At 61.1% G+C, this 46955-nt stretch carries 39 protein-coding genes and 5 pseudogenes; 23 read left to right on the plus strand and 21 right to left on the minus strand.

Going from position 1 to position 46955, the window contains the following annotated elements; genetic code table 11:
• Positions 1–129: 129 nt before the first annotated feature.
• From LJE91_06425 to brxL, 7 genes are read left to right on the plus strand one after another with little or no spacing between them, the layout of a single operon-like run.
• Entirely contained in the window at positions 130–519 is a 390-nt protein-coding gene (locus tag LJE91_06425) for a type II toxin-antitoxin system VapC family toxin (protein ID MCG6868368.1), read from the plus strand.
• Positions 520–525: 6 nt separating this feature from the next.
• Complete coding sequence (locus LJE91_06430) at positions 526–744, plus strand: prevent-host-death protein (GenBank protein MCG6868369.1); 219 nt, start codon at positions 526–528, stop codon at positions 742–744.
• Positions 741–1610 carry a Fic family protein gene (locus LJE91_06435; protein MCG6868370.1) on the plus strand — a complete coding sequence of 290 codons (870 nt, stop codon included), beginning with the start codon at positions 741–743 and terminating at the stop codon, positions 1608–1610. Before LJE91_06430 ends, LJE91_06435 begins: the two co-directional genes overlap by 4 nt.
• Positions 1600–3492 carry a BREX-1 system adenine-specific DNA-methyltransferase PglX gene (locus LJE91_06440; GenBank protein MCG6868371.1) on the plus strand — a complete coding sequence of 631 codons (1893 nt, stop codon included), beginning with the start codon at positions 1600–1602 and terminating at the stop codon, positions 3490–3492. The genes LJE91_06435 and LJE91_06440 overlap by 11 nt, the downstream gene beginning before the upstream one ends.
• Positions 3489–3968, plus strand: a complete 480-nt coding sequence (locus LJE91_06445; GenBank protein MCG6868372.1) for a GxxExxY protein — start codon at positions 3489–3491, stop codon at positions 3966–3968. The genes LJE91_06440 and LJE91_06445 overlap by 4 nt, the downstream gene beginning before the upstream one ends.
• Complete coding sequence (locus LJE91_06450; GenBank protein MCG6868373.1) at positions 3965–6544, plus strand: PglZ domain-containing protein; 2580 nt, start codon at positions 3965–3967, stop codon at positions 6542–6544. The genes LJE91_06445 and LJE91_06450 overlap by 4 nt, the downstream gene beginning before the upstream one ends.
• Before the next feature lie 12 nt (positions 6545–6556).
• The gene (gene brxL, locus LJE91_06455) at positions 6557–8611 is read left to right on the plus strand and encodes a protease Lon-related BREX system protein BrxL (GenBank protein MCG6868374.1); all 2055 of its coding nucleotides are present in this window, start codon (positions 6557–6559) and stop codon (positions 8609–8611) included.
• On the opposite strand, the gene LJE91_06460 is transcribed toward brxL, so the two are convergent.
• Together LJE91_06460 and LJE91_06465 are read right to left on the minus strand one after the other, a co-directional pair.
• Positions 8589–9086: a cytochrome C gene (locus LJE91_06460; GenBank protein ID MCG6868375.1), complete on the minus strand. Its 498-nt coding sequence runs from the start codon at positions 9084–9086 to the stop codon at positions 8589–8591. The genes brxL and LJE91_06460 overlap by 23 nt on opposite strands.
• Before the next feature lie 433 nt (positions 9087–9519).
• Positions 9520–9726 (minus strand): hypothetical protein, encoded by a 207-nt coding sequence (locus LJE91_06465; GenBank protein ID MCG6868376.1) that lies wholly within the window; start codon positions 9724–9726, stop codon positions 9520–9522.
• A gap of 522 nt (positions 9727–10248) precedes the next feature.
• On the opposite strand from LJE91_06465, the gene groES reads away from it, so the two are divergent.
• Positions 10249–10539, plus strand: coding sequence for a co-chaperone GroES (gene groES / locus LJE91_06470; GenBank protein ID MCG6868377.1), 291 nt, complete (start codon positions 10249–10251; stop codon positions 10537–10539).
• Positions 10540–10807: 268 nt separating this feature from the next.
• Here groES and LJE91_06475 read toward each other — a convergent pair.
• Positions 10808–10951 (minus strand): annotated as a pseudogene (locus tag LJE91_06475) (transposase).
• Positions 10952–11201: 250 nt separating this feature from the next.
• Between LJE91_06475 and LJE91_06480 the strand changes: the two are divergent.
• Together LJE91_06480 and groEL are read left to right on the plus strand one after the other, a co-directional pair.
• Positions 11202–11924, plus strand: a pseudogene (locus LJE91_06480) (hypothetical protein).
• 156 nt (positions 11925–12080) lie between these two features.
• Positions 12081–12485: pseudogene (gene groEL, locus LJE91_06485) on the plus strand (chaperonin GroEL).
• Between the two features lie 105 nt (positions 12486–12590).
• On the opposite strand, the gene LJE91_06490 reads toward groEL, so the two are convergent.
• The 6 genes from LJE91_06490 to LJE91_06515 form a co-directional block, all read right to left on the minus strand.
• On the minus strand, positions 12591–13499 hold the full coding sequence (locus LJE91_06490) for a LysR family transcriptional regulator (protein MCG6868378.1): 909 nt from the start codon (positions 13497–13499) through the stop codon (positions 12591–12593).
• 232 nt (positions 13500–13731) lie between these two features.
• The gene (locus LJE91_06495) at positions 13732–15240 is read right to left on the minus strand and encodes an NADH-quinone oxidoreductase subunit M (GenBank protein MCG6868379.1); all 1509 of its coding nucleotides are present in this window, start codon (positions 15238–15240) and stop codon (positions 13732–13734) included.
• A gap of 3 nt (positions 15241–15243) precedes the next feature.
• A complete protein-coding gene (locus LJE91_06500; protein ID MCG6868380.1) occupies positions 15244–16758 on the minus strand; it encodes an NADH-quinone oxidoreductase subunit M in 1515 nt (504 codons plus the stop codon).
• Entirely contained in the window at positions 16755–18305 is a 1551-nt protein-coding gene (locus LJE91_06505) for a hypothetical protein (GenBank protein MCG6868381.1), read from the minus strand. The genes LJE91_06500 and LJE91_06505 overlap by 4 nt, the downstream gene beginning before the upstream one ends.
• Complete coding sequence (locus LJE91_06510) at positions 18302–21595, minus strand: DUF2309 domain-containing protein (protein MCG6868382.1); 3294 nt, start codon at positions 21593–21595, stop codon at positions 18302–18304. The genes LJE91_06505 and LJE91_06510 overlap by 4 nt, the downstream gene beginning before the upstream one ends.
• Before the next feature lie 6 nt (positions 21596–21601).
• The gene (locus LJE91_06515; protein MCG6868383.1) at positions 21602–23065 is read right to left on the minus strand and encodes an NADH-quinone oxidoreductase subunit M; all 1464 of its coding nucleotides are present in this window, start codon (positions 23063–23065) and stop codon (positions 21602–21604) included.
• Positions 23066–23950: 885 nt separating this feature from the next.
• On the opposite strand from LJE91_06515, the gene LJE91_06520 reads away from it, so the two are divergent.
• On the plus strand, positions 23951–24838 hold the full coding sequence (locus LJE91_06520) for a sulfotransferase (protein ID MCG6868384.1): 888 nt from the start codon (positions 23951–23953) through the stop codon (positions 24836–24838).
• 199 nt (positions 24839–25037) lie between these two features.
• Here the strand turns inward: LJE91_06520 and LJE91_06525 are convergent, their stop codons facing one another.
• Together LJE91_06525 and phaE are read right to left on the minus strand one after the other, a co-directional pair.
• Positions 25038–26105: a class III poly(R)-hydroxyalkanoic acid synthase subunit PhaC gene (locus LJE91_06525; GenBank protein MCG6868385.1), complete on the minus strand. Its 1068-nt coding sequence runs from the start codon at positions 26103–26105 to the stop codon at positions 25038–25040.
• A gap of 30 nt (positions 26106–26135) precedes the next feature.
• Entirely contained in the window at positions 26136–27170 is a 1035-nt protein-coding gene (gene phaE / locus LJE91_06530; protein ID MCG6868386.1) for a class III poly(R)-hydroxyalkanoic acid synthase subunit PhaE, read from the minus strand.
• A 333-nt stretch (positions 27171–27503) separates the two neighbouring features.
• Between phaE and LJE91_06535 the strand changes: the two genes are divergently transcribed.
• From LJE91_06535 to LJE91_06560, 6 genes and pseudogenes are all read left to right on the plus strand, one after another.
• The gene (locus tag LJE91_06535; GenBank protein MCG6868387.1) at positions 27504–28688 is read left to right on the plus strand and encodes an acetyl-CoA C-acetyltransferase; all 1185 of its coding nucleotides are present in this window, start codon (positions 27504–27506) and stop codon (positions 28686–28688) included.
• A gap of 39 nt (positions 28689–28727) precedes the next feature.
• Positions 28728–29471: a beta-ketoacyl-ACP reductase gene (locus LJE91_06540; GenBank protein MCG6868388.1), complete on the plus strand. Its 744-nt coding sequence runs from the start codon at positions 28728–28730 to the stop codon at positions 29469–29471.
• 134 nt (positions 29472–29605) lie between these two features.
• Positions 29606–30067 (plus strand): polyhydroxyalkanoate synthesis repressor PhaR, encoded by a 462-nt coding sequence (gene phaR, locus LJE91_06545; protein MCG6868389.1) that lies wholly within the window; start codon positions 29606–29608, stop codon positions 30065–30067.
• A 171-nt stretch (positions 30068–30238) separates the two neighbouring features.
• The gene (locus tag LJE91_06550; protein MCG6868390.1) at positions 30239–30619 is read left to right on the plus strand and encodes a phasin family protein; all 381 of its coding nucleotides are present in this window, start codon (positions 30239–30241) and stop codon (positions 30617–30619) included.
• An 18-nt stretch (positions 30620–30637) separates the two neighbouring features.
• Positions 30638–30766, plus strand: coding sequence for an SDR family NAD(P)-dependent oxidoreductase (locus LJE91_06555; protein MCG6868391.1), 129 nt, complete (start codon positions 30638–30640; stop codon positions 30764–30766).
• Positions 30767–30887: 121 nt separating this feature from the next.
• Positions 30888–30989: pseudogene (locus tag LJE91_06560) on the plus strand (SDR family oxidoreductase).
• Positions 30990–31085: 96 nt separating this feature from the next.
• Here the strand turns inward: LJE91_06560 and LJE91_06565 are convergent.
• Both LJE91_06565 and LJE91_06570 read right to left on the minus strand, forming a co-directional pair.
• Positions 31086–32594, minus strand: a complete 1509-nt coding sequence (locus LJE91_06565; protein ID MCG6868392.1) for an alanine:cation symporter family protein — start codon at positions 32592–32594, stop codon at positions 31086–31088.
• Between the two features lie 143 nt (positions 32595–32737).
• Complete coding sequence (locus tag LJE91_06570) at positions 32738–34231, minus strand: SDR family oxidoreductase (GenBank protein MCG6868393.1); 1494 nt, start codon at positions 34229–34231, stop codon at positions 32738–32740.
• A 408-nt stretch (positions 34232–34639) separates the two neighbouring features.
• Between LJE91_06570 and LJE91_06575 the strand changes: the two genes are divergently transcribed.
• From LJE91_06575 to LJE91_06585, 3 genes and pseudogenes are all read left to right on the plus strand, one after another.
• Positions 34640–35542: an alpha/beta hydrolase gene (locus LJE91_06575; GenBank protein ID MCG6868394.1), complete on the plus strand. Its 903-nt coding sequence runs from the start codon at positions 34640–34642 to the stop codon at positions 35540–35542.
• On the plus strand, positions 35511–36149 hold the full coding sequence (locus LJE91_06580) for a CIA30 family protein (GenBank protein MCG6868395.1): 639 nt from the start codon (positions 35511–35513) through the stop codon (positions 36147–36149). Before LJE91_06575 ends, LJE91_06580 begins: the two co-directional genes overlap by 32 nt.
• Positions 36150–36441: 292 nt before the next feature.
• Positions 36442–36633 (plus strand): annotated as a pseudogene (locus tag LJE91_06585) (DUF427 domain-containing protein).
• Positions 36634–36747: 114 nt separating this feature from the next.
• On the opposite strand, the gene LJE91_06590 reads toward LJE91_06585, so the two are convergent.
• The gene (locus tag LJE91_06590; protein ID MCG6868396.1) at positions 36748–37677 is read right to left on the minus strand and encodes a LysR family transcriptional regulator; all 930 of its coding nucleotides are present in this window, start codon (positions 37675–37677) and stop codon (positions 36748–36750) included.
• Between the two features lie 126 nt (positions 37678–37803).
• Here LJE91_06590 and LJE91_06595 point away from each other — a divergent pair, with 126 nt between their 5' ends.
• From LJE91_06595 to LJE91_06605, 3 genes are all read left to right on the plus strand, one after another.
• The gene (locus LJE91_06595) at positions 37804–38217 is read left to right on the plus strand and encodes a DoxX family protein (GenBank protein MCG6868397.1); all 414 of its coding nucleotides are present in this window, start codon (positions 37804–37806) and stop codon (positions 38215–38217) included.
• 21 nt (positions 38218–38238) lie between these two features.
• Positions 38239–38886 (plus strand): NAD(P)H-dependent oxidoreductase, encoded by a 648-nt coding sequence (locus LJE91_06600; GenBank protein MCG6868398.1) that lies wholly within the window; start codon positions 38239–38241, stop codon positions 38884–38886.
• 464 nt (positions 38887–39350) lie between these two features.
• Positions 39351–39578, plus strand: coding sequence for a PepSY domain-containing protein (locus LJE91_06605; protein ID MCG6868399.1), 228 nt, complete (start codon positions 39351–39353; stop codon positions 39576–39578).
• A 262-nt stretch (positions 39579–39840) separates the two neighbouring features.
• Here LJE91_06605 and LJE91_06610 read toward each other — a convergent pair whose 3' ends face one another.
• The 7 genes from LJE91_06610 to LJE91_06640 all read right to left on the minus strand — a co-directional run.
• Positions 39841–40035, minus strand: a complete 195-nt coding sequence (locus LJE91_06610; GenBank protein MCG6868400.1) for a hypothetical protein — start codon at positions 40033–40035, stop codon at positions 39841–39843.
• Positions 40036–40205: 170 nt separating this feature from the next.
• Positions 40206–41633 carry an FAD-dependent oxidoreductase gene (locus LJE91_06615; GenBank protein ID MCG6868401.1) on the minus strand — a complete coding sequence of 476 codons (1428 nt, stop codon included), beginning with the start codon at positions 41631–41633 and terminating at the stop codon, positions 40206–40208.
• A gap of 725 nt (positions 41634–42358) precedes the next feature.
• Positions 42359–42949, minus strand: a complete 591-nt coding sequence (locus LJE91_06620; GenBank protein MCG6868402.1) for a hypothetical protein — start codon at positions 42947–42949, stop codon at positions 42359–42361.
• A gap of 772 nt (positions 42950–43721) precedes the next feature.
• A complete protein-coding gene (locus tag LJE91_06625; GenBank protein MCG6868403.1) occupies positions 43722–43934 on the minus strand; it encodes a hypothetical protein in 213 nt (70 codons plus the stop codon).
• A complete protein-coding gene (locus LJE91_06630; protein ID MCG6868404.1) occupies positions 43931–44731 on the minus strand; it encodes a DUF2092 domain-containing protein in 801 nt (266 codons plus the stop codon). Before LJE91_06630 ends, LJE91_06625 begins: the two co-directional genes overlap by 4 nt.
• Positions 44732–44959: 228 nt before the next feature.
• Positions 44960–46447, minus strand: a complete 1488-nt coding sequence (locus LJE91_06635) for a glutamate synthase subunit beta (GenBank protein ID MCG6868405.1) — start codon at positions 46445–46447, stop codon at positions 44960–44962.
• 10 nt (positions 46448–46457) lie between these two features.
• The coding region (locus LJE91_06640; GenBank protein ID MCG6868406.1) for a glutamate synthase at positions 46458–46955 on the minus strand (498 nt) is incomplete at its 5' end.

The following is a 46955-nucleotide window of genomic DNA, read 5'->3' on the forward strand; positions in this document are numbered from 1 at the left end:
CTGCTCGTCATGCTCGACCTGGGCTACGGCATCCTCGACGATGCCACCGTCGAGGCGGCGGCCATCGTGCTCAAAGGCGGTGCGCGGTGAGCGCTTGTAACCGAAAACAGTAGTTGTACAATTGTACGTATGAAGATCGTAGCGGATACCAACATCTTCCTGGCGGTCGCCCTGGACGAGCCGGAAAAGGCCCGGATCATCGATCTAACCGCCGGTGCGGAAGTCCTCGCCCCGGAGATCCTGCCTTACGAGATCGGCAATGCGCTGTCCGCGATGATCAAGCGGAAACGGCTCATGCCCGAGCAGGTATTGGCGGCCCAGGCCAGCGCAAGCGCGATCCCGGTCAGGCTGATCGGCGTCGATGTCCGCCAAGCATTGCAGTTGGCGATGGATTTCGACCTCTACGCCTATGACGCCTATTTCCTGCACTGTGCCAGATCCCTTGGCCATCCACTCATCACCCTTGACGGTCGCATGAAGCAGGTTGCAACCGAGCTGAAGATTGAGCTCCTGGAGTAAACAGCGATGAAGGTATTCACCTATTCCGAAGCCCGGCAGAATCTCGCCAAGCTCCTGGTGCTCGCCCAAGAGGAAGCGATCGAGATCCGCAGGCGAGATGGGACCGTCTTCTTGCTGACGGCGAAAAAGGAACTGGCGCCATCGCCCTTCGATGTCCCGGGTATCAAGACCAAGGCGACCACGCGGGACATCCTGGATGCCGTGCGGGAGTCCAGAACGGCATGAGGGTCAATCGCATCGTCTGGCGCTGGGAGGAAAGGGACTTCGGCTTTCGCTTCTGCGCGGGTAAGGGGCAGCGAACCGAGGAGTACTACCAGGCCGTCCGCTCCGGGGAGTTCTACAGCGTGCCAAAGAGCAAGCGGAAGCTGAAGAAGGAACGCGTCGATGCGCTTGCGAAAACCTCGGTCCCACCGACGTCACCGAAGGTCGTGAAGCTGCCCTGGCAGGACTACGACCAGGACTGGGACTGGATCACCACCGCCGACGGCGTCTTGCTGAACTACGCGGGTTGCCTCGACCGCGAAGAGCTGAACCGCCGCGAGGACGAGGGTGTCGCGCGCGCCATGGAGTACGTTGCATCGCTGCTTGAGCGGCCAGACCCGGTGCCGCTGACCCTGAATCTGCTGCAGCAGATCCATCGGGAACTGATGGGCCAGATCTACCCGTTCGCGGGGGGCTGGCGAAGCGTGTGTCTCCACAAGGGCGACGGGCCGACCAAGTGGCCCTTGCCACCCAGCGGCATCCAGCCCCTCATGGACGTGTTGGAACGCGACCTGCTCAAGCGATCCCCCGTGATCTCGGACGACGATCATCAAGTGTTCGGCTTCGTCAGCGAGGTCATGAACGAGCTGCTGGCCATCCATCCCTTCCGCGAAGGCAACGGACGCGCCGCCTTCATTGTGGGAAACCTGATCCTGATGCAGAACGGGATGCTGCCCCTGGACGTATACGACCGCAAGAGCGACGAAGGCAGATACTTCGATGCCTGCGAGGCGGGGCGCGTGCAGAAGGACTACACACCTTTAGCAGGGCTCATCGCAGAGTGGGAAGACGCGGCATTGGCGCGCTGGGAGGCTAGCCATGAGGCGTAGACGCGTCGATCTCAAGGCGATCCTGGCCGACGAGGATCTGCGCCGGGACCTGATGGTCTCTACGATTCAGACGACCCAGGCTCGAGAGGGCATCGAGACCAGCAAGGAGCAGGCGGACCGGGCCTATTACGTCGTCAACGAGGCGGACAAGGCGACATTCTTAGACTTGGAGCGGTTTCGTGGCGGCAAGCGGTCGGAGCCGGACCGGCGGGAGGAAATGTTCGTTCGGACGCTGAACGAGACAGCGGAGCGGGTTCGTTTTGACGTTGCGAGGAGGGATTTCGGAACGATCGAAACATCACCGCTCGCTTATCGCCGAGTTGGTTTGGTATCGCACATCTTTAGAGAGGCCCTCTCGCTTGATCCCGCATGGGGCGCTGCGAAACAAGGCTTAGCAACTGCTGCAGACCCACGTTTTGTACGTCAGTATTGGGAGTTTCCAACGGAGCGAATTGGCAAGGGACTCGACTGGATACCGTTCGCAAAAGGTGGTGATTTTTCCAGGTTCTACTCGGATGTTTCGCTGCTGGTCCAATGGACGGATACGGCCATCGACGTGATGAAAAGTATCGGACGGGTACAGAATGTAGACTACTACTTCATACCTGGCCTTACTTGGCCGCGGCGCACTCAACGAGGATTCAATCTCCGCACAATGCCTGCGGGCTGTATCTTCGGCGACAAGGGCCCCGCGATTTTTCCAGCGCGAGAGCAGGACGCGGGGTTCTTGCTCGGAATCGCCAATTCTGCTCCGGCCGAGTACCTTCTCAAGGGGCTAATGTCCTTCGGATCCTGGGAAGTGGGCGTCATCAAACGCCTTCCAGTTCCTGATCCCGTTCAAACGCAGCATGAGAGTATTGGAACGGTCGCAAAACAGATTCACAACGCCAAGGCCTCATGGGACGAGGGCAACGAGATCTCCACGCGCTTCAAACAACCATGGTTCCTCCTTGGCGATCTTGGCGCCTTGGCGGTTCCCCAACGTCTCAGCTACCTCGCAGACCTAGAAGCCACCGAAGAAGCCCGTATCCAGCACCTCTACGCCAAGCTGAACGACGAGGTCTACAAGCTCTACGGTATCCCAGACCCAACCCGCGCCACCATCGAGGAAACACTGGGCGAGCGGCCACCGGAGATCCTCTGGCCCCAGATGGAAGGCAAGACCACCGAGCAAAAACGCATGGAGCACGTCTGGCGCTTGTTGTCCTACGCCGTCAAACGTGTCATCGAGGCCGACGAGGACGGCATCGTGCCCTTCCTCTCGGTCGGTGGTGAGCCGCCCCTGCTCGACCGCGTGAGGCGCGAGCTGGCCGCGCTCTTCCCCGACCAGGACAGCAACCAGGTCGAGGTGGACATCGCCAACGAACTGAAGCGCAAGGTCAAGGGTTACCGCACGGTCCAAGGCATCGGCGAATGGCTCGAACACGTCTACTTCGACTACCACGCCTCGCTCTACAAGAAGCGGCCCATCCTTTGGCACATCGCCAGCAGCCAAGGGCGCGGCGCCTGTGCCTTCGCGGCGCTGGTCCACTACCACAAGCTCGACCATGACCGCCTGGCCAAGCTGCGCGGCAGCTACCTGAGCGACGCCATCGCCCACCTCCGCCGCGAGGCCGGACTCGCCGCCCAAGAAGGCCGTGCCGAGGACCGCCAGGACTGGCAGGCCAAGCTCGAAGAGGCGCAGGCCCTCGACCGACGCCTCCAGTGGGTGCAGGAAGGCGTCAACGGCGACCCGGCCCCAGGCGACTGCCGCATCCGCACCCCATGGAAATCCGAAGACGAGCTTCCTGTCGGCTGGCGCCCCGACCTGGACGACGGCGTCGCCGTCAACATCCTGCCGCTGCAGACTGCCGGGGTGCTGCGGGTGGGAAGGGTTATTTGAACCGCCAAGACGCCAAGTTCGCCAAGGGAAGCAGTGTTGTGGAACCGGCTGCGGAAATCGATCACTTGGCGTACTCGGTAATCGGCGCCGCTATCGAGGTCCATTCCCTGCTCGGTCCCGGCTATCTGGAGTCGGTATATGAGGAGGCTCTGGCGGTAGAACTCAACTTAAGAGGAATCGCATTCGAGCGCCAGGTTTCGGTGGCTGTCAACTACAAGGGACAGGATGTGGGCGCCGCAAGGCTCGACATACTGGTCCACCGACAGCTCGTTGTCGAATTGAAAGCCGTGGATGCGTTAGCGCCGATTCACAAGGCTCAGGTCATCTCCTATCTTAAAGCCCTCAATCTACCTCTGGGGCTGCTCATCAACTTCAACGTTCCTCTACTGAAATCGGGCATCAAGCGGGTTGTTCTGACACCATCCAACAAGAACAGAGCCCTTGGCGTTCATGGCGCCTTGGCGGTTGAACCATGATCCTCCAGGCCCTGATCGCCCAGATCGGCCAGCGCTTCCAGCACGAGAAGCGCGCGCGGGTCTGCTTGTGGTTCGATCCCGAGCGGGAGTTCGCCCGCCTGCTCCCGAGCCTGGAGCAGCACCTCGCTGGCATGTCGTCGGCGCCGTTCACCCTACTCGCCTATGATCCGGACCGGTTCCACGGTCAGGTGTGGCTGAAGCATCGTGTGCACAGATCGCTGGCCGGCCTGTCCGAACAGGAACGCAAGGACCGACGCTTTCTGCTCTATCTGCCGTTGTCCGAGGATCGGCTGGACGGTCCCGACGACCTTGGAGAGAATCACCTGGAGTTGCTGGAGGAATACAGGGTCGCCGGTGTCATCTGGCGCGTCGGCGGCAAGCGGCCGTCTCTATTCCGCTTCCTGCGCCAGGTCGGGGTCAAGCTGCCGACCGGGCCGTCGGATCAGCGCATGCTCTACACCGGCGGCTTCGATTCGCTGCTGGCCAAGTACGTGGCCAAGGTCGCCGAGCAGCCTCCCGCCTATTGGCAGGCGCAGCTCACGCCGGATCTGGTTCGCGCCCGTCTTCTGGGCGATCTCGACCAAACGATCATCGCAGTCGCGATTTCACCGGATTCCGAATGGAGCAGCCTTCAGGGGCACGGGCTCTGCGCAGAGCTCCTGACCGCGGTTGCCGAGCGCTATGGCTTTTCGCGCCCGGTCGAATCGCCGAGGACCTGGATCCAATCCTTCGTCGCCGTGATGGCCCTAACCGAGACCTACCTGGGATATCACGAGCCCGCGGACTTCCCGTTCCTCGACCGGCTACCGCCGGCGGCGCTGCGCGCTCACTATCCGGAGCTGCTGCAACGCTGGCTGCGGGACTCCGAAGGACGAGCCGCTTGGGACCAGTGTATCCGCGAGGTCGAGAAGGACATGGACCTGAGCGCATGGGCGACTCAGCACGAAGGAAGGTCTTTCGCGTTCCCGCACCTGGTTCGATTGCGCTGGGGGCACACCCTCGATGCGCTGCGCGACGCGGCGTCGAAGGCATCGGCGACCGAGGCCTTCTTCGCGGCCCATCGAGAGCACATCAAGCTGGAGGCCGAGTACAGCCGAGCGAGCGACCAGCCCGTCGGCGCCTGGTCCTTGCTGCTGCGCCTGGCGGATTTTCTGGATGCCTGCCACCAGGCAGGACAGGACGTCGCTGCTGCGGACGATGCCGCCGAGCTGGTGCGGGTCTATGTGCGCAATGCCGGGCTCGTGGACCAGGCGCACATCGCGCTCCGCCGCGATGCCGACGAGAAGGGTCTTCCCGGTGTCGCGGCCATCGCGGATCGGTACTACGCGGGGTACACCAACGCCTTGAACGGCCGCTTCTTCAGCACGTTCGCCGAACAGGCCGTCGCGGACATCCCGAAGCTCCCCTCGGTCACCCGGAAGCTGGAGAAGGACCTGTGGAGTGGCTCGACGCGACGCGCCGTGGTGATTGTCGACGCGCTGCGTTTCGACTGCGCACTGGCGATCCGGGATGCCCTTCGTGGCCTGGAAGTGACTGTGGAACCGATGCGCGCGGAGCTTCCGACCATCACTGCGGTGGGCATGACGGCCCTGATGCCGCTCTCATCCGCAAAACTCGCCATGGAGATCGACGGCAAGTCCGTCCGGCCTAGGGTCAACGGGAAGGACTGTTCCCAGCGGGATCAGCGCCTGGCATTCATGACGGACTTCGGCGCGGACTGCCGCGACATCGACGATCTGGAGACATTGTCCGCCGCCCCCGACGATGCGGGAAACCTGCTGGTCGTGTTCGGGCACGATCAGGTCGACCATATCGGGCACGGCAGCGGCGACAACCTGATTCGCCACGTGGACCTGGAGATTCAGCGCCTCGCGCGGTTGGTCCGCAAGCTCCATCGCTGGGGCTACCCGGTGGTCCACCTGGTGACCGACCACGGGTTCATCCTGCTGGAAGAATCGAAGCTCCCCGAGGAGGTCCCCTGCGACAAGGACTGGTGTCATCTACTCAAGGAGCGCTTCGCGCTGATTCCAGCCACGGCAGACATCCCGCTCGCGAGCTTTCCGAGCGCCTGGGACCCGACGGTCCGAGTCGCCGTCCCGCCGGGATTGGCCTTCTTCAAGGCCGAGAAGTCGTTCTCGCACGGCGGCGCCGCGCTCCAGGAGCTGGTCATCCCGCACCTGGTCTCCAAGAGTCAGACCCAACAGGAGAAACGCATCGGAATCGAGGTGGTGCTGCCGACCTACGAGCTGACCCGCACTGCGGTGAAGGTGGTCTTGCGGCCAACTCCGGCGGCAGGGTCAGCCCCTGGGCAGATGTCGCTGCTCAAGGAAACAGGGCGCACCCTTGCGTTGGATGTGCGTCGGGCAGGTAGCGCGTCGGAGTCTGTTCTCGCGACGCCAAAGGCCAAGGAGGTCCGCATCGAAGCGGACGATGGGGAAAAGAGCGTGACGCTGTTCTTTCACACAGCGAAATCCTTCACCAAGGGCGAGCTCCTCGACCTCGACATCCGCGACCTGGACACCGCCGAGCAATTTCCACCGGGGGAAATCAAGCTCTCGGTTGGCCGAGACATGTAACCGAGGTACGTGATGAACGACGGCCCGATCGCCCTTGACGATCTCGACCACCTCGCCAACGAGGTATTCCCCGGACTGGTGGTACGCAAGGACCTGCTGCGGCGCATGCGCTCGTCCTTCGGTGTGCCGGCCTTCGTCATCGAGTTCCTGCTGGGCAAGTATTGCGCCTCCACGGACGAGGACACGATCAACGAGGGCCTGGAGTTCGTTCGGGAGACGCTGGCCTCCAAGTACGTCAAGCCCGACGAGCGCGAGGCGGTCAAGTCGGCGATCAAGCAGCACACGACCTACGAGGTCATCGACAAGATCGACGTCAAGTTGGTGGAGACCCACGACAAGTACTGGGGGCGCCTGTCCGGTCTGAATCTGGACTTTTTGAACGTCGAGGATTCAGATGTCCGTGCCCACGACCGGCTCCTGCTCGGCGGGATCTGGGCCGAAGTGACGCTGCGCTACGACGACTCCTTCATCTTCAAAGGACAGAACCGCCCGTTCTTCGTCGACGCGATTCGTCCGATCCAGCTCTCGAATCGCAACATCGACAGCTTCATCGAGGCGCGACGGCGCTTCACGCGGGACCAGTGGATCGACCTGCTGATGCGCTCGATGGGGTACGAGCCGAACCACCCCTACTACACGCAACGGCGTAAGTTGCACTACATACTGCGGATGATTCCCTTCGTCGAAAAGAACTTCAACTCGGTGGAGCTGGGTCCGCGCGGGACGGGCAAGAGCTTCGTCTACCAGCAGATGAGTCCCTATTGCCACCTCGTCTCCGGTGGCCAGACGACCACCGCGCAGATGTTCGTGAATCTGTCGACGGGCCAGCGTGGTCTCGTGTGCCTCTGGGATGTGGTCGCCTTCGACGAGGCCGCCGGTATCCGCTTCACCGACAAGAGCGGCCTCAACATCATGAAGGGCTACATGGAAGACGGGGCCTTCAGCCGCGGACGCGACATCATCAACGCCGAAGGGTCCATCGTCTTCGTCGGCAACATCGACGGCGACATCGAGACTATCGTCCGGACCTCCAACCTGTTCTATCCCATGCCCAAGGAGATGGATACGGCCTTCTACGACCGCATCCACGCCTACATCCCGGGGTGGGAGTTCCAGAAGACCTCCGACGACGCCTACACCGATCATTTCGGTCTGGTCACCGATTACCTCGCCGAGGTCTTCCGAGAGCTACGCAAGCGCAGCTACGTGGACTACGCCGACCGCGACTTCGGCTTCGGCAGCCACTTGGGCGGCCGGGATCAGAAGGCGGTGCGGAAGATCGTCTCGGGCCTGATCAAGCTGCTGCACCCCGACGGAGAGGTAGCGCGCGACGAGATGGAGGAGTACCTGGCCTACGCGATGGAGATGCGCCGACGGGTCAAGGAGCAGCTGAAAAAGATGGGCGGCCTCGAGTACTGGGATACCAGCTTCTCCTACATCGACCGCGAGTCGGGTCAGGAGACCTTTGTGCCCGTGCCGGAGTCCGGCGGCGGCGCGATCATCGCCGAAGGTGGTCTACCGCCAGGCAGCGTTTATACCATCGGCACGGATGCAAGCGACAACCGCCTCGCCCTATTCCTGCTGCAAACCCAGATGAACCGGGGCTCCGGGCGCATCATACCGCTCGGTAACCTCTCGTCGAAGATGAAGGAGGCCATCAAGACCGCGGACGCCTACCTGAAGGCCAATCTGGGAAACCTCGGCATCAATCACGATCTCAAGGGCTACGACTTCAGCATCCAGGCCATCAACTTGAACCAGGCCAAGGAGGGTTCGGAAACGGCGGTGGCATTCTTCGTCTCCCTTGTCTCGACCATCCTAGCGAAGCCTGTGCAGGACCAGACCGTGATCCTGGGCGAGATGAGTATCCAGGGCATGCTGCTAAAGGTCGCATCGCTTCCGGAACGGATGCAGCTCGCCGTCGAGGCCGGAGCCAAGCGCATCCTCATTCCCAGCGAGAACAAGCGGCACGTTGCCGACGTCCCGGATGCCATCCTGACTGCCATCCAATGGCAGTTCTACGACACTCCGACCAAGGCGGCGATCATGGCACTGGGGATGACTTAGTCACGACCCGACGACGCCTCGTGCTGCTACGGGACAAAGGGGGCAAAGGGTCAGGTCTTGATTCGTGCCCTTTGCCCTCTCGTGCACGAATCAAGACCTGACCCTCGATTTTGTTTGCATAGCGATAGACCGAGCGCAGGTCGGATTCGCGGAACTGGTTCAGGCTGGACCAGGGCATCGGTGGCCGCGTCTTCAGGTTGCGGGCGTAGGCGACCCACTGGTCCTCGTCGAGGCGCTTTATAACCAGGCGCAGGTTCGGTGCGTAGGTGGTGCCCCAAGGTCCGCGCCAGCCGACGCTGTCGCCGATCAGCCACTGCGATTCGGGCACTTGCCCGTCGGTCGGCAGGTAGTCGGGGGTATGGCAATCATTGCAGCCAGCGATCGTGACCAGGTACTTGCCTTGCGCGCCCGAAAGCAATTCGTATAACGTTCTATGGAGAGCCCGCGGCGAATCGACCGACAGGACGTTACGCACACGCGTGTGAGCGCCGAATCGATTGCGAAGCGCGGCGGTGGTGGAAATCTGGACGGGTCATGTTCGAGTGTCGGCTGGGCGAGACCTTTGCGGTCCAGCGTATGCTGATCGCGTACGGGTTTTCGAGCGCTCAGGACGAATCCGATGTCACGATGCCATTGGGCACAGGGCCTGCGCGCGCATCAACAACCGACATGATCTCTTCCGAAGGACCGAGCATGTCACTCGATCGAACCTACAGGCTACTCGACCTGTTCGCCACCTGTTTGCTCGGCGTCTGTGGCAGCGGAGGTAACGGCGGTTCGACCGGCGGCGGCAGCAGACTTTCACCGTCGATCGTACAGCGCTCCAGAGAATGGTTGTCGGTACTGTACTCGTGTGGTCCCCGTAAAAGTGACAATTCGGTCATCGGGCTGATCCTATTTCGATCGAATCAATCCTCGTATACCTCCTTCAACTGGTCGCGCAGACGTCTCATCTCCGTGTATTCCTCGATCGTCCTGCGGGCCAACATGGCTTCGCGGAACGTGGCCGTCCGATACCGCTCGACCGTGCCGTCGGAGACAGCCTCGCTGGCGAGAAAAGTACAGATCTGCTCGATATCGAATTCCGCATCCTCCAAACCTAGACTGCTATCCATGGCTAGAATCACAACCTCCAATCGCAATAACGGACTACACAGGGTACGCATGCCCTTTTGGGCTTGGACACAATAATCTAGCCGTAACCCTTGATGCCTTACATCAAGAAAATTTTGTCGTCACGATCAATTTCTTCACAAAACCTTCGATCCGTTATCCGTTGCCTTGCCTGTCTCTTTCTGCCGTCACAAGTGGCTCCCCCCGATTCCTGAGGTAGGTCACCCTTGGGTGAAAATCCTCTCGCGACGAGCCACCACCTGGTCGTAATCCATCGGATGCAAACCCCAGACGGTCTGAGATCTACGAACAAAATGTGTTCTCATGACGACAAAGATATTTCTTCGAAATCCGTCATGCGCCCGATTTAAATGCCCCTCGTCCGGCACCATATTCGTTATGTCGCACGGTGCGAATCACAGGTTGGAAGACGGATGGGACACGTTGACGTGCGAATGCCTCGTTGCCAGGCTGCGGATAGCCGTGCGGTGCATGACGAACAAAAGATATTGAGGAGATTCTTTATGAACATCAGACCGTTGCATGATCGAGTTCTTGTGAGACGCGTGGAGCGGGACAACAAGAGCACAGGAGGAATCGTCATTCCAGACACAGCGTCCGAGAAACCCACCGAGGGCGAGGTGATCGCTACCGGTAGCGGTCGGATCCTGGACAGCGGCGAGGTCCGAGCCCTCGATGTGAAGGCCGGGGATCGGATCCTATTCGGCACCTACTCCGGCACCGAAGTAAAACTGAACGGTGAGGAGTACCTGGTTATGCGTGAAGACGACGTCATGGCGGTTATCGATAGCTAACCGTTCACTTTTGTCAAGAACTGGCTATCCACTTCGCGCAAGTGCCTTCTACATCTTGTGGTTGGCACCATCTGTTCCCCCTACGAGTTTTCGGTAAGAGGGCGGAGGTGCCAAGACCGCTTGTTGCATCAAGCGGTAAAAAAAGTAATCCACGTGAGCGAGAGGAGCGGCGATTGAAGCGGAACGTAAATTCGTCGAGATAAATGTGTCGTAAATGCCGGTAGTGCAAATAACCTCGCGCTGTGATCCATGGTTCACCTTTCGCTCCGCAACGCGGACATTGGAAACCCTCTGGCCACCGAACCCGGATGAGATACTCCCTGCAACTAGATTCGTTCGCAAACCAGGCATCGAACTCTTGGAACGTACGTGGGTAGTCAGCCCCGGGTTGTGGGTGATACGGTTCATTCACCCCCTATCTTGTGGCGACTTGCGTGAAGTGGATAGCCACTTGCCAAGAGTCACCTGGAAACGTAAGGCGATTGCCGGAAAATGGCGTACCAGATTGCGCCGGATTTTCGTTCGTCATCAAGGCGCGACAACAGGCGCATAGTCGAACTATGTCACTGTTGTCGCAACACAGAGGACGAACGAAAAGATAAGCAGGATGGTATGTCATTTGACAGAAATCGCCTAAGAGGTCATTTGACGATGTCAGCTACGGTACTGCCACAGCCACGGTGCGGGCGCAGGCGATGCTGCGCGAGGGCCTGATGGCCGTGACCTCGGGTATGAATCCGATGGACCTCAAGTGGGGCATCGATACCGCGGTCCAGGCAGTGGTCGAGGAGCTGAGGCTGTTATCGAAGCCCTACATCCTGCTGCACGAAAAGAAGGTCTCCAGTATCAGGGATCCGTTACCGTTGCTGAAGTCCGTTGCCAAGGCGGGCAAGCCGCTACTGGTGGTAGCGGAGGGCGACTCCCTGGCAACGCTGGTCGTCAACACCATCCGCGGCATCGTCAAGGTCGCCTCCGTCAAGGCCCCGCGCTTCGGAGACCGGCGCAAGGCCATGCGGCAGGACATCGCCGTTCTGACCGGCGGGACCGTGATCTCCGACGAGGTCGGTCTCAATCTGGAAAATGTCAGTCTGGACGACCTGGGCTCCACCTAGAAGATCAGTGTCGGGAAGGATCACACGACCATCATCGGGGGCGTCGGCGAGAAGCAGGAGATCAAGGGCCGTGTTGAGCAAATACGCCAGCAGATCGAGGAGACGACCTCCGACTACGACAAGGAGAAGTTGCAGGAACGCATGGCGAAACTGGCTGGTGGTGTGGCGGTATTGAAGATCGGGGCGGCCACCGAGGTGGAGATGAAGGAGAAGAAGCCCTGCGTCGAGGACGCCTTACATGCCACGCGGGCAGCAAACGAGGAAGGTATTGTATACCCGTCACGGACAGGTTTTCCCGGCACACACGCCCTCTTCGTCCCGTGGCAGCGTTGCGATTCCTTGCAATAGAGCGGCTATTACGCGTCATCGCGTCTTGCCACGAAACGAATATGACACGCACTTTCTCGTGAAAACCTGTCCGCGACGGGTATACCCGGCGGCGGCGTAGCGCTGATCAGGGCCCTTGAAGCCGTGGAAAAGAAGGGCCTCAAAGGGACGAATGACGATCAGAACGCGGGGATTCGCATCGCCCTCAAGGCGAAGGAACAACCGCTTAGGGAAATCGTCCGCAATGCCGGCACAGGACCTTCCGTGGTGCTCGACAGAGTGAGCGAAGGTGAGACCAACTATGGTTACAACACTCAAACCGGCGAATTCGGCGATATGGTCGCCATGGGGATCCTGTACCCGACCAAGGTGGTGCGCTCCGCGCCTCCGAATGCGGCTTCGGTCGCGGGCCTGATGATCGCCACCGCCACGATGGTTGCTGAACGACCAAGGAAGTCGAAAGCGGGAAGCGTTCATGGGACGGGTGAGATTGACGACATCATCTAGCCACACCGGCCGGACCGATGGCCCGCGATCGTAGATCGTTTCGGCGCTCATCGTCCCACTGCCTGCCGGGCGGGCGGGAGCATCGCGCGGGAAGACGCCCGCGCGTCATCCGTTTCCGGGCGGCAGGTGCGTCTCGCCGTCCGGACCGCTTTTGACCTTTCTCTGTACCGTGTGAGCGCTCCCGGGAAGTAACGCAAGCAGTCTCACGATTTCCGTTCGCCGATCGCTCGCCGCGGAACTCACCGCGTAGGCGACACGTTCGATCGCCGGTGCGTCCCTTACCAGAAACAGGCGCTTCTCCCTAAGGTGGTCGTGCACCATCGGTTCCGCCATGTAGGCCGTCCCTCCCTGCTCGAGAATCAGGGACAGCGCGATGCGCCCGAGCGATACGCGTGCCGAAGGGGCAGGGGCATCGGGGAACGACCGGGCATGAACGATCGAAAAGGACGTCCCCCAGTCTACGAAGACGTAGTTTTCCGCCAGGGCGTCCGGCACCGCGAGATCGGGTCTGCCCGAAATCATGATCAGCGAAACGCTCGCCACCTCGAGTAGATCCAGCTCGTCGGCGCGGGGCGGTTCGAACGTAAATGCGAGGTCGATCGCCCCATCTAGCAACTTGCGGTGCAGGATTTCCGGCGAGTGCGCCTCGATGTTCAGGACGATGTCTTTCAGTCCGTATGCTGCAACGAGCCAATCCTGAAGCAGAATGTCCCAGAGACTCGGCACGCCGCTGACCGTGAGCGGAATGCGTGAATCGTGCTCAAGGGCGATGTCCTGACTCGCCCGTAACCAAGTGGTCAACAGGGATTCAGCATAGGGTAAAAGGCGTTGTCCGGCTGGGGTCAACTGAATATTGTTGCGGATTCTTACGAAGAGTCTTACGCCAAGTTTCTCCTCGAGCAGCCGCACGCGCGCACTGGCCGCTGATTGTGTGATGAATAGGTTTTCTGCCGCCTTCCCGAAGTGCCTCGTCCGATACACCTCGATAAAGGTCTTGAGCAAGTCAATATCCATAAGTACCTTACCACTGGCATCTTGAACAAAAGGACCAGGATAATCTCATATCGCTTCACCAAACATAGGGTTGGTAGATCGATATCTGCGCGAGTTTTTAGCAAAGCAGCCACGACTCTGCGGCCAAACGTGGTGAGAACGAATATGACACACACTTAATGGAGGCCAGCCTATGACCCGACGCGGCTTCGGCGACCTTGACGGCGTGTCGTGCCCCTGCTCTGCATCACCTTCAGGGCCTCACCGGATTCAGACGCCCCACCCACTGGACGGCGGCCTCCTGGGTCGTATCCAGTACCACGGCCGGATAAAGGCCAACCAGCAGGATCAGACCGGTAAATGCCACGGCGATCCACAACTCGCGCCGGCGCAGGTCCACGGCGGTGGCGACCACCTCGCTGTCCATCGGACCGTAAAACGTACTCCGGTAGCTGTTCAACGCGTAGGCCGCGCCCAGTACCATGCCGAACAGGGCAGCCAGCCCGGCGCCCGTGTGGCTCTTCAGGGTACCCATCAGGATCAGGAACTCCGCGGGAAATCCCGCGGTGCCCGGCACCCCCATCGATGCCAGGGCGAAGACGAAGAACAAGGCCGCCAGCAGTGGCATGCTGCGACCCACCCCACCGAGCTGCATCAATTCCGTGGTGCCCGTGCGCTGATGTAGAAACCCGGTCAACAGGAACAGGCCGCCCGCAACCATGGTGAAGTTGAGCAGCTGGAACAACGCCCCCTGCAAGCCCTGCAGGTTGAACGACGCGATGCCCAGCAGGACCAGCCCGACATGGCTGATGGAGGCGTAGGCGAGCATGCGTCGCAGATTGGTCTGGACGAGGGCCGCCAGCGCGCCGTAGATCACACCGATCACCCCGAGCGCGGCCAGCAGCCAGTGCAACTCTTGAGCGACAGTCGGCGCTAGCGGCACGGTGAAACGGATCAGGCCATAGGCCCCGAGTTTCAGACCGGTCATGAGCGCGGCTACCGCGACTGGCCCCTCCATGGAAACGACGGGCAGCCAGGTATGCAGGGGAAACACCGGCGTCTTGACCGCAAACCCCGCTAACAGGAGCAGGAATACCACGACTTCGATGTGGTGCGGCAGCGGCGTGGTCAGCAGCGTAGCGTAGTCGAACATCAGTGCGTCCGGCAGCACACCACCGCTGAAATCGGCGTGATTGAACGCCAGCAGCAGAAAGGCGAACAACAGCGGCACCCCGCCCACCAGCATGAACAAGGTGTACTTCATCGCGGCATAGCGGCGATCCGGCCCGATACCCCAGAGGCTGATCAGGAAGTAGAGCGGGATCAGGGTCAGTTCCCAGAACAGGAAGAACAGCACCGTGTCAAGCGCACAGAATACACCGAGCGTGACGCTCTCCAGGAGCAGCAGCAGGGAGTAGTAGAGGCGCGGCAGGCTGCGCACCGAGTTCCACGAGGCGACGACGACCCCCAGCACCAGCAGTATGGTCAGCGGCAGGAACAGCACCGAGATGCCGTCCACGCCCACGCGAAAGTGGACATTGAGTGAGGGGATCCATCTGGCCTGCTCCACCATCTGGAATCCCGCCAGCGCGGGATCGAAGCGGGAAACGACGATCAGGGAAAAGACGAGATCCACGATCAGCGTGGCGAGGCCGATCGCGCGAGCCTTTCTCGGATCCGGCGCGAGCCAGATCGCCAGCGCACCTAGCGGCAGGGTGAGCAGCAGCAGACTGAGCATCGGAAGGTCGCCGGGCACGGGCATGACTCATCGCTCTCCGTAGAGCTGACCCAGCCCCGCTAGCGGCCGGTCGATGAGAGCGATCCAGGGTTCCGAATAGAAACCCGCTCCCAGCAGCACGGTCAGCAGCAGCCCGACGACCAGCAGTTCGGACCGGCTCGTGGCTTCGATCGACTGGCCACTGACCCCCTCGGGCAACGGACCGAGAAAGGCGCGCTGGAAGGCCCATAACAGGAAGCCGGCGGCGACCACGTTCCCCAACGCGGCGGCGATGGTGATCAGCGCGCCGTAATGCTCGATGGCGGCCCCCAGCACCAGGTGAACAGAGTCGAAACCCGGCGTGCCGGGCATTCCGACGATGGCCAACCCACCAACCAGGAAGGCGATACCGACCGAAGGCAGATGATCGAACAGGCCACCCATGTGGTTCAGCAGGGTGCTGCGGGTGCGGCGATAGACTAGACCGGTGGTAAAGAACAGCGTGGCGATGGCCAGACCAAAGGTCACCGACAGCATGACCGCTCCCTGGAAGGCGATATGAGTAAGGCTGAACAGTCCGATGACCACGATACCGGTGTGCGACACCACGGCGAAGGCCAGCAGCCGGCGCATGTTGTTCTGCATCATGGCCAGCAGCGCGGCATAGAAGATTCCGACGACGGCGAAGCCGATCACGAAGGGGCTCCAGTAGGCAACCGCCTCCGGCACGACCGGGAAGACGAATCGCAGCATGCCGTAGACACCCACCTTGAGCCCCAGTAACAGGCTGGGGGCGATGGCGATGTTCCCGTGTTCGGCCATCGTGGGCAGCCAGCCGTGCAGCGGAAACAGCGGGGTCCGAATTGCCAGACCGTAGAACAGCAGGAAGAAGATCACCGACTGATAGGCCCCCGCCACCGGCTCGGCCATCAGATCGGGGAGGTCGAAGGACCAGGGCCCGCCGCTGGCGTCTGCGTACTGCCAGCCCAGCATGAGGGTGCCGATCAGCAACAGCACCACGCCGGTGCCCATGAACTGATAGAAACTGGCCAGCACGCGGTCCTTGTGCGGCGAGGTCGCCCAGCGCCAGAGCAGATAGCCGATCAGGCCCACCTGGGCCGTCGAGACCAGCGCGAACCAGAGCAGATTCAGGGTCACGAACAGGGACATCATGGCCGCCTGCACGCAGAAAACGCTCATCAACAGCGGCCCGGTCGGCTTCAGGCCACGCACCGGTCCGTAGATCACGACCAGCAGCCCGATCAGGGCGCTCAGCAGGACGAACAGCACGCTCACACCGTCCACCGCGGCGTAGTAGACCAGCGGACCGATAACCCCCAGGTGCTCGGCGAACTGCATGGCGGTGGTCGCGGGTTCGTAGAGCAGATAGACGCGGATGGCCAGCAGCAGCTCCAGGAACGCGGCCACGATACCGATCTGGGCCAGTCGCGGCACATCGCGAAGCAGCCAGACCAGCAGCGCCGCCACCAACGGCAGCAACTGCAACAGCGCCAGCAGGGGCAGGCCGCCCTGGGTGTGCCAGTGGATTTCCGTAAAACTCACAGGATCACCACGAACGTGATCATGATCAGCACGATCAGGTAACGCGGTCTCTCCAGCAGGCGCTCGATCTCCAGGGCGTAGTTCCCGAGATGACGCAGCACCCGGATCAACCCCTCGCCGCCACCTCGCAGCACGAGCCGATCCTCGAACCAGTAAAGCAGATTGGCCAGCCACTCCATCAGGCGACCGAGTATACCGCGCGCCTGGCCGAACGCCTGTGGGGCGGCGCCCCCTTGCTGGCCGGACTCCCAGTCGCTCAGGGACGATACGGCGTGTTCCTGCTCGGGCAGGCCCACCATACGGCTCACCACGGTCTCGTCGAAGCGGTCCACGTCCCGCCCGAGCGCTCCGGTCGGGCGCACCAGCAGCCAGTCCGTCACCGGTTCCAGCCAGAACCGCTGCAACGCGGCCGTACGCAGGCGCCGGTGGCGGGCCAGCCAGCCGGGCACCGGTCGCGCCGGGCGGCTCACCATGTGCATCCACGCCGGGGCGTGCAGGAACTGCCATGCACGCCACAGGGCGTGCAGCGCCATGTGCCACGCCGCCAGTTCGAACCACCCCAGGCCGCACCAGACGAACATCAGCCCGACCTGTGCCGTGGTCGAGAACATCAGTGCGCTTTTGACATCACTCTGCGTCAGGCCACTCAGCCAGCCGTACAGAGCGGTGAGCAGACCCAGGACCACGAGCAGGTGAGCCATTTGCGGGGCCTGTAGCAACAGCGGTTCCAGACGCAGGACCAGAAATACCCCGGCGTGGACCATGAGCGAGCCGTAGAACAGGGCCGAGGACGGGGTGGGACCTTCCAGGGCGCGGGCGATCCAGGGTGCGAAGGGGACCTGGGCGGATTTGGCCAGGGCCGCGAGCATAAAACACAGGGCGAGGAGGTCCGCGTTGACGGTGGACAGCCTCGCCGCGCCGCTCCCGATCGCGCCCCAATCGAGATCCCCCAGCCAGTGCCAGGACAGAAACAGTCCGAGCAGAAACCCGGCGTCTCCGACCCGGTTCGTGACGAAGGCCCGGGTGGCGTTGCGCGAGGCATCGGGCCGGTCGAATGCCCAGGCAATGAGCAGATAGGAGCTCACCCCCGCCAGTTCCCAGCCGACGAAGGCCAGTGCGGCATTGCCGGCCATCACGATCAGCTCCATGGCCGCCATGAACAGGAGCAACACTAGAAAGAACCGCTGGAACCCGGCCTCCCGATGCAGATAGTTGACCGAGAAACGCACGGTCAGCAGACATACGAAGGCCACCAGGGTCGCCATGGCGAGACCGAGCGGGTCGAGTGCGAAGCCGATCCGCAGGACCAGCTCACCGCTGCGCAGCCACTCGCCCACCGGCACCGGTCCGGGCGCGCCTCGCCACACGGCGGGCAGCGACAGGCAAAGGACCAGCAGGAGAGACGATCCGGCTGCGCCCTGGGCGATCCACGCCGTCTGCCGCTCTCCCGCCTCGCCGAGATTCTTACCGGTCACGTAACCGGCGGCGATCCAGGTCGCTGCGCCGAGCGGCAGGACGGGAACGAGGCTCGCGATAACATCGATCACGCGCCCGCTCCTTCCCCGCCAGCCGGCGTCCGCAGCAGCACCGGTTCCAGGGGATCCAGGGTCCCCGGATAGTAGTCGACGGAACGCTCCACTACCGTCAGCTTGGGGGTCTGCCCCTGCCAGGCCGCCCACCCCGTCCCGGGCTGGAACCGGTGCAGTGCCCCCGAGGCCGGATCCATGGCGGCCAGCACGAGCCAGCCGTTGCCGATCAGTTCCTGCAAGGGGGGCTGGCGGTCGTAGATCCGCTTCAGCACATCGAGCCGCGCCTCCACCACCACCAGCAGGCGCATGGCCTCGTGGATCTCGATCATCTGCCGCGGCAGCCCGGTGCGCAGATCCGAGGCCGCACCGTCCATCACGCCGAACAGGCCCGTGACGTTGTGCGTGACCTTGGAGCCGCAACCAAAACCGTCGTTGTTCACCGTGGAAAAGTAGTACTCCAGGTTGATCCCGGCCCCCACCGGTCCGTTGGCGAGCAGCAGCGGTTCCAGGATCTCCCCTTCCGGGTCCCCGGTCGGGTCGTAGGAGATGAGGAAGACCCGGCGGTCGAAGAACACGCCGCGCGTCAGCGACCGGCGGCCGATCACCGCGGCGGCGTTGGTGGCATGTCCCAACTCCGGACGCGCCTGACTGACATCGTAGCCGCGCCCGACGATGTGCCGCCAGGCCCGCCGCGGGTCCGCACCCCGCGGCGCCGAGGCGAACTTGCGGGCGCGTTCGTGCGCCGAGCCGAGGCACGCTCGGTCCAACTCGTCGAACAGGCGTTGCCCGGCGGGTTGAAGTGGCCCCGGCAGCCGGTCGAGATCGTACCAGGTGATCTCCTCGTCGCAGGTATTGTGCTCGGCCCCGAGAAACCAGCAATCGTCCGGAATATCGACGCCCTGTTTGCGCAGGGCCGCGCGGACCTCGGAACGGTTGGCCATGGCCGCGAACAAACGCGCGTTGGGACCGCTGTGGTTGCCTGAGCAGGCCCCACAGTTGTAGGCAGACAGGTGCGGATTGTTCCGGCTGTCCGAGCCGTGTCCCATGATCGCCACCAGCGGAGCGAAGCCGTGGTCGAGCCCCATGCTTCGCAGAAACCCGCCGACGCGGGCCACCTGTTCCTCGATGCTGAAACCGGATTGCACGTTTTCCGGGGAGGGCGCCTGCAGAGGCCGCTCCGCCACATAGTCCAGTTCCGTCGGGACCGTGAGATCGAAACGTCGCCGCAGTCGCCGTGCCCAGCGACCGTAGCGAAACGGCGCGGCGAGCTTCGCGGCCAGGTCGAGACCGGCAATCGGGGCCGCCGCGGCAATGCCCGGGACGGAACTCAACAGGTTGCGGCGCAGCTCCTGGTTGACGACATCACCGAGGCGTACGCGCCAACCCCGCCTGCGGGCATGACGTCGGTACAATGGCTCGGCACCGGGACGCGGGCTCTCCCTCACCTCGTGAGACGGCACCAGATCCACGGGACACAGCCCGGTACGCCCGCTGTCGTCGAGTCCGCGCCACCAGTGAGACACGCCGAAATGGGCGGCGGCCCCCAGCGTCTCGATCGCTGGATTGATCTCCTCCAGTTGACGGCGAATCCCCTCCTCGCGATCGTCCATGCAGAACACGATCTGCGCCACGGGTCGCTCGCGCCTCTCGGCCCAGGGACCGCGGCCGCGATTGGCGGCCAAGGCGCCGAAAACCTGTTCGCGATAGTGCCGTTCGTAGGCCCGCAGCCAAAGGTACCCGGACGTTTCCGTGTCGAGGCGATCCAGGGTTGCAAAGATCTCCCGCAATGGCTCCGCCGACAGGGCACGCACGCACTCCCCCGACCATCCCAGATGCTGAGCCAGGCGGAACAGACGCCATCCCTCGCGGAACACGCTGTAACCTGCCGACTGCTCCGAGGCGGGGCTGCGCTGCCAGGTCCAGATCATCCGGGCCACCTGCGACCAGGGATCCGAGGGCTCCCCGCTTCCCGACTGCTGCGCCTGCGCCAGCCTGCGGGTCTGGCTGGCGAGGTATTCCGGCAGACGGGTCGTGTAGAGGGCATGGCGCGCCAGGAACTCCGGCAGGTTCCTGTGAAAATACCAGCGGAGCATGTCCAGACTCGGCTCCACGCCCCAGAGCCGGCCCGTGATGCGCTGTGCGTGGAGACTCTCCAGGACCAGGCGCACCGCCAGGTAATCCGCGCAGTCCACCTGCTCCGGCAGTCCCTCGTGACCGGGGTGGAGTTCCCGCCACAGCGTCATCCCGGACCAGCCGGGCAGCTCGAGCGCAAGACGCTCCAGGTACGCCGTCCAGCGGCCCCGTGGCAACCCGAGCCTTTCGAGCTCGGCGATGATCGTCTCCATCGGGTCATCCGGCAGCGACTGCAGGTGGACGTGCCAGTCATCCAACCCCTCGAACAACCAGACGGGATCCCGAACCGCACTCGAACGCCAGCTCCGATAGAAGCCCTGCCCGACATCGGCGGACCGCCAGGCGGCGAGCCCCTGATCCAGCCAGGCACCCAGGTGACGCAGCAGAAAGGGACGCAGCTCGTCCAGAAGGTCCTCACCGGTGAGTTCCTTGAGTACGCCCCGCAGGGTCAGTTCCGTCCCCGTCCGATCCAGCAGTGTCCCGAGACGGGCGGCCGCCTCGCGCCGCATCTCGCGATGCGTGACCGGCTGCGTACTCGTCGATCCATCCTTGTCCAGCCCCTCGAACATCTGCTCCGCCTGTTCCGCCGACAGGTCGGTGAGGTCCTCGGGGTGGAGAAGAAAGTGCTGCAGACCCAGGGACTGAAGACAGGCGTCCCAGAGATCGGCAATCGCCGACGGCTCGTCGGTCGAACCCGTCGAGGCAGCGAGCAGGCATTGTCTGGCGCTTTCGGGGACGTCGTCCTGAAACCGCCGCAGGGCCTCCTGCTCCTCGATCTGCCAACCGAGCTGGCTGGCGGTCACCTTGGACAACGGGTACCGCAGGGCGACACAGTAGACATCGCCACGCGTCAATCCCTCTTTACCCTCGATAAGGGATTTGTCGGGCTCGAGTTCCGGTGTGTCCGCCAGTGCCTGCTCGAGATCTTCCCTGTCGATTCGACCGGCTGCATAGAGGGCGCGGAATCGATCGGATGAAAGGTATCCATAGTTGCCGGTGACCCGGTGCACTTCCGCCAGGGCGTCGGGAAATGGCAGGTGCTGAAACCCGTGCAGGGTGTTGTGGTGCACGAACCCCTCGATGGGGGCCTGCCCTGGCAACACATGCTGAAGGTGCCGGATCGCCTCGCGGATCTCGCGACGGACCTCGTCGCTGTGGGCTGCTATCGTTCTCATGCCCCCTCACGTCCCGCCAAAAAGGGCGCTCAGATTCTCCACGGACACCGTCATTAGCCGCACGGCATACTGGGGAAACACCCCCAGCGAGACGATCCCCACGCTGAGCACACCGGCAGCCAGCATCTCCGTGGGACGCAGATCGGGCACGTCGCGCATGCGGGCACGAACCGGCCCGGCAAACAATCGGCCGACGGTGCGGATCGCATAGGCGGCGCTGATCAGAACGCCGATGCTGAGCATCGCCACGACCCAGCCCCAGCGCTCGAACCCCCCGACCAGGGCGTGCAGCTCGGCCACGAAGCTGGCAGTACCGGGCAGGCCGACGGCGGCCACGAAGGCCAGCACGGTGAAGAAGGCGAAACGCGGTGTCACCCGCACCAGCGAGCTGTACTGGCGGATATCTCGTGTATGGGTACGTTCGTAGAGCAGACCGATAAGCAGGAACAGGGCGCCGGCCACGAGGCCGTGCGCCACCATCTGCATCAGCGCCCCGGTCAGACCGGCGACATTGAGTGCAGCAATCCCGAACAGTACCACCCCCATGTGGCTCACCGAGGAATACGCGATCATGGCCTTCAGATCGCTCTGCCGCCAGGCCAGCAGCCCGCCGTAGATCAGGCTCACCAGCGCCAGGGTGGCGAGCAGACCCTGCAGGGCCATCACGGCATCGGGCAAGGTCTCGGCGGCGCGGATCAGGCCGTAGGAACCCATCTTGAGCAGGATCCCGGAGAGCAGGATGGAAACCGGGCTCGGCGCCTCCACATGAGCCAGCGGCAGCCAGCCATGAATGGGAAAAATCGGCATCTTGACGCCGAAGCCAATCAGGAAACCAAGGAAGATCAACACCTGCGTGCGATCGTCCAGCAGGCGACCGCCCGCCCGCAGATCGTCGAAGGAGAAGGAGTGCCCCGGCCCGCTGTCGAACAGCACCAGCAGGCTGACCAGCATGAATACCGAGCCGCCCATCGTGTAGAGCACGAAGTTCAGCGACGCGGTCTTGCGACCCTTGCCGCCCCAGCGGTCGATGAGAAAAAAAAGCGGGATCAGGGTCATTTCCCAGAAGACGTAAAACAGCGACCAGTCCTGGGCCATAAATACCCCGAGCATGGCGGACTCCAGGACCAGCAGCAGCAGATAGTAGCCTTTTACCCTCTCCCGAATTCCGCCGGAGGCCAGTACGGCGACCAGACTGAGCAGGGTCGCCAGCAGCACCATGGGATAGGAAAAACCGTCCAGCCCCAGGGAAAACGAGGTTCCCAGGCGCGGGTTCCAGGTGTGGCGTTCGAAGAACTGGAGTCCTCCGACCCGCGTATCAAAACCGAGAAGAAGGCTCCAGGCCGGAACCAGCGTCAGGATCGAAACGACGAGCGCAACACGGCGGATCAGAACGACGTTCGATCCGGGCAGAGCCACGACCATGACCGCCCCCAGGGCGGGCAGCAACAACAGAATAGTCAGGATCGGCAGGTGGTTCATTCCGCTCCCCAGGGCGGAATCCAGAAGCCAACACTGGGAATCTGGTGCGTTCGCGCCGCGGATGTAACAAAGCGAGGCAGAATAACCGGTTTTGCCGCGCAACGAAATTCACACTTCCCTGCCCTCAGGGGTCAAATCTGGTTTTATATAGCCATCCTGACGAGCGGGACAGGACCGGGGTCCAACAAAAAAGAGCCTGACTGACCAGGAAAATTCTTACTATATTGCTAGATTTGACCCCATACCCCATACTCTGGGGCCTGCACGAGGGCTGCCGATTCGATCGGGGATCCCTGAACATACGTTGCCGGATTCGATGCCCGCATCACAGTTATTTTCTGGAAGACTGACTAGTTAATTATAGGGAGTAGTCAGCTAGCGCCTCCTAGTACAAGATATAGAGGTGGCCGATTTACGGAATCAAACGAAAACGCGTCCAATCTTAGGCGATTGCCGGAAAATGGCATACCAGATCGCACCGGGTGAACTGCGAAGCAGTGAACGGCTTGGGCAGGAAGCCCAAGACCGGTGCCCAAGCAAAGCAGGGACAGCGCCGCGCCGGGATCGTTTGTCATCAAGGCGCGACAACAGGCACATAGTCGAACTATGTCACTGTTGTCGCAACACAGAGGACGGACGACAAAGACAAGCAGGATGGTATGTCATTTGACAGAAATCGCCTTAGTCAATACCGTTCCCATAATCGAGCCTGACATCGCACATGGCTTTGATTCGCAGCACCACAACATATAGTGGGTGGAGGCGCTAGCTGACCACCCCCTTTAATTATAAGGAGCACACATAACCAGGGAGGACAAGAGACATTTTGACAGGCCGCAGTTGTTGCGCGCCAATAACTAGCTGCGGAAGAGACCGATGCGACCTAAACTGAAGCACAAGTTCCGAGACGCAACAGCACCTTTCAGGGTATTGCCGGATTTTCTGATTATCGGGGCACAGAAAAGCGGAACGAGCTCGCTCTACTACTATCTGACACAACATCCTCAAGTCGCTGCGGCCCGCGGGTTCATCGATTCACAAAAGGAGACGCGGTTCTTCACCCGTCATTTCAAGCAGGGTACGACCTGGTACCGTCGTCACTTTCCCCTCTCCGTTCACAAACGACTTTTCGAGATGCTGCATGGTCAGCCCTTGCTGAGCGGCGAATCGACACCTTCTTACGTCTACTTCCCACACGCCCTGCGACGCATTGCCCGCGCTGTCCCCGAAGCCAAGCTTATTCTGCTCTTGAGGGACCCCGTAGAGCGGGCATTCTCACACTATAGACACGCCGTACGGTTAGGCGTAGAGCATCTGACATTCCCGCAGGCGATAAGCGTCGAGGAGGAACGGCTGCGTGGTGAAGAGGAAAGGCTTTGGGAGGACGAAAACTACACCAGTTTCTCCTATGGCTATCACTCGTACTTGAAACGCGGTCTGTACGCTGAGCAGATCGAGCGGGTTTTCTCTTATTTCCCCAGGAACCAGGTGCTGATTCTTGAGAGCTCAGATTTTTTCGGTAACCAGCAGGAGGTTTACGATTCGGTACTGGCGTTCCTGCAACTACCCGGACACCAGCTCAAGGGCTACCAGAAGGCAAATGCGGCTCCTCGGAGCGAGGACGTGGATTCAGCGACGAAAATGAAACTGCAGGCCTATTTCCGTCCGCACAACGAGAAGTTGTTTCGGCTTCTCGGACGAAGATTTGCGTGGCAGGAACCCTCTTCCGCAACCGAAGTCTACGGAGCCACAGGGGTACTTTAAAAAGCGTTACTTAGAGGAAGTTCCGGCCAGGAGAATTTTCGGACAAAATAGGCCCTTAGACCGCCTGGAATCCCCAGGCTCAACCTTGACCCGATCGGCCCGTCTTCCGTTGCCCCGGAATCAGGGAGATTCCGGGTTGCAAAGAGTGGAATAGTCCGAGGCTACGATTCACTCACGAGGCAATCTTGAGAAACAGGATCTATCGCGCGTTCAGCCACTTTCCGATCGCCGGGGTGAGTTCCTTCTGTGCGCGACCGCTGACATAGATGCCGATGTGGCCACCGGGAAACGCCAGTTCACTGTAGTCGTTACTGCCTATGTGACCGCCCAACGGCGTCGTGGCATCGGGCGGGACCAGGTGATCCTGTTGTGCGTAGATGTTGAGCACTGGGCAGGTGACGTTGCCAAGGTCGACCCGAGCGCCGCCGATCTCGGCCTCGCCGGCGATCAGGGCGTTCTTCTGGTAGAAGTCCTTGATGAACTGGCGGAAGGTCTCGCCGGCCTGGTCCGGACTGTCGAAGATCCATTTCTCCATGCGCAGGAAGTTCTTCACCTTCTTCGGGTCGTCCAGCAGATCGACCATGTTGACATATTTCTGACCCGTCAGGCTGAATGGTTTCAGCGACAGGAAGGTCCAGTTGAGCATTTCGCCGGGGATGTTCCCGACGGTATCCACCAGCATGTCGATATCGATGTGTTGTACCCAGGCTGAAAGCACGTCGTCCGGTGTCTTGAAGTCGACCGGCGTCACCATGGTCACCAGGTTGCGTACCTTTTCCGGATGCAGTGCGGTATAGCACAGGCTGAAAGTACCGCCCTGGCAGATGCCGAGGATATTGATGCTGTCCAGTCCGTGAGCCTCGCAGACATGATCTACGCAACGGTCGATGTAGCCGTTGATGTAGTCGTCCATGGTCAGCGCGAAATCGGAACTGTCGGGATAACCCCAATCGATCAGGTAAACGTCCTGGCCGGTCTCCAGGAGACCGCGGATGGTGGAACGGTCTTCCTGAATATCGGTCATGTACGGGCGGTTCACGAGTGCATAGACGATCAGTACTGGTGTATCGTTGCTCGCCGTCACTCCCTGTGGTCTGTCATAGCGGTACAGGACCAGCTTGTCTTCCCTATAGACCGGGGTTCGTGCACTCACGCCCGTATCGATTTCGCCGACATCGATCAGGTTCTCGATGCCCTGGCCGAGTTTGCGGCTGTAGTCCACCATCTCCTCGGCAAGCTTGTCGGGGCGAATCTGGAAATTGATCACGTCGAATCCTCCTACTGGCATCTGTTCGTCTTAGCGCTTTTTCGCAGCCACTTTCTTTGTACCCGGCGCCGCGGTCTTCCCGGTCGGCGTTTTCTCTACGGTTTGCTTTACTGCCGGCTTCGCCTCATCGGCCTGAATCTTCTTGAATTCGCGACGCAGAACATTGATCTCGGTACGCAAGGACTTGTTCTCCCGTCTCTGCTCGTGCATGCGCCCCTGCAGGGTGCGCAGGTCGTCCCTGGTGGGGATATTCATCGCGCTCAACAACTCGTCGAATATCTCGCCCCAGCGGCTTTTCAGTTTCATCAGGGCATTGACCATGCGGCCGTGGAGCTGCGTGTAGTCGTCCTTCATGATCTCCGCCGCGTAGGTTTCCTCGCAGCAACCCACCCAGGTGTCGTACAACTGGCGAGCCGATTCAACCGGGGCATCGCTGCAGCGCATCTGCAGCAATTTGGCCGATTTCTCACCCATGCGGCTGAAGAACAGGCTGTATTTCGCCAGCGCCTCCTGGTACTCCATGACCGCCTGCATGAGACTCTGGTACTGTGCCTGGCTCTCCCGCATATAACCCAGCCCGGGTGCGCCCAGCATGCGATCGACTTGCTCCCTGACGCCGCCATGCGGCATGCTCTTCAGTATGTCACCCGGTACGGGAGATATCGCCGAAGCCATGCGGTTCCAATTGTCCAGCGGCATCTCCCAGAATGCAGTCGCCTGCCTGAACGCGTCGCTGCCCTGAGTCTGACGAAAGCCCTCGGTCAGACCGGCGAGAAGGCGCGCCCAGGCATCAGCGACGTTTTCCTGGCCGCTGGCAGCCTGCATGGTCTGCTCGGCCATCTGGAAGAAGGCCTTGCCCTGATCCATCATCTTGCCGAAAAAGTCCTGACCGGGGGAAGGCACGGCGCCCTGTACCGCGCCCCGCCAGTGTTCCATCGCCTGCTCCCAGGGACTAGACGGCGGTTTCTTGATGCCGAGCGCCTGTTGCTGCATCTCGGTCCACTGTTCCCAGTACCGGCGCTGGGTGTCCATCCAGTCATCATTCCAGAATGCATATGTAGTCATGATCCGTAAGCCCACTTGTGATGGTTGCAACCCAGCCTAGCATTTGAATTTGCGCAATACAATAAACATATTGTGCGTCGCAGCAAGCTCTGCTCTAATTGCCCCACTGCGCACTTAGGCGATATTCTGTCAAATGAGATACCATCCCGCTTGAATTTGTCGTCCGTCCTCTGTGTTGCGACAGCCGTTGCATCGTTCGACGATGCGCCTGTTGTCTCGCCTGGATGACGAACGAAAATCCGGCGCGACCTGGTATGCCTTTTTCCGGTAATCGCCTAAGTCACATCCCACTAAAGAAGGAGGAGAGTCACCATGAGTGAAGATACGTCGTACATGAGTGAAGATGTCGTAATCGTAGCCGCTGGCCGCACCGCTATCGGGACTTTCGGCGGGTCGCTGTCTGGAATCCCTGCGAGCAAACTGGGGTCCATCGTCATCAAGGGACTGCTGGAAAAGACGGGCGTGACCGCGGATCAGATCGACGAGGTCATTCTCGGCCAGGTGCTCACGGCAGGGGTTGGCATGAACCCTGCCAGACAGGCGGCACTGGGTGCCGGGCTGCCCCACACGGTAGTGGCAATGACCATCAACAAGGTCTGCGGCTCGGGCCTGAAGGCGGTGCATTTGGCCATGCAGGCGGTCGCTTGCGGCGATGCGGACATCGTGATTGCCGGTGGCCAGGAAAACATGAGTCTCGCGCCGCATGTGCTGCCGGGCTCACGCAATGGGATGAAGATGGGCGACTGGAAGATGGTCGACAGCATGATTTCCGAGGGTCTAACGGATGTCTTCAACCAGTGCCACATGGGCGTGACGGCGGAGAACATCGCCAAAAAATATGAGTTCAGCCGTGCCGGTCAGGACGCCTTCGCCGCCGAATCCCAACAACGCGCCGAGGCCGCGCAGAAAAACAACGTCTTCGACGAGGAGATCATCCCGGTCGAGGTACCGCAGCGCAAGGCCGACCCGATCATCTTCAAGCAGGACGAGTTCCCCCGCCACGGTACGACGGCCGAGGGGTTGGCCAAGCTGCGCGCGGCCTTCGACCGCGAGGGAACCGTGACGGCAGGCAACGCCTCCGGTATCAATGACGGCGCGGCTGCCGTAATGGTCATGACCCGTGCCAGGGCGGAGGAACTGGGCCTCGCACCGCTGGCGACCATCGTGGCCTTTGCCAGTGCCGGAGTCGATCCCGCCATCATGGGCACCGGCCCGATTCCGGCCTCCAGCAAGTGTCTGGAGAAGGCCGGCTGGCAGGTCACCGATCTCGATCGGGTCGAAGCCAACGAGGCCTTCGCCGCCCAGGCGATGTCGGTCAACCAGGAAATGGGCTGGGACACCGACAAGGTCAACGTCAATGGCGGCGCCATTGCGCTCGGCCACCCGATAGGTGCATCCGGTTGTCGGGTATTGGTATCCTTGATTTACGAACTGAAGCGCAGCGAATCAAAAAAGGGGCTCGCTACCTTGTGCGTCGGCGGCGGCATGGGTGTCGCCATGGCGATAGAAAGGGCCTGACGATATGCGCGTCTACACTGAGGAAAGGAGGATAGGTTGATGTCTGATGACCAACGAGTGGCACTGGTTACCGGTGGATACGGCGGTATTGGCAGTGCCATCTGCCAGCGCCTGGCTAAAGAGGGATTCAGGGTTGTTTCCAGCTTCCGAAGCGAGGGAAAGGCCCGCAAGTGGCAGCAGGAGATGAAAGAACGAGGGGTGGATGTGGCCCTTTACCCAGCCGATGTCTCTGACTTCGAGCAGTGCAAGCAGATGATAGCGAGCATCGAGGCGGACCTGGGTCGCATCGACGTCATCGTCAACAATGCCGGCATCACCCGCGACAAGACCCTGCGCAAGATGGAGCAATCGCAGTGGCGCGATGTGCTCGGCACCAACCTGGACAGCTTGTTCAATATCGTGCGCCCGGCGCTGAACGGCATGCTCGAGCGCGGTTATGGACGTATCATCAATATCGCGTCCATCAACGGACAGAAGGGCCAGATCGGGCAGACCAACTATTCCGCGTCCAAGGCCGGCATGCACGGTTTCACCAAGGCTCTGGCCCAGGAAGTGGCCCGCAATGGGATCACGGTCAATACCGTGTCCCCGGGGTATATCGCCACGGAGATGGTCATGGCCGTGCCGGAGGCGATTCGGGACAAGATCGTCGCCCAGATCCCGGTCGGCCGCCTCGGGCGTCCGGAGGAGGTCGCGGCGGCGATCGCATTTCTGGTCTCCGATGAGGCCGCCTTCGTAACCGGTTCGGATCTGTCCATCAACGGCGGTCAGTACATGCATTGACCGGGCCGGTTGCGGTACCACCGGGAGGCCTGGAGAAACCCTGAAGAAAGGAGCGAGGCGGACGCGGCGCACGGGACGCTTTGATGCATCGTCACAGCCACTTGATTCAGGGTTCTCCTATTCGGAGTAGTGGTGTGATCGAAGAACGTATCATCAGGAAGTATCCCAACCGCAGACTCTATGACACCGGCCAGAGCAAATACATCACCCTGGCGGACGTGCGTATCCTGGTTATGTCCGGCATCAAGTTCAAAGTGGTGGATTCCGCCACCAAGGAGGACCTGACCCGACAGATCCTGATGCAGATCATCATCGAGGCGGAAGCGGGCGGGCGGCCGTTGTTTACCGCGGAGATGCTGGCGCAGTTGATTCGCTTCTACGGGGGTACCCTGCAGGGGGTGTTCTCCCGCTACCTCGAGGAAAGCTTCAATCTCTTCGCCAACCAGCAGCGAGAGGCGCAGGAAGGCATTCCAAAAGACCCGATGGAGACCTTCAACATCCTGACCAGGAAAAATCTCCAGATGTGGAGCGACATGCAGCGCAGCTTCATTCAGGCCGCCGGGCTCTCAAGCGACAAGGATTCCGAAAAATCCTGATGCGGCAAGGTCCGACCGAGTCGCGCCTCCCCTGTTTCACCCGTCTCCGCGAGGCGGCTACCCCTGGATAATGAGATAATTGTGCGGCGCACAAAAAAGGCTTGACAGGGGTGTAGAGGTTTCGTATTGTGCAGTGCAGCAGTTGTTGCAACGCACAAAAGGAGCGAAACGATGAACCTCAATGATGTCTTCGATCTGGTTTCCAAAACCGCCGACGAAAACTATACCAACCTGCGCAAACTCACTGATTTGAACCTCAAGGTCTGGGATCAGCTGTCCGGTAAGCAGATGGAAGTGATGAAGCTGTACTTCGAAACGGGCAATAAACAGGTGGAATTGGCAAAAGACGCCAAGCGCGTCGACGAACTGTACAGCAAGCAGGCCGAGCTGGCCCGCGAACTGGGTGAACAGCTCATCGAGAGCAATCAGCAGGTTATGGAGATCCTCAACAAGAGTCGTGAGGAGTACAAGGACTGGGTCGAAGCCGGCACCGCGCAGGCCAAGAGTCGCATGGAGAAGGTCGCTCAGGTATCGGACCACAAAGCCGCCTGAGCATCCCGGAGACCTGTAATGAAAGCAAAAACCGCTCTGGTAACCGGCGGCATTGGCGGAATCGGGACCGCCATCTGCCGCCGTCTGTCCAGCGACGGTTTCGATGTCATCGCCGTCTATTCATCCGATGGAAGACGAGCGGGCTGAAGCGTGGCGTGCGGAACAGTCTGCGGGCGGTTACGACATCGAAACGCTGGCAATGGACGTCGCGTCACCCGACGCATGCAGCATCGCGCTGACGAAGCTGCTCGAGGACCGGAACCCGATCACTGAAGAAATCGCCGGCGCCGTCGCGTATCTGGTCGAGGAAGAGGCCGGCTACATCACCGGCGCCAACCTGCCCGTCAACGGTGGACTCTACATGTCCTGAGCTCTCCCTCTGCGGGTGGCATCCCGACCGGCATTCCGGCGGGATGCCACCCGGCTTCTCCCTGCCCCCCGGTCATCCGAAACCGAATCGCACCCGTCAGTGCCGGAACTCCCCGGTGCGCAACTTCGCCATATACTCGTCCAGTGCCTGCCTGACCTTGCCCTGCAACAGGTACAGGCCGAGGAAATTGGGGAACGCCATCCCCAGCAGCATCAGGTCGCTGAAATCCAGGATGTATCCGGCGCTGGTGATCGACGCTATGACGACAAAGGCGATGAACATCAGCCGGTACACGATCGAGAAACGCTCGCCAAAGACGTAGGTCCAGCAGCGTTCGCCGTAGTAGGACCAGGAGATCATGGTCGAGTAGGCGAACAGGATCACGGCAACCGAAAGCACCAAGGGAAACCACGAGAGCACCGAACCGAAGGCCTCGGAGGTCAGGGCCGCGCCCTCGTTTCGGGCGATCAGATCCGCGTACTCGGGCTGCGCGTAGACACCGGTCAGGATGATCACCAGGGCGGTGATCGTACAGATGATCACAGTGTCGATGAAGGGCTCGTATAACGCCACCATGCCCTGTCGGACCGGGTACTTGACGCTGGCAGCGGAGTGGGCGATGGCGGCGGACCCGATCCCCGCCTCGCTGGAGAACGCCGCACGTCTGAACCCCTGCACGATGACGCCGACAAATCCCCCCGTAACGGCGGTCGGCACGAAGGCCTCGGTAACAATAAGCTTGAGCGCCCGCGGGATCTCCACCGCATGCGAGCCGATGATCCAGATCGCGGCCCCGAGATAGATCGCCACCATCGCCGGAACCACCGCCTCGGCGGTATGCGCAATACGGCGCAGACCGCCGATGATGACGACGCCGACGGCAAACGCCATGATCAGGCCGAATGCCCAGGGGTAGGTGTCGAAAAACGCGACTTTGCCCTGCACCGCACCGAGCGCCTGACTGACCTGAAAGGCGTTGCCGCCGCCCAACGATGCAACCACGGTCAGCAGCGCGAACACCACCGCCAGCGCCTTGCCGAAGTCAGCCATGCCGCGCTCGGCGTACCCCTTGGACAGATACTCCATCGCGCCCCCCATCAGCCTTCCATCGGGGCGTACCTCGCGGTACATCTGCGCCAGCGTCACCTCGGTGAACTTGGACGTCATGCCGAGGAATCCGGCGACGATCATCCAGAACGTCGCGCCCGGTCCGCCGATGCCGATGGCGATCGCCACGCCCGCGATGTTGCCGAGACCGACCGTAGCCGACAATGCCGTCGACAGGGCCTGGAACGGGGTCACCTCTCCACGGTCCTCCGGGGTGCGGTACTTGCCGCGGATGATTGCCAGCGCATGACCCAGGACCCGAACGTTGACAAACCCCATGCGCAGCGTGAGGTAGACGGCGCCAACGATCAACCAGGCGACGATGAACGGCATCTCGCCCGCGCCGGGCCAGACATCGAAGAAAAGCACCGACGCGACTGCACCGTTGATGCGATCGAAGACGGTGTTTAGGACGCTGTTGGTATCGTCAGCCGCCTGGGCTGCCTCGATCCAAAGGTTGGAAAATAGGATTGCAGAAAACGCGGGAAATCGGCTCATCAGGCAGGCTCTTGTACAGGGTTGGACTCGGACGGGGAGACTCTACCGGTTCCAGGGTGCCTGCGGCAACGCACAATATCAGGGGCCAGCCGTCACGACTCGACCCACGCCGATGGTTCCGGATTCTCCGAGCGATACGAGATTCAGTCGACCCCTGAGACCGTCGACTCCATCGCCTCGGCTCGGCGACAGATCTCGCGCGTGAGACCCTTGAAAATCACCAGATGCGCTGGCTCGAGCGAGAACCAGTACATCAATCCCCATACGCCCGCCGGGTGCCAGTAGGCGGTCGCGGTCACGCGCGTCAGACCTGTCGAAAGAGGACTGAGCTTGAGTTCGAGTACACCCGCCCCCGGTGCGCGCATACCGAAACGTAGCGTCAAGCGGCGCTCCGGATCGACACCGATCACCTCCCAAGAGTCGATCCTGTCCCCGGTCCTCAGGTCCGTCGGGTGGCGTCGGCCTCGATGCAACCCGGAACCTCCCGCCACCCAGTCGATCACCTCGCGTGCGGTCCACAATCCATTGAGAAAATAGTACCGGTTGTCCCCGCCGATCTCCGACACGATCTTCCACAGTGCCGCGGGTGACGCAGTGGACATTGCGCTCCCGGAGGCTTGTTTGGCGTAATAGCCGTAGTCGATGCGATCGTTTCGCAGACTGAACGCCCCTTCCACCCAGCGGGACTCCACGGCGCTCTGCCGCTCAGCCGCGAACGCAGCCTCGACGCTGCACCGGAAATCCAGCAAGTCCTGGGGTACGAGGGCTCGTAGCGGATCGCCGTGGGCCGTAAAGTCGTGCCTTAAACCCTCGATCAGCGCCCGAGCCACATTAGTAGGCACCGACGTAACATACTTCAGCCAGTAAGACGACAGGCGTGGCGACAGCACGGATACCGGCACGATCGTCGGCGGACGACGGCCGGCGACCTCCGCCAGGATGCGCATCATCTCCTCGTAAGTCAGGGTTTCCGGTCCGGCGGCATCGTAGGTCCGTCCGGCCGCCTCGTCGTGCTGCGGGAGCCGGATCAGGTACTCCAGCAGGTTGTCGAGCGCGATAGGCGGTGACTTTGCTCTGACCCAGCGGGGCGTAATCATGACGGGCAGGTGATAGACGAGGTCACGCATGACCTCGAAGGCTGCCGAACCCGGGCCCACGATGATGCCGGCACGCACTTCGGTCACGGGCACCGTCCCCGCGCGTAAAACCATGCCGGTATCGCGGCGCGATACGATGTGCTCGGAATCCGCGTCGTCCGGCACCAGCCCGCCGAGATAGATGATATGCCGGACGCCGGCACTGGCCGCGGCCCTGGCGAAATTGGATGCCGCCGCTAGATCGAGGCGACCGAATTCTTTCCCCGCAGCCATCGAGTGCACGAGATAATAGGCTGTGTCGACACCCTCGAGCACCGGGGGCAGCGTCTCCGGTTCAAGGGCATCCGCCTGGCAAACCTGAACACACGGCCAGTTGCGCGCCTTCAGCACCTCCGGGCGCCGCGAGACAGCGCGAACGTCGATGCCTCTGGCGAGAAGGCGCGGGACGAGATGCGAGCCGACGTACCCGCTTGCCCCGAATACCAGGCGAAGACCCGCTCTATCCTCGGGATCCGGCGCTTGCCCGCTGGATGATTTCATTGTGTCAGGCGATTGCCGGAAAATGTCATACCAGATCTCGTCGGGTTTTCGTTCGTCATCAAGGCGCGACAACAGGCGCATCGTCGAATTATCTCACGGTTGTCGCAACACGGAGGACGGACGAAAAGACAAACAGGATGGTATGTCATTTGACAGAAATCGCCTTATCTCGACACCCCAATCGGGTTTTCCATTAAGCAAGAAAAACCGACCTGGCGTCCAGGACGTATATCTTGAACTGGGTACGGATCGGGCTGCCCAACGGTTCACCCGCTGTCCGACCCACCGGGACCGGACGATCTCCCGATTGACAGGATACGAGAAGATGTGGGAGCGGAATTGACGAGTTCAGGCCTAAAACTACTCACTGTAACCATCCTGATTGGCGCTCTCACAGGGTGCTCTGCCTTGTCGATCGTCGACGGACTGACGCCCGAATCCGGCTACAGGCTGAAATCCGCCATTCCCTATGGTCAGCTCCCTCGGCAGAAGGCCGACGTGTACATGCCGGATTCGGGAAGCCCCCCATATCCGACTGTCGTCTTCTTCTACGGTGGCAGGTGGACCTTCGGCGACCGCGACGACTACCGCTTCGTCGGGCAGGCCCTCGCCTCTCGCGGTATCCTGACGATCATCGCAGATTACCGGCAATACCCCGAGGTACGCTTCCCGGCATTTGTCGAAGACGGGGCTCGGGCGGTCGCGTGGGCGCACGGGAATGTTTCCGAATATGGTGGTGACCCGGACATGCTTTTCGCGATGGGTCATTCATCCGGCGCACACATTGCCGCGATGCTTGCGACCGACTGCCGGTATCTGCGTGATGTGGGGGGTGACCAGAGCTGGCTGTCGGGATTCATCGGCCTCGCGGGGCCCTATGACTTTCTGCCACTGACCGATGATGGCCTGATAGAAATATTCGGGCCTGAAGATCTTCAACTCGCATCTCAACCCATCAATTTCGTTGACTTCAGGACGCCGCCCATGCTGCTGATGCACGGCCTGAAAGACAATACGGTTTGGGTAAGAAACACACGCAACCTCGCCTCGCGGGCGCTGGAACATGATGTTGCCGTAACCACCATCTACTACCCGGACATCGGACACCTGCGAATTATTGGCGCCGTCGCCGAACCTTTCCAGGGTTGGGCTCCCGTCGCCGACGACATCACGGAATTCGTACATGCCATGGGGGAACCGGATCGAATGAACGCAAGACACCAATGCTGCGAGGAATGCTGCCCGACAAATCCGTGCGCAACAGGCACGACGACGCAGCGTGAGTATTCCGGACATGAACGGGCCGGGTAGACGGAACGGCCTGACCGCCATGTTGTTCACCGCTATAGCGGGTGGGGGACACGCTGGCGAAGGCACGACAAGCGACGCGCTGATCGACGATCGCAGCAGTGGCAGCCTGAAAGCAAGCCGCGGCGGGCAGTGGCGACTGGTAACCGATCAGGTCATGGGTGGAATCTCGACAGCAGACCTGAGACCCGACCGGCATGGAGACCGAGGCTGCCTCCGATTGAGCGGCACGGTCAATACCGCGAATAGTGGCGGATTCGTGCAGATGGCGCTGGACCCTGCCGGTGGCAAGCACTGGAACGTCAGCACATTCGCCGGTTTGCAATTACTCGTCTCCGGAAACGGGGAGCAATACAACGTCCACCTTCGAACCAGCGACCTCTGGTTGCCCTGGCAATCGTATCGGGCGGCATTCGTCACCGCACCCGAGTGGCACGTGATCCGGATACCGTTTTCATCGTTCGAAGCCTACCGAATCAAGACCCGGCTTGACACCAGTCGGCTAACCCGCCTCGGACTCGTGGCGATCGGACGTCATTTCACGGCAGACCTGTGTCTGGGAGATCTGCGTTTCTACAGTCAAGAAGGCAAGACGCAACAACGGATGTGAAACACGATGCGGCGTGAGGCGCCGGGTCCGCGTCAGGAATCCGTCTGGGACTACCCGCGACCACCAAGGATCGAGATAAGGCGATTTCTGTCAAATGACATACCACCCTGCTTGTCTTTTCGTCCGTCCTCTGTGTTGCGACAACAGTGACATAGTTAGACTATGCGCCTGTTGTCGCGCCTTGATGACGAACGATCCCGGCGCGGCGCCTTCCCTGCTTTGCTTGGGCACCGGTCTTGGGCTTCCTGCCCAAGCCGTTCACTGCTTCGCAGTTCACCCGGCGCGATCTGGTATGCCATTTTCCGGCAATCGCCTAAGCGACCGAAACATCCAGATCGTATTTGACGGACGCATCATTGCGCAGACCCGTCGTGCATTTCGAGTCCTCGAAACCAGTCGCCCCCCCACCTGGTATCTGCCCCCGCGAGACGTCCCGCGGGAACTGCTGCAGCCGGGTTCGGTGCGAAGCTTCTGTGAGTTCAAGTGCGGGCCGGGTATGCCGGGCTGGCGATCGCGCTCCATCGCCCATCAGCAGTTCGACGGCAGCGGCGCGATCCGTTCGCCCCCTACGCGTGATTGCCACTCGCGGGAAGGGGATTCAGGACCCCTCCTTCACACCCGGACAATCCTCCCACGGCGGCTTCTCCCTGAAGTGATCGGCCATGTGTCCCGAGAAGACCTGCACACGCCGCGAGGAATATCGGCCGGGTGGATAGACCAGGTACATACCGACCGCATCGAGCCGGTAGTCCGTCAGCACACGTTCCAGGGTCCCGCTCCGAATGCCGTCGTGCGCGATGAACAGAGGCAGCATCGCAACGCCGAGACCCGCTTCGCACGCCTGTGCGATGTGATCGCCGTTGTTGGCGGCGAGCACCGTCCGGGGCCGGGCCTGATGTACCCTGCCATCACGATCGCGGAACCGCCAGGTCGCACCGCGCTTCGCGTGTGTGTATCGCAGTCCCTGATGCCGATTCAACTCCTCCGGCGCTTCGGGACGGTCATGGGTATCGAGATACGCCGTACTGGCCACGCAGACCATGTCGACCGTGTTCAACCGGCGCGCCACCAGGGTGGAATCCGCGAGTTCGCCGATCCGGATCGCGAGGTCGAAGCCCTCTTCCACCAGGTCCGCCTCCCTGTCCCCAAGGTCCACCTCCATCTGCACGTCCGGATGCGCCTTGGCGAACCCCGCCACGACAGGCCCCAGATAGCGGATACCGAACGAGAGCGGCGCGGCGACCTTGAGTCGCCCTGACAACTGAGTGCTGTCGGCGGACACCATCTGTTCTGCCTCCTCCCAATCGGCGAGGATTCGCAGCGCGCGTTCGTGCAACACGCGACCGGCGTCCGTGAGACTCAGTCTGCGGGTCGTGCGATTGAGAAGCCGCACACCGAGACGCGCTTCCAGGTCACCGACCCGACGGCTGACAGCGGATTTCGCGCTCCCCATACGCTCGGCCGCCGCACTGAACCCCCCGTGATCCACAACGCCGACGAAGGCAGACAGTTCCTCGTAGCGGTTCATCTCTAATTGTTGCTCAATCAGGGAAAATATTTCCTATCTATACCCCTTTATCTCCTCATTAGCAACGAAGAAAATTCCCCCATCGATCGGAACGGCCGATCGAGTTCCACATTCAGGAGATGAAACATGAATCCATCCATATCGAACCCACCGGGAACCCTCATCGCCCGCGCGCTGATGGCCCTGATATTCATCGGCGCCGGCATCAGCAAGATCGGCGGGTACGCCGCGACACAGACCTACATGGAGAGTGCCGGGGTGCCCGGCATGCTGCTGCCACTGGTGATCGCACTCGAACTCGGCGGCGGATTGGCGCTGCTGCTGGGCTTCGGCGCACGGATCGCCGCCGCAGCGCTTGCCGGATTCAGTCTGCTGGCCGCCCTGCTCTTCCACGCCGATTTCGCCGACCAGATGCAGTCGATCCTGTTCATGAAGAACCTGGCCATCGCCGGTGGACTGCTCATGGTGGCCCTGCACGGACCGGGGGCCTGGTCCGTCGAGCGCCTTCGGCGGACCCGGACCGCGATTCCGGCCCATTAAACGCATGACACAGCGGATAACATCGAAATGAATATACTTCGTATCGACGCCAGTGCACGAACCGAGGGATCGGTCACCCGCCGGCTCGCAGACGATCTCATCCAGCGTCTTCGTGAACGACACCCGGGAGCCCGGGTGGTGCGACGCGAGCTCGCGGAAACCCTGCCACTGCTCGACGAGGACTGGCTGAACGCCAACTTTACCGATCCCGCCGAACGGACCGCCGAACATCGTGCCATACTCGCGCTGTCGGACCTCCTTATCCGCGAGATTACGGATGCCGACGCCATTGTCATGGCGGTACCTATCTACAACTTCGGTGTCCCGGCGTCGGTCAAGGCCTGGGTCGACCTGGTCTGCCGCGCGCGTGAAACCTTCCGTTACACCGAGAACGGTCCGGTCGGCCTGCTGGGCGATCGTCCGGTGTACCTGGCGACGGCATCCGGCGGTACCCCGATCGGAAGCAAGGTCGACTTCGCGACCGGATATCTGAGGCACATCTTCGGCTTTATCGGCATCACGGACGTACGTCTGATCGCGGCGGGGGAAGTGCAGGTTGCTGCCGATCTGGCCATGGCAACCGCACGTAAGCACATCGCATCCGCATTGGCACCGACGACATCTTCTCAGTCGGTGCGACCCCGGGAGCGGAAGCCCTTGATTGTCTGATCAAATTCCACCGGTGGCGGGACGGGCCTGACGGCCTGGACCGCCGTAGCAGACACGACACTCCCGGCCACCGACGGGCAAAGCGATTCTCGGATTTCAAATGCGGCCGACCTAGTCCGTATTGAATCTGTATCGGTCCTGTGGTGAGCGAGTTTCCATGCATACCTGGACCCTGACTTTTACCGCATTGCTGTCCGCGATCTGTCGCCATATTGTGTGCCGCGTCGCTCTCCTCCAGGTCCGCGCACTCACCGTATCCTACTCTGTTCGATTCGGTGGTATGGTATTCGACTGAACACACCAACCGGAGCCCGACCATGCGTACCCTCCTGCTGCTAGTGGTGATCGGCCTTCCCGCGATGGCCTCCGCGGATTCGCAATCCAGGTGCGATCCGGCACGCGGATATCCCTGTCCCCCGACCACAGCGGATTCGATATCCGCTCCCCGGGGACAACAACCCCCGATGGCCTACCTGCCTCGGGCGCCCAGACAGCTCCCGCTGTCCAGACTGGTTCGCAAGCTGGAACTCGCCGGTTTCGATCCTATCCTCGAGATCGAGCGAGAGGATTACGACTGGGAGGTGGAGGCCGAATACCGGGGCCAGCCTGTCAAGCTTCGTCTGGATCCCTGGACAGGGGAGTTACTGGAGTACTCGATGGAGGACGATGCGGCGGAGAATACTGGGGAGTAGTTGGCCTTTGAGGAAGCAGTGAGGCAGGTTCAGTAGACCTTGGTGACGAACCGCATACGTCCATCCTGTATGGCGTTGAAAGGAGGCAGCCCGCGGCGGCGTACTTCGATGGCTGGCTGACGCTGAAACCGCAACGGCGGGCCAGCCTCAACCTCGAACCATTCCCATCACGCCCACGCGGGCTGGGAAAGTGCGGTGTGTTGTGCGTCCGTTATTCTCCGTCCCCCGTCCGGCAAAGGGCCGGGCAGCACGATATCGAGTTTCAGACCACCCGTCTGGGTTGCCCGGTATCGGCGGACGGTTGAAGGTCCTCGCCGCCCTGCTCACGCTCGGGATATTTGCAGTCCCCGCAGGTCAGCAGTTTCACGAATCGATTGGACAAGATAACGAAGCGCCATACCTGAACCAACAGGTTCTGCTGCTTGCGCTTTTCACTTTCGATCATCACGTATTGCATGAGATTTTCCTCCACTTGATGTAATCCCGGATTACTGTTGTACGCTTGTCGCGAAATACCGGGATGTATCTCCCTGGCTGCTATTGATGTCCGTCTGATCTGCGTTTTCTCTCCTCCGGTTCAGCCCGAGCCTGGCACGCACCCGACCGGAAATTTTTCGGCAAGCCGTGTCAGGGTATGTACTGCCAGCCTGGCTTTGCACTGAGCTTGTACAGAAAACCGTGGTGCAGGCCTTTCTTCAGCCACGCGCCGGCCAGCCCGATCTCAACGTTGCCCAAACCTAAGTCCCGCCCAGTGTCCGGAAACGCGGCCTTGTTTCGCACGATAGGATAGATGCCGATCGTCGCCGCCGAACCCCGCAGCCAGGAATTCTTGAGCGAGGCGATGCACATGCCAGGGGTCTCGGCGAGCGAGGCGGTATGGCAGGGTTCCCGCCCCTGGATCATCTCGGCGATGTTCAACGCGGCCGCCTTGCCGGTCAGTTCCGAGGTGTAGCCGGTGCGCGGTATCGCCGGCATCAGCTGAACACCATTGGGCGAGGTGTAGGGACGCGAGGTGCACCCCGGCGGCGCAAATGCGATCCCGCAACTGTAGACGTTCGGGTACTCGGGGCTCTGATAGGTTTTGGGCCAGTCGAAGCAGACAAGATCCTCGTAGCGTTTCCCGTAAAAGGCATCGACCTTGACGAAGCCGGCCGGATTGCACATCCGGTCCTTGATGTCGTTGCCCTCCTTGTCCCGGTATTCGAGCGGCTGGCCCCGAAACGGGGGAATCAACATGGCAAAATCGTATTCGATGTCCTTGAATTCACCACTGGCGTTTTCGGTATGAATCGCCTTGTCATCGATCTGGTGCACATGACTGTGCAATTCCATGCGGATGTCGTACTGCTGAAACAGTGCAGTGGCCATGTCTTCCGAGCAAAAGATGACAGGGCCGCGTTTCATCTCGAAACCGTCGATTCCGAAGTCTCCCGCCCGCGGCTCGTTGGAGAGCCACGTCATCTCGACCCGGTCCCGCAGACCGCGGTCCTTCAGGTCGTTGTGCAGCAGCGAGATGAACTCGAACCCCGCCCCCTGGCAGGTACAGCTTCCGTGCCCGGTCCCCACGACGACCTTGGCCTTTTCACCCTTTTTGAGTCGTTCCAGCAAGAGCCGGTAGGTCGCGGCGGTTTGTTCGGCGTGTGGCGGAGTACAGATTGACTGCGTGAAACCGTCTTCCGGCCCCAGCCCCGGCGTGGCAGCATAGTTGAGATAAGGACCGGTCGCGATGAGCAGGTAATCGTACGACACCTGTTGCGAGACGCCGTCGTCCGTCTCAACGACGATGTATTCGTCGTCCGGATGAATCGCCTTGGCTCGCCCCTGAATGAACTCGATCCCTAACTTGTCGTAGACGGGCTGCAGCTCGAACTGAGCCTTCGCGGGTTTGATCTGGCCGATACCCACCCAGATCAGCGAGGGGATGTACGTGAACCTGGGATGGAGATTGACCACGACGATCTCATGATCACCATCCACGTCCTTCAATGCTTTCTGCAGGATCAACGCCGCGTACTGTCCGGAGAACCCGGCGCCGATAATAACGGTCTTAGCCATGGAGGCCCCCCCATGTCGTCGCTTGGTGATGACACGGGGTGCCTTGCGCGATACCCGGTTTTCCCCGGGAAACACCCCGTCTAGTCCTTCATTCTAATCCGCAACCCCGAATTTCCCTATGCGGGCAAGGTAAGCGGATCGCAAATGACCTTGTACTTCGAACCGATGATACGCCTACTTAACCATGTCTGCCACTCGATATTTTGGATCAATGGGGTCAGACTCGATTGGTCAGAACCTCTCGCCCGCCGACCCGCCCTGGATCGGTTCATCGCTCAACCGTTGTCGCTCGGCACGCTCGTGGCCGACGCCAAAACCGATCTCCGGATCCGCTTGGGTTGGGCGAAGCTCGCCCGGGTGATCCAACGCTCAAGCCCTGCGCTCTTTTGCCCGGGGCGCAGCCGGGTATCGAGCCCGACAACGATCCGACGAACTACAACAGAAAGGTCGTCAGAATGACGAAAAACAGGTCTTGCAGCCCATAGACCGAGGCGATCTCTGTCAAATGACAGACCAGCCTGCTTGTCATTTCGGTCGGCTTCTGCGTTGTGCCCGCCGTTACATAACCTGCTATGCGCCGGCCGGCACGCCTTGAATACGAACGAGAATCCGGCGCATTTGGTATATTGTTTTCCGGCAGTCGCCTGAAGCCAACAGGGCGCCCCGGACGAGCACGCTTACCCAGGGGGACGGCACCAAGCCTCTCCCCGGGCTTTGCAGCGCCGTCAGGAATCCTTTTGCGAGTGTCTGCTCTTGAGAAACAGCCAGGCGGCAACAAGCGAAGTCGGAACGATGATCATCCAGAGCGTGTATTGTTCGACGACGGCACCGACGACCGCCATGATCGCCAAAATGATTCCGATCAGGACAAACATACGTTCGAAGTGAAGCCCGGCCAGGTAACTGGACAGGGCCAGAATGACCATTGAGACATTGGACGCGGCGTCCCGGGAAAGGATGTCGTGGCGCTCGAGCCCGAAGATGATGTACAGCGCCACCAAGGCGCCCAGCCAGTGAAACAGATGCAGATGGATTTCGGACCAGATCGAGCCATGGCGTTTTCTGGCCTGCAACCAGGCTCGCACCAGGCTGAGCACCACGTAGACCCAGAGTACAACCAACCAATATAGCGCTCCGCCCCCTTCGGTGGCTTGCGTCAAGCCCATCCCGACCAGGGCGAGCACGAGCAGGACGCAAAACAACCAGAACTGGACACCTCGACCGGACCATAAGTGTAGCTTGCTTGAGTCCGGTGCCGTGCCCGCCTTCGGCTCTGCATCGCCGTTGTCAAGCTTCTGCGTGTCTTGATCGGGCATCGAGGATTACCTCTTTCGAGTAAAGAAAGCGCATCTTAAGCCACGATAGTCGCTGACTGTCCGCTCAGCTCCGGGGACAGTTGCTGCACATTGTGTATATCATCATCGTGTATATCATTATCGTCAACTTGCCGAATTCGGATTAGGCGATAGCCGGAAAATGGCATACCAGATTGCGCCGGATTTTCGTTCGTCATCACGGCGCGACAACAGGCGCATAGTCGAATCATGTCACTGTTGTCGCAACACGGAGGACGGACGAAAAGACAAACAGGATGGTATGTCATTTGACAGAAATCGCCTTAGGTGATCGTAGCGAGCATGATGGGAGAGCGAGATCAAACGTTCACGATTTTGAGGCGCATAATGGGCCTACGCAACGAAAAATCGGGAGCATTTGAGCCGAGCTCCCATCAGCGCAGTAGATTAATCCTCAGTCCGACAGGCTCCTAGCGGTCATTCCGGTCGAACGGCAACCAGGCCGGGAGCAGTGACCCCAACCTGATCCCGGGAAAATTGATCTGTTCGGCCTATCCAGACGTGCTTCCGGCTGTCCGGAGCCGATCACAGCGACTGTTGGTTCTGGTTACGGGTCTTATACCCGTCACGGACAGGTTTTCACGAGAAAGTGCGTGTCATATTCGTTTCGTGGCAAGACGCGATGACGCGTAATAGCCGCTCTATTGCAAGGAATCGCAACGCTGCCACGGGACGAAGAGGGCGTGCGTGCCGGGAAAACCTGTCCGCGGCGGGTATAACAACGCCCTGAAGGCTAACACCCATATACGCCTACCGCACAACGTCGCACCGTGCGTCGCCCCACCCCGGCAACGCTCACTGGGGTTAGTGGACGCCCGACTCTGGCTTCGGCAGCCGGAATAAAACTGTGAACCCCTGGGATTGAAAGCCGATCTCCAACTTCGAATCCGCAAACCACGATGGTTACGAGAATCAAGAAGATACCAACTCGGTTCGATATGCTCATTGAGATTCCCCTGTCACGAAATGCTCCGGCAATTCGTCCGTGCCCTCAAGATCCCTCAGTTCAACCTTCCTGGCGCTGGTTGTGTTCTTGAAGCTGAAATCAACTGCCGCAACCTCATCTCCAGTCTTCCAGTCCCTGGTCTGAATGGTGTATTGCGGTCCGCCAGCAATGAGCTTGGAGGTGATAACAAACCGGCAAGGATAGGGGCGTTCCCCTTGTGCGATCCAAATCTGATAATCGACTTCTTTTTTTCGAAAAGCGAGTGAATCGCATTCAACGCCCCCAATCACGCCGCTGCCAAGGTCCTTTACATCGACGACATCAAGCATCAGTTCATCGTAAGGATCCGGCAACAGCAAATCCGCGGCAGGGAGCGACATGTGATGCTTGGTCCTCAACGCATCGACCAAGTTTTCGACCGTGCCAGGCACATCAGTCTGTGCATAGATGTTCAAGTTCTTACCCATCATAGTCAGCGTTTTCCCGTCAAAGTACATCTCGACATTCGCAAACCCGCCGGAGCGCGTGGCGCGGATCTTGTCAGGTCGATTGAGCGTGACGGTGCCTGAGCTTGCCAGCTCGAGTTTCTGGCCATCGGTGGTGACGACCCCGAGGGTGGTATCGTATCCGAACGAGAGCGCCTCCTGCGCCGACAGGTATTCGGACATGGTCTTGAGCAGCCTCTTGGCATCTGCCTCATCGGCTCTCACTCCCGCGGATGTCCCCAACACAACTATCATGGACAGCGCCAGCGCGAACATGCCGCGCCCAGAACTCTTCAATAATTTACGTGCCATCTGCTTCGTGTATCTCCCTAAACCGAGATTCCTCATTTGGAAATCCCCTCTGCGGTAGCAGTCTAACGCGAAAATCCACCGACGTGCACTCACATTTGTCATGGGGTTGCTTTCACGTGATCTCGGTTCAACCAGCGAGTTCCGGTCAAGACTTGTGATAGTTCGACTTTGCGCTTGCTGTCGCGCCTTGATGACGAACGAATATCCGGCGTGATGATCACGGTTGTCCTAAAGTCCGCGCGGCGGGCTCGGCGCGTTCGGTGTCTGCAGACTGTGCGGCAGCCGCGAGCGTCCCGTCAGCCAGGTATCGATATGCCGGGCGACGTCGCGCCCCTCGCCAATAGCCCAGACCACGATCGACTGGCCGCGGCGGGCATCGCCGGCGACGAATACACCCGGTATCCCGGTCATGCTCCGTGCATCGGTTTTCAGCGTATTGTCTTCGGTCAATGTCAACCGTGGATCGCAGAGGGGCGCGACCTCGGGGCCCTTGAAGCCGATCGCGATCAAGACCAGGTCCGCCGGGATCTCGATCCCGCTCCCGAGCAGGATCTTTTCCGTCCGCCGCCCCTCGGCATCACGCTTCCAATCCACTCGCTCGGCAATCAGCCGATCGACGCGGCCATCGCCGTCGCTGTCGACAAAGCCGGTGATGTTGATACAGAAGGCCTCGTCACCGCCTTCCTCCAGGGCATAGGTCAATCGATAAACTCGGGGCTGCTGCGGCCACGGGTTATCGGCCGGCCGCGAGTCCGGCGGGCGTGGATTGATGCTGATCTGCAGGACGGCCTTCGCGCCCTGGCGGTGGGCGGTGGCGATACAGTCGGTCCCGGTGTCGCCACCGCCGAGCACGACCACGCGCCTGCCCCGTGCATCGATGTCGTCATCAACCGGGCGCCCCGCCTGACGTCGGTTCTCGGCGGTGAGATAGTCCATGCCGAATAAGACACCTTGCAGGGCGCGCCCCGGTACCGGCACATCGCGGTGCTCGAGCGCACCGATGGCCAGGCACACCGCGTCGAATTCCGCCTGCAGCCGCTCCAGGGTCACATCGACGCCGATATTGACCCCCGTTCGAAACGCAATGCCTTCTTGGCGCAGTTGTTCCACGCGCCGCGCGAGCATTCGTTTCTCAAACTTGAAATCGGGGATGCCGTAGACCATCAGGCCGCCGATCGCGTCGTCACGTTCGAATACCGTGACCCGATGTCCCGCGCGGTTGAGCTGCTGGGCGGCGGCCAGCCCCGCCGGCCCGCTGCCGACGACCGCCACACGCCTGCCGCTGCGCTCGGCAGGCGGCTCGGGTACGATCCAGCCGTTCCGCCAGCCGGCATCGACGACGGCCCGCTCGATGTCCTTGATCGTCACCGCATCGTCGTTGCAGGCGAGCGTGCACGCCGGCTCGCACGGCGCTGGACAGGTGTAGCCGGTGAACTCGGGAAAGTTGTTGGTGGCATGCAGGCGCGCGAGCGCTTCACGCCAGCGGCCACGATACACCAGGTCGTTCCATTCGGGGATGATATTGCCGATCGGACATCCCCCCATACAGGTCGGCACACCGCAGTCCATGCAACGCTCGCCCTGGTTGCGCAGTGCGGCCTCGTCCCATGAAAACCGGTAGACCTGCCGATAATCGCGAATGCGCGACCGTGGATCGCGGTAGCCGATCGGCGTGCGCGCGTTCCTGAGAAACCCGTCCGGATGATTCTCCGACATGCCCCTTACCTCACGCGGCCCGGCGCACCGCCGGACGCGGTGGCTTGACGCGGATATCCCGTCCGTTCGCGAGCTGGCGTGCGATGGCCGCCGCGTAGGCCTCGGGCACCACCTTCACGAAACGCGGCACGCCCTCGTCCCAGTCATCCAGGAGTTGCGTGGCCTTCGTGCTGCCGGTGTGGCTGACATGGTTTTCCAGCATACGCCTGAGCAGTTGTCGGTCACGTGTCCCGGTCACCGGCTCAATTCGCCTGCCGTCCAGGTTGACGTAGCGCTCGGCCAGGCCCTGCTCGTCGAACAGATAGGCCTCGCCCCCGCTCATACCGGCTGCGAAGTTCTTACCGATCGGCCCCAGGATCACGACGGCCCCACCGGTCATGTATTCGCAGCCGTGATCGCCAATGCCTTCGACGACACTCAGGGCGCCGGAGTTGCGTACACAGAACCTTTCCGCCGCACGGCCGTTGAAATAGGCCTCGCCCCGGGTCGCCCCGAACAGCACTACGTT

Source organism: Gammaproteobacteria bacterium, from assembly GCA_022340215.1.
Classification (GTDB): domain Bacteria; phylum Pseudomonadota; class Gammaproteobacteria; order JAJDOJ01; family JAJDOJ01; genus JAJDOJ01.

Bases quoted from the DNA above. Each gene is read 5' to 3' on its own strand.
- LJE91_06425 (MCG6868368.1), top strand. From the start codon at position 130: ATGAAGATCGTAGCGGATACCAACATCTTCCTGGCGGTCGCCCTGGAC.
- LJE91_06430 (MCG6868369.1), top strand. From the start codon at position 526: ATGAAGGTATTCACCTATTCCGAAGCCCGGCAGAATCTCGCCAAGCTC.
- LJE91_06435 (MCG6868370.1), top strand. From the start codon at position 741: ATGAGGGTCAATCGCATCGTCTGGCGCTGGGAGGAAAGGGACTTCGGC.
- LJE91_06440 (MCG6868371.1), top strand. From the start codon at position 1,600: ATGAGGCGTAGACGCGTCGATCTCAAGGCGATCCTGGCCGACGAGGAT.
- LJE91_06450 (MCG6868373.1), top strand. From the start codon at position 3,965: ATGATCCTCCAGGCCCTGATCGCCCAGATCGGCCAGCGCTTCCAGCAC.
- brxL (MCG6868374.1), top strand. From the start codon at position 6,557: ATGAACGACGGCCCGATCGCCCTTGACGATCTCGACCACCTCGCCAAC.
- LJE91_06465 (MCG6868376.1), bottom strand. From the start codon at position 9,726: ATGGATAGCAGTCTAGGTTTGGAGGATGCGGAATTCGATATCGAGCAG.
- groES (MCG6868377.1), top strand. From the start codon at position 10,249: ATGAACATCAGACCGTTGCATGATCGAGTTCTTGTGAGACGCGTGGAG.
- LJE91_06490 (MCG6868378.1), bottom strand. From the start codon at position 13,499: ATGGATATTGACTTGCTCAAGACCTTTATCGAGGTGTATCGGACGAGG.
- LJE91_06495 (MCG6868379.1), bottom strand. From the start codon at position 15,240: ATGCCCGTGCCCGGCGACCTTCCGATGCTCAGTCTGCTGCTGCTCACC.
- LJE91_06510 (MCG6868382.1), bottom strand. From the start codon at position 21,595: ATGAGAACGATAGCAGCCCACAGCGACGAGGTCCGTCGCGAGATCCGC.
- LJE91_06520 (MCG6868384.1), top strand. From the start codon at position 23,951: ATGCGACCTAAACTGAAGCACAAGTTCCGAGACGCAACAGCACCTTTC.
- phaE (MCG6868386.1), bottom strand. From the start codon at position 27,170: ATGACTACATATGCATTCTGGAATGATGACTGGATGGACACCCAGCGC.
- LJE91_06535 (MCG6868387.1), top strand. From the start codon at position 27,504: ATGAGTGAAGATGTCGTAATCGTAGCCGCTGGCCGCACCGCTATCGGG.
- LJE91_06540 (MCG6868388.1), top strand. From the start codon at position 28,728: ATGTCTGATGACCAACGAGTGGCACTGGTTACCGGTGGATACGGCGGT.
- LJE91_06550 (MCG6868390.1), top strand. From the start codon at position 30,239: ATGAACCTCAATGATGTCTTCGATCTGGTTTCCAAAACCGCCGACGAA.
- LJE91_06555 (MCG6868391.1), top strand. From the start codon at position 30,638: ATGAAAGCAAAAACCGCTCTGGTAACCGGCGGCATTGGCGGAATCGGG.
- LJE91_06565 (MCG6868392.1), bottom strand. From the start codon at position 32,594: ATGAGCCGATTTCCCGCGTTTTCTGCAATCCTATTTTCCAACCTTTGG.
- LJE91_06570 (MCG6868393.1), bottom strand. From the start codon at position 34,231: ATGAAATCATCCAGCGGGCAAGCGCCGGATCCCGAGGATAGAGCGGGT.
- LJE91_06590 (MCG6868396.1), bottom strand. From the start codon at position 37,677: ATGAACCGCTACGAGGAACTGTCTGCCTTCGTCGGCGTTGTGGATCAC.
- LJE91_06595 (MCG6868397.1), top strand. From the start codon at position 37,804: ATGAATCCATCCATATCGAACCCACCGGGAACCCTCATCGCCCGCGCG.
- LJE91_06605 (MCG6868399.1), top strand. From the start codon at position 39,351: ATGGCCTACCTGCCTCGGGCGCCCAGACAGCTCCCGCTGTCCAGACTG.
- LJE91_06610 (MCG6868400.1), bottom strand. From the start codon at position 40,035: ATGCAATACGTGATGATCGAAAGTGAAAAGCGCAAGCAGCAGAACCTG.
- LJE91_06615 (MCG6868401.1), bottom strand. From the start codon at position 41,633: ATGGCTAAGACCGTTATTATCGGCGCCGGGTTCTCCGGACAGTACGCG.
- LJE91_06620 (MCG6868402.1), bottom strand. From the start codon at position 42,949: ATGCCCGATCAAGACACGCAGAAGCTTGACAACGGCGATGCAGAGCCG.
- LJE91_06625 (MCG6868403.1), bottom strand. From the start codon at position 43,934: ATGAGCATATCGAACCGAGTTGGTATCTTCTTGATTCTCGTAACCATC.
- LJE91_06630 (MCG6868404.1), bottom strand. From the start codon at position 44,731: ATGGCACGTAAATTATTGAAGAGTTCTGGGCGCGGCATGTTCGCGCTG.
- LJE91_06635 (MCG6868405.1), bottom strand. From the start codon at position 46,447: ATGTCGGAGAATCATCCGGACGGGTTTCTCAGGAACGCGCGCACGCCG.